Origin of the sequence: Mariprofundus erugo (assembly GCF_005818865.1) — a bacterium.
Taxonomy (GTDB): domain Bacteria; phylum Pseudomonadota; class Zetaproteobacteria; order Mariprofundales; family Mariprofundaceae; genus Mariprofundus; species Mariprofundus erugo.
Genome location: NZ_VBRY01000001.1, coordinates 1 through 57379, shown reverse-complemented (window position 1 = coordinate 57379; position 57379 = coordinate 1). Strand labels below are relative to the sequence as shown.

Annotated in this window: 60 protein-coding genes, 3 tRNA genes and 1 other RNA gene (1 of these 64 cut by a window edge); 41 read left to right on the top strand and 23 right to left on the bottom strand. The window is 55.4% G+C overall.

Going from position 1 to position 57379, the window contains the following annotated elements; genetic code table 11:
* The 6 genes from rplS to rpsP form a co-directional block, all read right to left on the bottom strand.
* A protein-coding gene (rplS, locus tag FEF65_RS00320) for a 50S ribosomal protein L19 (RefSeq protein WP_138237796.1) crosses the window boundary here: on the bottom strand, positions 1-186 show its 5' portion. 183 nt of this gene lie to the left of the window's left edge; the window shows 186 of its 369 coding nt (coding positions 1-186); the start codon lies at positions 184-186; its stop codon lies beyond the left edge, outside the window.
* Between the two features lie 27 nt (positions 187-213).
* On the bottom strand, positions 214-744 hold the full coding sequence (locus FEF65_RS00315) for an RNA methyltransferase (protein ID WP_138237795.1): 531 nt from the start codon (positions 742-744) through the stop codon (positions 214-216).
* Positions 737-1387 (bottom strand): rhomboid family intramembrane serine protease, encoded by a 651-nt coding sequence (locus tag FEF65_RS00310; RefSeq protein ID WP_238701081.1) that lies wholly within the window; start codon positions 1385-1387, stop codon positions 737-739. The genes FEF65_RS00315 and FEF65_RS00310 overlap by 8 nt, the downstream gene beginning before the upstream one ends.
* A gap of 105 nt (positions 1388-1492) precedes the next feature.
* On the bottom strand, positions 1493-2155 hold the full coding sequence (gene trmD, locus FEF65_RS00305) for a tRNA (guanosine(37)-N1)-methyltransferase TrmD (RefSeq protein WP_138237794.1): 663 nt from the start codon (positions 2153-2155) through the stop codon (positions 1493-1495).
* A complete protein-coding gene (gene rimM / locus FEF65_RS00300; RefSeq protein WP_138237793.1) occupies positions 2134-2682 on the bottom strand; it encodes a ribosome maturation factor RimM in 549 nt (182 codons plus the stop codon). The genes trmD and rimM overlap by 22 nt, the downstream gene beginning before the upstream one ends.
* A 41-nt stretch (positions 2683-2723) precedes the next feature.
* On the bottom strand, positions 2724-2963 hold the full coding sequence (gene rpsP, locus FEF65_RS00295; RefSeq protein ID WP_138237792.1) for a 30S ribosomal protein S16: 240 nt from the start codon (positions 2961-2963) through the stop codon (positions 2724-2726).
* Between the two features lie 140 nt (positions 2964-3103).
* Between rpsP and FEF65_RS00290 the strand changes: the two genes are divergently transcribed.
* Positions 3104-3724 carry a carbonic anhydrase gene (locus FEF65_RS00290; protein ID WP_138237791.1) on the top strand — a complete coding sequence of 207 codons (621 nt, stop codon included), beginning with the start codon at positions 3104-3106 and terminating at the stop codon, positions 3722-3724.
* A gap of 82 nt (positions 3725-3806) precedes the next feature.
* On the opposite strand, the gene FEF65_RS13320 is transcribed toward FEF65_RS00290, so the two are convergent.
* The gene (locus FEF65_RS13320; RefSeq protein ID WP_161595134.1) at positions 3807-4133 is read right to left on the bottom strand and encodes a hypothetical protein; all 327 of its coding nucleotides are present in this window, start codon (positions 4131-4133) and stop codon (positions 3807-3809) included.
* 162 nt (positions 4134-4295) lie between these two features.
* Between FEF65_RS13320 and FEF65_RS00280 the strand changes: the two genes are divergently transcribed.
* Positions 4296-4676, top strand: a complete 381-nt coding sequence (locus tag FEF65_RS00280; protein WP_138237789.1) for an RNA-binding S4 domain-containing protein — start codon at positions 4296-4298, stop codon at positions 4674-4676.
* Positions 4677-4770: 94 nt separating this feature from the next.
* Here the strand turns inward: FEF65_RS00280 and FEF65_RS00275 are convergent, their stop codons facing one another.
* From FEF65_RS00275 to FEF65_RS00245, 7 genes are all read right to left on the bottom strand, one after another.
* Positions 4771-4998 (bottom strand): (2Fe-2S) ferredoxin domain-containing protein, encoded by a 228-nt coding sequence (locus FEF65_RS00275; RefSeq protein ID WP_138237788.1) that lies wholly within the window; start codon positions 4996-4998, stop codon positions 4771-4773.
* A complete protein-coding gene (locus tag FEF65_RS00270) occupies positions 4982-6265 on the bottom strand; it encodes a DEAD/DEAH box helicase (RefSeq protein ID WP_138237787.1) in 1284 nt (427 codons plus the stop codon). The genes FEF65_RS00275 and FEF65_RS00270 overlap by 17 nt, the downstream gene beginning before the upstream one ends.
* Before the next feature lie 231 nt (positions 6266-6496).
* Positions 6497-7747, bottom strand: a complete 1251-nt coding sequence (gene hisS / locus FEF65_RS00265; RefSeq protein ID WP_138237786.1) for a histidine--tRNA ligase — start codon at positions 7745-7747, stop codon at positions 6497-6499.
* 6 nt (positions 7748-7753) lie between these two features.
* A complete protein-coding gene (gene ispG, locus FEF65_RS00260; protein WP_138237785.1) occupies positions 7754-8851 on the bottom strand; it encodes a flavodoxin-dependent (E)-4-hydroxy-3-methylbut-2-enyl-diphosphate synthase in 1098 nt (365 codons plus the stop codon).
* Between the two features lie 3 nt (positions 8852-8854).
* Complete coding sequence (locus FEF65_RS00255; RefSeq protein ID WP_176582332.1) at positions 8855-10054, bottom strand: 4-hydroxy-3-methylbut-2-en-1-yl diphosphate synthase; 1200 nt, start codon at positions 10052-10054, stop codon at positions 8855-8857.
* Positions 10055-10153: 99 nt separating this feature from the next.
* Entirely contained in the window at positions 10154-11641 is a 1488-nt protein-coding gene (locus FEF65_RS00250; RefSeq protein WP_238701079.1) for an adenylate/guanylate cyclase domain-containing protein, read from the bottom strand.
* A gap of 72 nt (positions 11642-11713) precedes the next feature.
* Complete coding sequence (locus FEF65_RS00245; RefSeq protein ID WP_238701078.1) at positions 11714-12607, bottom strand: GGDEF domain-containing protein; 894 nt, start codon at positions 12605-12607, stop codon at positions 11714-11716.
* Between the two features lie 102 nt (positions 12608-12709).
* On the opposite strand from FEF65_RS00245, the gene yhbY reads away from it, so the two are divergent.
* Complete coding sequence (gene yhbY / locus FEF65_RS00240; protein WP_138237784.1) at positions 12710-12988, top strand: ribosome assembly RNA-binding protein YhbY; 279 nt, start codon at positions 12710-12712, stop codon at positions 12986-12988.
* Entirely contained in the window at positions 12985-13260 is a 276-nt protein-coding gene (locus tag FEF65_RS00235; protein ID WP_138237783.1) for a BolA family protein, read from the top strand. The genes yhbY and FEF65_RS00235 overlap by 4 nt, the downstream gene beginning before the upstream one ends.
* Positions 13261-13296: 36 nt before the next feature.
* On the opposite strand, the gene FEF65_RS00230 is transcribed toward FEF65_RS00235, so the two are convergent.
* Positions 13297-13533 (bottom strand): hypothetical protein, encoded by a 237-nt coding sequence (locus FEF65_RS00230; protein WP_138237782.1) that lies wholly within the window; start codon positions 13531-13533, stop codon positions 13297-13299.
* 257 nt (positions 13534-13790) lie between these two features.
* Between FEF65_RS00230 and FEF65_RS00225 the strand changes: the two genes are divergently transcribed.
* Together FEF65_RS00225 and FEF65_RS00220 are read left to right on the top strand one after the other, a co-directional pair.
* Positions 13791-14171, top strand: coding sequence for a hypothetical protein (locus FEF65_RS00225; RefSeq protein ID WP_138237781.1), 381 nt, complete (start codon positions 13791-13793; stop codon positions 14169-14171).
* 6 nt (positions 14172-14177) lie between these two features.
* A complete protein-coding gene (locus FEF65_RS00220; protein WP_138237780.1) occupies positions 14178-15425 on the top strand; it encodes a GGDEF domain-containing protein in 1248 nt (415 codons plus the stop codon).
* A gap of 144 nt (positions 15426-15569) precedes the next feature.
* Here the strand turns inward: FEF65_RS00220 and FEF65_RS00215 are convergent, their stop codons facing one another.
* The 4 genes from FEF65_RS00215 to FEF65_RS00200 are packed head-to-tail and all read right to left on the bottom strand — an operon-like array spanning position 15570 to position 18481.
* On the bottom strand, positions 15570-16148 hold the full coding sequence (locus FEF65_RS00215) for a PilZ domain-containing protein (RefSeq protein WP_138237779.1): 579 nt from the start codon (positions 16146-16148) through the stop codon (positions 15570-15572).
* Positions 16141-17730, bottom strand: coding sequence for an HD domain-containing phosphohydrolase (locus FEF65_RS00210; protein WP_238701077.1), 1590 nt, complete (start codon positions 17728-17730; stop codon positions 16141-16143). The genes FEF65_RS00215 and FEF65_RS00210 overlap by 8 nt, the downstream gene beginning before the upstream one ends.
* Complete coding sequence (locus FEF65_RS00205) at positions 17727-18215, bottom strand: response regulator (protein WP_238701076.1); 489 nt, start codon at positions 18213-18215, stop codon at positions 17727-17729. Before FEF65_RS00205 ends, FEF65_RS00210 begins: the two co-directional genes overlap by 4 nt.
* Before the next feature lie 2 nt (positions 18216-18217).
* On the bottom strand, positions 18218-18481 hold the full coding sequence (locus FEF65_RS00200) for a hypothetical protein (RefSeq protein ID WP_138237778.1): 264 nt from the start codon (positions 18479-18481) through the stop codon (positions 18218-18220).
* Between the two features lie 300 nt (positions 18482-18781).
* Between FEF65_RS00200 and FEF65_RS00195 the strand changes: the two genes are divergently transcribed.
* The 20 genes from FEF65_RS00195 (at position 18782) to ffs (ending at position 40900) form a co-directional block, all read left to right on the top strand.
* Positions 18782-20173 carry a sigma-54-dependent transcriptional regulator gene (locus tag FEF65_RS00195; RefSeq protein WP_138237777.1) on the top strand — a complete coding sequence of 464 codons (1392 nt, stop codon included), beginning with the start codon at positions 18782-18784 and terminating at the stop codon, positions 20171-20173.
* 86 nt (positions 20174-20259) lie between these two features.
* Positions 20260-22221 carry a tetratricopeptide repeat protein gene (locus FEF65_RS00190; protein WP_138237776.1) on the top strand — a complete coding sequence of 654 codons (1962 nt, stop codon included), beginning with the start codon at positions 20260-20262 and terminating at the stop codon, positions 22219-22221.
* Positions 22218-23582 (top strand): sigma-54 interaction domain-containing protein, encoded by a 1365-nt coding sequence (locus tag FEF65_RS00185; RefSeq protein WP_138237775.1) that lies wholly within the window; start codon positions 22218-22220, stop codon positions 23580-23582. Before FEF65_RS00190 ends, FEF65_RS00185 begins: the two co-directional genes overlap by 4 nt.
* A 47-nt stretch (positions 23583-23629) precedes the next feature.
* Complete coding sequence (gene flgB, locus FEF65_RS00180) at positions 23630-24031, top strand: flagellar basal body rod protein FlgB (protein WP_138237774.1); 402 nt, start codon at positions 23630-23632, stop codon at positions 24029-24031.
* On the top strand, positions 24031-24477 hold the full coding sequence (gene flgC, locus FEF65_RS00175; protein ID WP_138237773.1) for a flagellar basal body rod protein FlgC: 447 nt from the start codon (positions 24031-24033) through the stop codon (positions 24475-24477). The genes flgB and flgC overlap by 1 nt, the downstream gene beginning before the upstream one ends.
* Positions 24478-24487: 10 nt before the next feature.
* Complete coding sequence (gene fliE / locus FEF65_RS00170; protein ID WP_138237772.1) at positions 24488-24790, top strand: flagellar hook-basal body complex protein FliE; 303 nt, start codon at positions 24488-24490, stop codon at positions 24788-24790.
* A 13-nt stretch (positions 24791-24803) separates the two neighbouring features.
* Positions 24804-26447 carry a flagellar basal-body MS-ring/collar protein FliF gene (gene fliF, locus FEF65_RS00165; RefSeq protein ID WP_138237771.1) on the top strand — a complete coding sequence of 548 codons (1644 nt, stop codon included), beginning with the start codon at positions 24804-24806 and terminating at the stop codon, positions 26445-26447.
* Entirely contained in the window at positions 26444-27445 is a 1002-nt protein-coding gene (gene fliG, locus FEF65_RS00160; RefSeq protein ID WP_138237770.1) for a flagellar motor switch protein FliG, read from the top strand. The genes fliF and fliG overlap by 4 nt, the downstream gene beginning before the upstream one ends.
* A gap of 7 nt (positions 27446-27452) precedes the next feature.
* Positions 27453-28181, top strand: a complete 729-nt coding sequence (locus tag FEF65_RS00155; protein WP_138237769.1) for a FliH/SctL family protein — start codon at positions 27453-27455, stop codon at positions 28179-28181.
* A gap of 52 nt (positions 28182-28233) precedes the next feature.
* Complete coding sequence (locus tag FEF65_RS00150) at positions 28234-29526, top strand: FliI/YscN family ATPase (protein ID WP_420813933.1); 1293 nt, start codon at positions 28234-28236, stop codon at positions 29524-29526.
* Positions 29527-29536: 10 nt separating this feature from the next.
* Positions 29537-29986, top strand: coding sequence for a flagellar FliJ family protein (locus tag FEF65_RS00145; RefSeq protein WP_238701074.1), 450 nt, complete (start codon positions 29537-29539; stop codon positions 29984-29986).
* A 3-nt stretch (positions 29987-29989) separates the two neighbouring features.
* On the top strand, positions 29990-30688 hold the full coding sequence (locus FEF65_RS00140; protein ID WP_138237768.1) for a MotE family protein: 699 nt from the start codon (positions 29990-29992) through the stop codon (positions 30686-30688).
* A gap of 136 nt (positions 30689-30824) precedes the next feature.
* Positions 30825-33662: an ion transporter gene (locus FEF65_RS00135; protein WP_138237767.1), complete on the top strand. Its 2838-nt coding sequence runs from the start codon at positions 30825-30827 to the stop codon at positions 33660-33662.
* Between the two features lie 353 nt (positions 33663-34015).
* Positions 34016-35593, top strand: a complete 1578-nt coding sequence (locus FEF65_RS00130; RefSeq protein WP_138237766.1) for a flagellar hook-length control protein FliK — start codon at positions 34016-34018, stop codon at positions 35591-35593.
* A gap of 9 nt (positions 35594-35602) precedes the next feature.
* Entirely contained in the window at positions 35603-36274 is a 672-nt protein-coding gene (locus FEF65_RS00125; protein WP_138237765.1) for a flagellar hook assembly protein FlgD, read from the top strand.
* A 28-nt stretch (positions 36275-36302) separates the two neighbouring features.
* Complete coding sequence (locus tag FEF65_RS00120) at positions 36303-37703, top strand: flagellar hook protein FlgE (protein WP_138237764.1); 1401 nt, start codon at positions 36303-36305, stop codon at positions 37701-37703.
* A 266-nt stretch (positions 37704-37969) separates the two neighbouring features.
* Positions 37970-38617 (top strand): transglutaminase-like cysteine peptidase, encoded by a 648-nt coding sequence (locus FEF65_RS00115; protein WP_238701073.1) that lies wholly within the window; start codon positions 37970-37972, stop codon positions 38615-38617.
* A gap of 9 nt (positions 38618-38626) precedes the next feature.
* The gene (locus FEF65_RS00110) at positions 38627-40558 is read left to right on the top strand and encodes a bifunctional diguanylate cyclase/phosphodiesterase (protein WP_138237762.1); all 1932 of its coding nucleotides are present in this window, start codon (positions 38627-38629) and stop codon (positions 40556-40558) included.
* A 66-nt stretch (positions 40559-40624) separates the two neighbouring features.
* Positions 40625-40714, top strand: a tRNA-Ser gene (locus FEF65_RS00105).
* 89 nt (positions 40715-40803) lie between these two features.
* An RNA gene (gene ffs, locus FEF65_RS00100) (signal recognition particle sRNA small type) lies at positions 40804-40900 on the top strand.
* Between the two features lie 84 nt (positions 40901-40984).
* Here ffs and FEF65_RS00095 read toward each other — a convergent pair.
* A complete protein-coding gene (locus tag FEF65_RS00095) occupies positions 40985-42688 on the bottom strand; it encodes a tetratricopeptide repeat-containing sulfotransferase family protein (protein ID WP_138237761.1) in 1704 nt (567 codons plus the stop codon).
* A 151-nt stretch (positions 42689-42839) separates the two neighbouring features.
* On the opposite strand from FEF65_RS00095, the gene ygfZ reads away from it, so the two are divergent.
* The gene (ygfZ, locus tag FEF65_RS00090; protein WP_138237760.1) at positions 42840-43796 is read left to right on the top strand and encodes a CAF17-like 4Fe-4S cluster assembly/insertion protein YgfZ; all 957 of its coding nucleotides are present in this window, start codon (positions 42840-42842) and stop codon (positions 43794-43796) included.
* Positions 43789-44070, top strand: coding sequence for a hypothetical protein (locus tag FEF65_RS00085; protein ID WP_138237759.1), 282 nt, complete (start codon positions 43789-43791; stop codon positions 44068-44070). Before ygfZ ends, FEF65_RS00085 begins: the two co-directional genes overlap by 8 nt.
* Here FEF65_RS00085 and FEF65_RS00080 read toward each other — a convergent pair.
* The gene (locus tag FEF65_RS00080) at positions 44058-47783 is read right to left on the bottom strand and encodes a PAS domain S-box protein (RefSeq protein WP_138237758.1); all 3726 of its coding nucleotides are present in this window, start codon (positions 47781-47783) and stop codon (positions 44058-44060) included. The two genes, FEF65_RS00085 and FEF65_RS00080, sit on opposite strands and share 13 nt — an antisense overlap.
* A gap of 5 nt (positions 47784-47788) precedes the next feature.
* Positions 47789-48904 carry an FIST signal transduction protein gene (locus FEF65_RS00075; RefSeq protein WP_161595133.1) on the bottom strand — a complete coding sequence of 372 codons (1116 nt, stop codon included), beginning with the start codon at positions 48902-48904 and terminating at the stop codon, positions 47789-47791.
* 167 nt (positions 48905-49071) lie between these two features.
* Between FEF65_RS00075 and dapE the strand changes: the two genes are divergently transcribed.
* The 13 genes from dapE to mrtJ all read left to right on the top strand — a co-directional run bounded on the left by dapE (position 49072) and on the right by mrtJ (position 56138).
* The gene (dapE, locus tag FEF65_RS00070; RefSeq protein ID WP_138237756.1) at positions 49072-50202 is read left to right on the top strand and encodes a succinyl-diaminopimelate desuccinylase; all 1131 of its coding nucleotides are present in this window, start codon (positions 49072-49074) and stop codon (positions 50200-50202) included.
* Positions 50199-50576: a preQ(1) synthase gene (gene queF, locus FEF65_RS00065; protein WP_138237755.1), complete on the top strand. Its 378-nt coding sequence runs from the start codon at positions 50199-50201 to the stop codon at positions 50574-50576. The genes dapE and queF overlap by 4 nt, the downstream gene beginning before the upstream one ends.
* A 103-nt stretch (positions 50577-50679) precedes the next feature.
* On the top strand, positions 50680-51423 hold the full coding sequence (locus tag FEF65_RS00060) for a diaminopimelate epimerase (RefSeq protein WP_138237754.1): 744 nt from the start codon (positions 50680-50682) through the stop codon (positions 51421-51423).
* On the top strand, positions 51408-51797 hold the full coding sequence (locus FEF65_RS00055; RefSeq protein ID WP_202978154.1) for a YkvA family protein: 390 nt from the start codon (positions 51408-51410) through the stop codon (positions 51795-51797). The genes FEF65_RS00060 and FEF65_RS00055 overlap by 16 nt, the downstream gene beginning before the upstream one ends.
* A gap of 91 nt (positions 51798-51888) precedes the next feature.
* Positions 51889-51964, top strand: a tRNA-Phe gene (locus FEF65_RS00050).
* Positions 51965-52088: 124 nt separating this feature from the next.
* Positions 52089-52850 (top strand): DNA polymerase III subunit epsilon, encoded by a 762-nt coding sequence (gene dnaQ, locus FEF65_RS00045; RefSeq protein ID WP_138237753.1) that lies wholly within the window; start codon positions 52089-52091, stop codon positions 52848-52850.
* Between the two features lie 55 nt (positions 52851-52905).
* Positions 52906-52979: transfer RNA gene (locus FEF65_RS00040), tRNA-Gly, on the top strand.
* An 89-nt stretch (positions 52980-53068) separates the two neighbouring features.
* A complete protein-coding gene (locus tag FEF65_RS00035; RefSeq protein ID WP_138237752.1) occupies positions 53069-53653 on the top strand; it encodes an ATP-binding cassette domain-containing protein in 585 nt (194 codons plus the stop codon).
* Positions 53650-54438 carry a hypothetical protein gene (locus FEF65_RS00030; RefSeq protein WP_138237751.1) on the top strand — a complete coding sequence of 263 codons (789 nt, stop codon included), beginning with the start codon at positions 53650-53652 and terminating at the stop codon, positions 54436-54438. The genes FEF65_RS00035 and FEF65_RS00030 overlap by 4 nt, the downstream gene beginning before the upstream one ends.
* A complete protein-coding gene (locus FEF65_RS00025; RefSeq protein WP_138237750.1) occupies positions 54428-54625 on the top strand; it encodes a DNA gyrase inhibitor YacG in 198 nt (65 codons plus the stop codon). The genes FEF65_RS00030 and FEF65_RS00025 overlap by 11 nt, the downstream gene beginning before the upstream one ends.
* Complete coding sequence (locus tag FEF65_RS00020) at positions 54615-55076, top strand: hypothetical protein (protein ID WP_138237749.1); 462 nt, start codon at positions 54615-54617, stop codon at positions 55074-55076. Before FEF65_RS00025 ends, FEF65_RS00020 begins: the two co-directional genes overlap by 11 nt.
* Complete coding sequence (locus FEF65_RS00015) at positions 55077-55640, top strand: Maf family protein (RefSeq protein WP_138237748.1); 564 nt, start codon at positions 55077-55079, stop codon at positions 55638-55640.
* Between the two features lie 39 nt (positions 55641-55679).
* Positions 55680-56138, top strand: a complete 459-nt coding sequence (gene mrtJ / locus FEF65_RS00010; RefSeq protein WP_138237747.1) for a JDVT-CTERM system glutamic-type intramembrane protease MrtJ — start codon at positions 55680-55682, stop codon at positions 56136-56138.
* 107 nt (positions 56139-56245) lie between these two features.
* Here mrtJ and FEF65_RS00005 read toward each other — a convergent pair whose 3' ends face one another.
* Positions 56246-56899, bottom strand: coding sequence for a hypothetical protein (locus tag FEF65_RS00005; RefSeq protein WP_161595132.1), 654 nt, complete (start codon positions 56897-56899; stop codon positions 56246-56248).
* Between the last annotated feature and the right edge of the window lie 480 nt (positions 56900-57379).

The window sequence follows — 57379 nt, the reverse complement described above, 5'->3', positions numbered from 1 at the left end:
GATGCCGTTATTATGACGGGCAATCACAATGCCTTCGTAAGCCTGAATACGCTCGCGGCGCTCTACGCCCTTCTTGGTATCCTTATAATCTACCACGCGCACATTCACGCGGACGGTATCGCCCTCACGGAATGCCGGGATATCATCACGCAACTGATCCTTGGTTATATCATCCAGTGCACGCATCTTCTATTCCTCCAAAACCTGCCTCGGTCAGACCAGAGCAAGACGATCAAGATAGATCGCCAAGGCGGCCCTGACAGAAAGGTGGCGCACTTTACCGGCACCTTCTATCGGTGACAACCATCCATTTGCATCCGGCAGTTTTTTTACATCCAGCCCCTGCCCCGTACCGAACACAATCAGCTGTTTCCCGGGCATACGCGCAAGCTCTTCCGGCCGGGTGCAAACAGCCCCCGGTGGCGTTGCCGATGTATACCACAAGCGATAGTCACCTTCAGAAACCACATCCTCAAGACAACTCACAATCCGCACCGCCGACAACACCTCAGCGCGATCAGGATTGCGAACTGCGCCAGCGCCGTGCAAATAGTAATCAAGCATATCGCGCACCAGCTGCTGCATCCCTTCTGCCGGATGCACCAGATAAACAGGACCGACCCCGTAAAAGGCACAACTGCGGGCAAAGTCATGCACATCGATCGGCGTCACCGCCGTCACTGCCGAAGCATCCCCGCGCCCCATCACAGGATAATGAACCAGAGCAACTGCAATTTCAGCCACGCGGCGGCCTTCCATTGAGCTTGCGCGGGATCGCCTTTTGCGCCTCGCCCTGCTGATACTGCACATTACGCCCTTCACTGGTGACAGCCCCCTGATGCAATGCATTGAAAAAGGCCAGCCCCATCAAGGTACCAAACAACTGCACCATCCACCCCACACCGGCCTCAGGCCGCGGCATACGCACCGGCGACAATACCGCCAGCCCGTCAAGCCCCACCTTGGCAGCAAAAGCCAGCAGCAGCGACACCCCCAGCCAGTACCCCAGGGTAAAGCGCTCACTTTCAAGCACAAGAAACCAGCAGGCAATCATGGCCGCCATGGCTGCCAGCCCGGATGCACCATGATAAATCTGGGTGTGAGACGAAACAATCAACAACAAACCGGACAACGCCGGCATCGCCAGCATATAGCAAAGCACCTCCTGCCATATGCGCGTAAAACGGAAAGAAAGAACCCCGAAAAGAAATAACAACGCACTATTAACCAGAAGATCGACATGTCTTGCGTGCGTCAGGTGTCCAGTCCATAAACGCCACCATTCACCTGCCACAATCGCATGCCGGTCATAGGCCAGCACCGCAACATGTTCCGGCGACATCTGCCAGACCAGCCAGCAGAGCACCGCAAGCAGAACCCCCATCATATCAATTCCCCCAACCCTTACACGGTAAAAAAGAGATGTCGCACCTTCCCGCACAACATCTCCACCCCTGAGCAGCGACCGTAAACACTGCCCGGGCAAACCACCTCAGCTCCTGCGACGACTTCTCAGCAGCGCCTGCTCCCGCCGCCAGACCTCAATTTCGGCATGATGACCCGAAAGAAGCACGTCCGGCACAGCCTTCCCTTCAAACACTTCCGGACGCGTATAATGAGGCCAGTCGAGAATACCCTCCTCGGTAAATGAATCGAGCACTGCGGACTCCGGACTCCCCAGCACATCCGGAAGCAATCGGATCACAGCATCCAGCACACACATGGCGGCAGGCTCACCACCCGAAAGCACATAATCACCAAGTGAAATCTGCTCATCGACATAATCACAAATGCGCTCATCAAAGCCCTCATAGCGACCGCAGAGCAGAGTAATAGACGATTTTTCAGTAAATTCCAGCGCCCTGGACTGGTTAAATGGCGCACCGGATGGCGTCAGCATCACCACATGTGTCTGCGGCTGCCTCAATCTGGCCTCACGAATCGCAGCCACAACCGGCTCCGGCTTCATCAGCATGCCGGGACCACCACCGTAAGGACTGTCATCCACCTTGCGATGTCTGCCGGTGGCAAAATCACGTATCTGAATACAGTCGACCGCAACAATACCGGCCTCAATCGCCCGGCGGGGAATAGAGCAGGACAACGGTGAGTCAAAAAACTCCGGAAAGAGTGTCAGGACCTGGGCGTGAAACATGCATCCATCCCCTCCGGCAACACAACCGAAATAAGTCCCTCTTCCAGATCAACATCGACAATGACAGATTCAATAAAGGGAATCAGCCACTCTCCCGGAGACTCGGCATCTTCAGGCGTCTGCACAACAAGGTTGTCCTGAGCACCATACTCCTCGAGCCCGGTCACCGAACCAAGCAGCACCTGCCCCTCATCCAGCACAACATCACAGCCGATCAGCTCTTCCCACAGATACTCATCATCATCTGTTTCAACCACAGACGCAGGCACCCATATCCGACACTGCTTCAGCAGCAGTGCCTGATCGCAATCAGTAATACCATCGAGCTCCACCAGCATGCGCTTGCCATGCTGCCAGCAGCGCCTGACCTGATAGCTTCGGGCAGTGGCCTCATTTTTTCCAATCAGCCAGCACGAATACCCGGCGATTGCTTGCGCAGGCCGGGTATGCGAAAAAACAATGAGCGATCCCTTAAGGCCATGTGCCCCGAGAATATCGCCAATATGAAGAAGTGACACAGAAGTCATCAAACAGCCCCTGTCCGAGACTTCTGTTCAGACATGCTTAATCAGGCAGATGCTTTGGCAATCAGACTGGCAACGCGATCAGATACCTGAGCACCCTGGTCGGTCCAGGCCTTTACACGCTCAAGATCGAGCTGGATCACTTCAGGATCCTTGCATGGGTCAAAGTAGCCAAGCTTTTCGATAAAGACACCATCGCGACGCTTGCGGCTATCCATCACCACTACAGAATAATTAGGGCGCTTTTTGCGGCCACCACGGGTCAGGCGAATTACTGTTGCCATATGCTTATAACCTCCGAAAATCAGGGGGCGCACTATAGAGAGGTAAGATGCAAGGAGCAAGGAGTCACGTAACACCGCCTTTCCGTACAGGCCGCAACACCAGAATTGCCAAAGCAGGATCCTCCCCTAGAGTACACTCCATGCGATCAATCAAGGAAATGCTCGCCGCCAATCATCAGTGGGCCCAGTCGAAGGTAAAACAGGATCCACAGTACTTTATCCGTGCGGCACAGGAGCAATCGCCCGAACTGCTCTGGATCGGCTGTGCGGACTCCCGCGTGGGACCGGACAAGCTGATCGGACTGCCGATGGGCTCGATCTTTGTCCACCGCAATATCGGCAACCTCTTTGCCACCAACGACCTGAACAGCCTGGCGGTACTTGAATATGCCATCGATGAACTGAAGGTACCCAATGTGATTGTCTGCGGTCACTACGGTTGCGGCGGGGTGCATGCAGCACTGATGCATAGCGGCACCCAGCCGGTGGATCTGTGGCTGGATCAGATTCGCTTCATTCACCACCGCCACAAGGCCGAGCTCTCCGCCCTCGACAAGGAGGCCCGCTGGGACAGGCTGGCTGAATTAAACGTCAAGGCACAGGTGCATAACATCTGCCGCAACACCATTGTGCGCGAAGCATGGAAGCGGGGACAGGAGGTCAATGTGATCGGCCTGATCTATAACATCCATGATGGCCTGCTCAAGCAGCTCGGCCTTGAATTCAGCTCACAGGCCGAGTGGGAAGCCTGCTACGGCTAACCGTCAGCAACCGACGGCCACACAACAAAAAGCCCTGCCGCAACGGGCAGGGCTTCAACCTCAATCCCGCTGACAGATCGCCCTAGCGGCCGGCGCCCTCGCCCGCTCCGGAGCTGGCTGCAGGTGACTTTTCCTTCTTGTGTTTCTTTTCCTTCTTTTCCTGCTTTTCGTGCTTGCTATCCTGTTTGTGATGCTTCTTCTCAGCTTTTTCTTTCACATGCTTCTTCTCATGACCCTGCTCTTTTTTCACATGCTTTGCAGTCTCTGCCTTGTGCGTCTGCGCTGCAGCCTCATGCTTTGCAGCCTCATGCCGAACTGGTGCACTGTCGCCTTCTGCCTGCGCCATTGCCGGAGCAACAGCCAGTGAAAGTGCTGCCAATGCAGCCATGGTTACCATTGTCTTGCGCATAAGATCAACTTCCTCCTGAGAGAACATCCGACCACTGGCCGGTTGGCGACAATTTATGCTTCGGGCAACCACGAAACAGGTGCGAAGAATACACCTGTGGCAGCCAGCCTGGTCGCAACAACGGCTGTAGCACCATTTCAAGTTGGCACATAGATTATCGGCATGAGTGAACAGGTACGTATCGACAAATGGCTATGGGCCGCACGTTTCTTTAAAACACGCAGCCTGGCCACAGAAGCGGCCAATGCCGGCCACGTACAGGTCAACGACACCGTCATTCGAGCCTCGAGAACCATCCGTATCGGTGATTGCGTCCGCCTCCAGCGCCAACAGGAACACTTTGTTATCACCGTAACAGGACTGGCGGAAAAAAGAGGCTCGGCCAGTGTAGCCCGGACACTCTATGAAGAGTCTCCGGCCAGCATTGCTGCCAGAGAAGCATTACAAAAACAGCGACAACTGAATGCTGCCCCTGCACCGGAAAAAAGACCGGACAAGCGCGCACGAAGGCAGATCATCCGCTTTATTCGGCGTGACGATTAACAGCACAGCAACTTAAAAACAGGGTTGATTCGAACACCGGCCGGGTGCCTTTGCGAACTGATTTTTGCCAGGAGGGCAATAAATCAGCATCCCCCTAAACAGAAGTGCCAGCAAGCTTCTGCATCGATGCACGCAGCACAGCAATGCCGTTCACGCGCGCCACGGGCGAATAGCTGCAAAGACTCTGACAGGGAATCCGCTCGCAGAGGAACCCCTGTGCCTGCAATAACCCTGCCAGTGCACTGCCGCCATAATCACGGCAACGGGGGCCATGGCAAACGCCAACAGCCCCCTCCCTGAAGGTATCAGACCTTACCGGCATTGCGCTCGCGGCGCCCCGGACGACGATTGCGGGCCGCCTGCGGCTTGCGCGGTGCCTGCGCACCCTGCCGGCGCTGCTCGGGCTGTCGGCGTTGTTGCTGCGACTGGGCAGTAGCAGCCTGATCTTCCGCATCATTCGGTTCAAAGCCCGGCACAACAACTTTCGGAATAGACTTTTTAATCAGCCGCTCGATACCCTGCAGCAGCTTGTTCTCATCCGCACTGACCAGAGAGAGCGACTCTCCGGTATTGCCTGCACGTCCGGTACGACCGATACGATGCACATAATCCTCAGGCACATGCGGCAGTTCAAAGTTCACCACATGCGGCAGCTGGTCAATATCCAGCCCCCGGGCAGCAATATCGGTCGCCACAAGCACACGTACAGCCCCGGACTTGAAACCCGCCAGCGCATTGGTACGCGCCGTCTGGCTCTTGTTACCGTGAATGGCCGCAGCGACGATACCATCGCCCTCCAGCTGGGTGGTCAGCTTGTTGGCACCATGCTTGGTCTTGGTAAACACCAGCACCTGCTGCCAGTCCCCGCCCTTGATCAGATGGGTGAGCAACGCCCGTTTTTTTGATTTACTGACCGGATGCACCACCTGGGTCACCTGATGGGTGGTTTCATTGCGTGCCACCTCGACAAACACAGGCGAACGCAGAAAGCCACTGGCCAGCTGTTTGATTTCATCGGAAAATGTCGCTGAAAACAGCAGGTTCTGCCGCTGCTTTGGCAGCAGCTTCAGCACCTTGCGGATATCATGAATAAAACCCATATCAAGCATACGATCGGCTTCATCCAGCACAAAAAACTCAACATGGGCCAGATCCGCCTTACCCTGCCCGACAAGGTCGAGCAGGCGACCGGGGGTGGCAACAAGAATATCGACGCCACGCCTGAGCCTCTCGATCTGCGGATTAATCCCCACACCGCCAAATACAACGGCCGAGCGCAATGGCAGGTATTTGCCATAGGTGTGGATACTCTCCTCCACCTGTGCCGCCAACTCACGCGTCGGCGTCAGCACCAGCGCACGGATATGATGTCTCTTATGGCGCTCGGGATGTTCCCTGTGCAATAACTGCAGCATTGGCAGCGTAAATCCGGCCGTCTTGCCGGTTCCTGTCTGAGCTCCGGCAAGCACGTCGTGCCCCTCGAGAATCACAGGAATAGATTTGGCCTGCACCGGTGTCGGGGTGTCATACCCCTGATCGGCCACAGCACGAAGAAGTTCGGCTGAAAGCCCAAGTTCGTTAAATGTCATTAATTTTGATTTCCATAGCACCCGAACGAGTTAACTCACTGAGAGAGGTGGGTGCACTGTATAATTTCCGGTTCTGCGACCATCAGTGACTGGCCCGGCAGAACAAAGGAGAAGGAAGATCTTCTCCATGGAGGCGTCGCACTATGCTGGATTGCATCAAAAGCACAAGCATTCAACACCATGCGTTGGCAGCACCGCACGACCAGATTAAGGCCGTGCGGTGCTAACTGCTTAAAGCAGCTGCCCTTTTATCACTGTCACCACTTCGGATACAGGCAACCGCTGCTGCTGACCATTTTGCATCTCCTTGAGCGTCACGACACCGGCCTGCATCTCATCCTCGCCAACCGCGACAACAAAACGAACCAACTCGCGATCTGCCACCTTGAACTGACGTTTCGCACTGCCGCCCCCGCAGTGCACGACGGAAAGGCCTGCCTTGCGCATCACATCCGCCTGAGCCAGCGAATAGCCAAGGGCTTCTTCACCAAGCACCACCACCGCCACATCGGGCGTGGCCAGCGGCACGTCATCAAGCAGCATGGCCAGTCGCTCAAGGCCTGCCGCAAATCCGATCGCAGGTGTGGCCGGTCCGCCCAGCTCCTGCACCAACCCATCATAACGACCACCGGCCAGCACGGTCCCCTGAGAGCCCAGCTTGTCGGTCACAATCTCGAATGCCGTACGGTTATAATAATCAAGTCCCCGTACAATGCGCGGATTCACCCGGTAGGGAATCGCCAGTGCATCAAGACCTTTCTGCACGCCGGTAAAGTGGTCATCACAGCCGTCGCACAGGTGCGCAACCATCTCCGGCGCATCGGTCAGCTCCTGCTGGCAACTTTGCACCTTGCAGTCGAGTACACGCATAGGATTCCTGACAATCCGCTCATTACAGGTCTCGCACAGTTTCCCTGCACGCTGCTGCAAATACGATGTCAGCTTCTCCCGATAACCAGGGCGACAAGCCCCGCAGCCCAGAGAGTTAATTTCGATATTCAGCCCGGGAATACCAAGCTCACTGAGAAAAGCATGCGCCATGGCCAGCACTTCCGCATCCTCGATAGGACCTGCAGCGGAAAACATCTCGACACCAATCTGCTGAAACTGGCGCAAACGCCCCTTCTGGGGACGCTCCCGGCGGAACATCGGACCGATATAATACCAGCGCTGGGTACCTGAGCGGGTCAGCCCCCCCTGCAGCCAGGCGCGCACTGCACCAGCCGTCCCTTCCGGACGCAGGCAAATCTGATCGCCCCCCTGGTCGGTAAAAGCATACATTTCCTTGGAAACAATATCGGTCGCCTCACCGATTGAACGGACAAACAACTCCGTCGGCTCCAGCACCGGCATCCTCACCTCGGAAAAGGCATAACAACCGAACACCCTGCGCGCGGCCTGCTCAACCCGCTGCCACCTTGCCACCTCGGCAGGCAAACCATCATGGATGCCACGTATACTCTGTAGCTTTTTTTCACTCATACTCCGTCACTCTCCCTGCTGTTGACGTATCGCTGCAGCCCGCTTCTCCACCTCTTCGACCAGCTGATCAACCATATTCGTACTTTTTATTTTTTCAGACTTTTCACCATCACGATAAAGCATGTGCACCGGATAACCACCGGTAAGCCCCACATCAGCCTCTTTGGCCTCGCCAGGGCCGTTCACCACACAACCGATCACCGCCACATCCAGGTTCTCATGGATATGAGCCAGCCGCTCCTCAAGTTCGGCTACGACCTTGATGACATTGAACTTCTGACGCGCACAACTCGGGCAGGCAATCAGATTCACGCCCCGATGGCGCAAGCCCAGCGACTTGAGAATCTCAAAGCCGACCCTGATCTCTTCCTCCGGCTCTGCGGCCAGTGACACACGAATCGTATCGCCAATTCCATCTGCCAGCAGCAGCCCGAGACCGATGGAGGATTTGACCGTTCCACCGAAACGACTGCCGGACTCGGTGATACCGAGGTGCAGCGGGTAGTCCACCATCGACGCCAGCTTGCGATAGGCTGCCACCGTCATGGGGATATTACTCGCCTTCAACGACACCTTGATATCGTGAAAATTCATATCCTCCAGAATACGGATATGATTGATGGCTGACTCCACCATGGCATCCGAGCAGGGCTCACCATACTTCTCGTTAAGCTCCTTCTCCAGCGAGCCCGCATTCACGCCGATACGAATCGAGACCCCGCGCTCAGCCGCAGCCTTCACCACCCGCTCAACACGATCGCGTCCGCCGATATTACCCGGATTAAGACGCAGGCCATGTACACCTGCTTCCAGCGAAGCCAGTGCCATTTTATAACTGAAGTGAATATCCGCGATAATCGGCACATTCGTCTGCGCCAATATCTCGGGCATGGCCGCTGCCGACTCAGGATCGGGCACCGACACACGCACAATATCCGCACCGGCCTGCTCCAGACGATGGATCTGGGCCACTGTTGCATCGATATCCGTGGTCAGCGTATTGGTCATCGACTGCACGGCAATCGGCGCACCACCTCCCACTTTCACATTGCCAACCTGAACCTGCCTGGTATTTTTTCTCGGCATTACAATACTATCGTGCATACACTATTTCCTTCCCGGTGCTGATTCGCCACCACTGATTTCGGACTCAAGACCGTCAGGCTCGCGCGCAACCGTACCCGGCTGATCGCGCAACAGCCGCAAGCGATCCTGCAACTGCCGGGCCCTGCGCAGTGACTCGACATACTCAGCCACATCCGGATTCAGCTCAACCGCCTCTCGCCAGAACGCAATCGCCCGATCGAGGTGCTCCTGTCGAAACTCGTTGCTGCCCGAGGTGAAGAGTGCAGCAGCTTTAGCCTCAATCCGCTTGTCGATCTGTGCCACAAGCTGGGACGCATTCGCCCCGCCATTACGCCGGAAAGCATGCGCCAGCTCTTTCGCTCTGAGCAATGCCCCCGCTTTTAACGCGGCCTGAATCTCCTCTTCAGTCACAGGCTGATCAGATGCAGGCCTGCCGCCCCCTGCGCTCACACGCGCCTCATGATTGCCAGGAGCCGGAATCACAAGGCCGGCTGGCATGGCGGCGAGGATCTCTTCACGCAACTGTTTGCCTCCGGACGCATCCGGCTGCAAACGGAGATAGGACTCAATCTCGACATAGGCAATTTCGGGCAGCCCCTTATGCAAATAACGTCTGGCCTCACGAATAGCCAGCGAGGCACGCTCGTCAAGGCGATCTTCATACTGCTCATGAAGACGACTGTATGGCTCATCATCCATAGCCAGCCCATGCGGAGGGCGATAGTAACGCGCATCACTCAACAGAGCCTTATCCAGCTCCCGCCTGTGCTCAATCAACCGGTTCAGCCGGAGCTGGCGCATTTTCAACTCCATGGCATCGCGCTGCGCTTCCATCAGCTCCGGTTTGACTGTCACGGCCGTCGCCTGGTCATAGGCCCACATGGCCTCTGACCATGAACCCTCAGCCTCAAGCTTTCTGGCCATCTGGAGGTAGTGCGTGAACACCCGCCTGCGGGCAGGCTCGATGGTCTGCCTGAGGTAGGCCTGCACCCGATCATAATCCCGGTGATCCTGAGGCATGGCAAGCGCGCGACTGCGCGCCCGCATGATGCGTCCGTTTTCAAAGTCCTGACGGATCATGGTATAGGAGTTGATCAGACCAATGCTCTCGACACCTTTAGGCAGACCAACGCCCCCGGTGCCATGGCCGCCCATACCACAGGCAGACAACATCACTGCAACCATCATGGCAACCGGTAACGACCCGTAACTCCGTCTCATATCTCCCCTGCATCGCACGTGTTTGTGGATAACCCCTCTCCACCCGGCGGCAGCAAAGCCGTCCAGTCCGGCTATCCTGCCGGATGAATCAGCGATTCCCTAGCCGATAGAGTGGCGCCTATCCTCTGATAAATCACAACCAAATGCCAAATCCACCGCAAAGGCTATCATTTTTAACACGGCATCACTCTCGGCCGTTACGACCCCCGCTTCAATCCTCCGGCTGATGCCCTTGATTTCGCACTCCCCCACCGCTGTAAAGGTAAAGCCTGCTCCCAATCGTTCAAATGTCTCTCTGGGCATTAACAGCTGCCGGCCACTTCCCAGGCCGCCCATGCGTGAGGCCACATTGACGGCATCACCAATGACCGTGTACTCCAGCCGCTGTGCAGCACCGATATTACCGACAATGGCCTGACCGCAGTTAAGCCCCAGTCTGAAAGCAATCGGCTCACCGCTCTTTTGGCGCACCCCCAAACGCATGCAAGCCATATCAATAGCAAGCGCCGCCATGGCGGCATGACGCACATGTGCCGCATCGTTGACGGGATGATTAAACACCCCCATCAATGCATCACCGATATACTTGTCCACATGTCCGCCGAAATAGGCCACCACCCGGTGAAACACTTCAAAATGTTTATTCAGCACCCGCACCACCTCTTCGGTCTCATGCGATTCCGAAAATGAGGTAAAATGGACCATATCGGCAAAGAGCACGGAAATCTCCTGCCTGTGACTCTCAACTACCGCATCCCCGCCATCAAACACATCAGACACAAGCTTGGGATTCAGATAACGACCAAAAACAGCGCGCAGCTCTTCCTTATGAGCCAGCTCACGTGTCATCACATTAAATTGGGAAACCGCGTCGGATATCTCATCATTACCGCTTACCGGCAGGCGTACCGTATAATCCCCATCCGCCACTTTTCTGGCGGCTCCGGCCAGCAGTTCAATAGGGCGACTCATACGGGAGGCCACCCAGAATACCAGCACGGTCGACAGGAGCACCACCACAACCGCAGCAATGGAGATTTTTATCACCAACTTGCCGGCAATGACATCCCACTCCTGGCTTGAAAAGCGGACGGCAACCACGGCCAGCGGTGTGCCTGCATAGGATACCGAACGGGTATACCAGAGTGCCCGCCCGGGCAAGCGCTGCACCTGCGAGGTATCAATCAGACTTTTCAATACCCCATCAACAGCACCGGGCTCTCCATACTGGTCCACCCGTCCGCTTACATGCCTGATCAGCGCACCGGAGACCGCCGGCACTTTTTCAAGGAACTTCTGCACGACCAGTCCTGTCTCGACACTACTGCCGGATAACAGCGGCAATTTCAGCTCATCACTGAGCCTGTCGACCTGCAGTGCGGCCTGCGAAGCCTGACTTTGCAACCAGGCATCCCGTTCGATATCAAGGATAATAAAAAAGAGAACCACTACTGCAATTGCAACCGCAAAACCCACAAGCATCGCCCAGCGCCAGCGAATCGGAATGCGCCATGGCAAGCGGACAGCGGCAGGCTGCTCCTGCCCCCCGTCCTCAATTTCAGTCATGCCCATATCAAATTTATTCACTGTTTCACGCTATGCCCGTTGACGAGAACTCTGCATACAACCGACACAAATGGAATAGATCAGACGTGCAACTCAACCATCACCGGCGATGACACGATTTCGCCCCTGCTCCTTGGCCCGGTACAATCGCTTATCTGCAATATGTAACAAATGTTCAACCATCGACTTCACCGCATCGTTACCTGCATCCTTGATATCGGCAGGTTCAATCGTAGCCACACCGGCAGAGAAGCTGACATGAAGATATCGATCATCACCCACGGAGAGCGCGGTCATCGCAAGCCGTTTCAACCACTGTTCGGCAGCCCTTCTGGCGCCATCAAGATCTGTATGGGGAAGCAGCACGAGAAACTCTTCGCCACCCCAGCGCCCGGCGATATCCGCATCCCGCACACTCTCACGCAATATTGACGCCATGGCTGACAACACCACATCTCCGGCAGCATGGCCAAACTCATCATTCACCCGTTTGAAGTGATCCAGATCCAGCATCACAACCGCATAGCTGTGGCAGTACCGTAAAGCCTGTGACACCCCCTGATGCAACTGTTCCATCATATGACGCCGGTTATAAAGCCCGGTCAGGGCATCGTGACTGGCCTGAAAATGCAGCTCGGCCTTGGCCTCTTTCATATTGGAGATAATGCGCCAAATCAGCTTGGCCTCCATCCCTCCGATCACACCACCGGCACCAAGAATTTCGGATGCAACCGACTCCAGCATCTCATTATGGGTCATATTAAAGGCTACGCAGGGAGCGCAGGCATGCATCGCCTCTTCAGCATTATGAAAGACAGGAATATCATACTGTCTGGCAAGAGCCAAACCAGGCGCCCCCGGATCGATGTCAACAATACCAACCACGCTGACCAGATGTTCTTCCATCAACATTTCCAGAATGGCTGTGCCGCCGCGGCCGGCACCCAGAATCACTGCCCGATGCGGATCCTCCCTTAACGTATTCATCTCGCCCCCATCCCTGATCCTCCCGATACCGATACGGCAGATGCATGCAAATTGCATACCAATTATGCCAAGCAATGCTATCATTCGGCTCCGGAGGATAATATGGCCATTAGCAGCAAAGATCGCAAGGAGCTGAAAGCTCGCGCCCACCACCTGAAGCCGGTCATTCGCATCGGGCAAAAGGGTATCACGGAAAACCTCGTGCTGGAGACAGATCTGGCCCTGAACATTCATGAGCTGATCAAGGTTCACATTGCCATGGATGAAAAAGAGCAACGCAAGGAAAGCGGACATGCACTTGCAAGTCAGTGCCAGGCAGAAGAGGTCGACTACATCGGTAAAATCATGATCCTGTATCGCCCGAAAAAAGAAGAGGCGTGAGCATCAACACAAGCCAGCATATCCACGCGCTGCTAACGGAAGCATTTGCGCCGGCGGCACTCTCTATCGAGGATGATTCAGCCCGCCATGCCGGTCATGCCGGAGCCAGAGCGCATGGCGGAGGCCATTTTACTGTGCACATCTGCGCGGCAATATTTGCCGGCAAGTCACGCATACAAAGCCACCGCCTGATCCATCAGGCACTGGCTCCGCTATTCCCGCACGCCATACACGCCCTCTCTATCGAGGTACTCCCCTATACGCAGCAGTAAGCTGCTCCCCACCCCGGCAGAAGGCTCAGCCTGCAATCACCTGAACTTGTAATACTCACTGACCTGCATGTACTGATCGTCCTTGTAGGTAACCAGCTTCTTGCCGTTCCGTCCCAGCATGGCCAGCAACACAGCAGCCTGCCCTGCATCCATACGCCCAAGAGACTTGCGCTTGCCGTTAAGCAGGCTCAACTCCACCAGCACATCGCCGGTATCCTGATACCATTTGGCTGAATAGCCCATAACCGTTGCCAGCTCTTCCGATGACATCATACCCCCTCCTTATTCACAGGCACCCTGGCGCCCGCATACCCCGTCAACCTCAATGAACCACCCACTCTGCGTCAACAAAAATTCACCAGCAGGCATAAATCGCCAGAGAGCCCTTTCACCGCGCTACAGCACCGCCAGCCATCATCACTCCAGCTTCGTAATGGCCTCTTTCTTGCTGCCAAAAATCCGGACAAGCAAATCAGCCTGCACATCATTCAGCTGCCTTGCGTAACAGACCATGGCCAGGGACAGAGCATATGAAAATACAGAACAATTTGCCGATCACAGGTAAGCAGACACGAAAGGTTTCATCCGGCCGCACTGACGGCGTATTCCAGAGTCTGTTCGAGGCAGAGGTGAATGATGTTCGCCCTGTGACCGATGAACCGGCCAGGGAAGAGCGACAGGAGGCGGAGTTCGCATGGAAAACACTGCAGGAAAGCGTCTCCCTGCTGGATCGGGCCATGCAGCATCTGGAGTCAGGTGATGCCCCCTCCCAACAGCTGCTTGATGACATTGAACAACTTCGCAGCCGGCTGCATCAACAGCTGCCGCCGGGTGCCGACAGCAAAGCCCTGAGCCAGGCAGAAACACTGCTGGCCGTCGAGGCTCAACGTATCCGCTCCTTGCAAGGGTAACCCGTCATGAGCAGTCAACGGGAAATACTTCAGCAACTACTGGAGGATATGGACAAAATTCGTCCGATTGTCATCGCCGCCATGCCCGATGACCCTGCACTGCGTGCCACCACACGACGGATGATTGCCGATCTCGAATCGATGCAGCGAGAACCATCGGTCCCCGCAGCCACTTATCTCTGGCTCAGCCAGCTTACCGCCCGCCTGCTGGATGCGGAGCATGGCGCCCTGCTCCGCCCGGGCGCCAACGGAGAAATTCCGCCATCTGCCCGCCAACCCGTCCAGACCCATGTTGAACAGCGACAAAGCCTGCTTCTTGATGCCCTGCAGCATGTCCCATCGGCCTGCCGACTGCTTGACCAGGGCTGCCGGCTAATCGGCGCCCCGACCGTTGAGGGCTCCATTCACGACAAGGCCCGCCACCTTGCCCGCAGCCTGCAAACCCACATCAAACATGATGCGGAGCTCAGAAATGAGCTACAACAACTGATCGAAGCTCTGAACCCGTCTCTTGATGCCATCTCATCGCTGCTTCAGGAAGCAGGCGAAGACTCCCCCGAACTCAAGCAGGTGAAACTCCTGCTTGATCAGGAGCTGCCTGACAACGTGGAGCAAGCACGCAAGCTGCTACAGGACGCCCGCATGGGCATCGTCCAGGCCGGTGCAAAACTGGCAAGCGCCAGTGAGCGGCTGCAAAGCACGATCCAGACCAATCTGGAAAAGATATCTGAAATGTCGAACAAACTGGCACAGGCCGAATCGGAGGCACGCAATGACCCGCTGACAGGCCTTGGCAACAGACGCCAGCTGGCCGAGTTTCTTAATACACTGGGCAGCAATGAGTTCTGTTTTCTGATTACTGACATCGACTTCTTTAAAAAGATCAATGATACCTATGGCCACGATGTCGGTGACGAGGTGTTACAACAACTGGCTGCACTGCTAAAAGAGAGCATCCGCAGCACCGACCTTGTGGCCCGCGTCGGCGGTGAGGAGTTCTGTATTATTTTTCCGGGCACCAACATCGAAACAAGTGCCCGACTGGCCGAATCACTGCGTCAGGCCGTGCATATCAAACCTTTTCACACCCGCCTCGGCGACATCTCCGTCACAATCAGCATCGGCATTGCAGCCCACCAGCCGGGAACAAGCCATGCCGCCACATTCAAGCTGGCAGACGAAGCGCTCTATCGCTCCAAACGCAATGGACGAAATCAGGTAAGCATTGGCACGCAAAACAGTTCCGGCCAGTAAAGCGGAGCAAAAATTGATGGCGAGAGAAATTCAACAGTCAGACAACAAGCGCTCTGCAACTTAAACCACAGGCAGGTCAGCGAACAGTGACTGCACGGTCACCATGAACCACAAGAGAAAGGGAGGGCAAAACCTCCCCCTTATTTACAATCCGGCATTCCTGTTTTCTGCACGAATCGCCTCACGATGCCGGCGGTAGACATACTTCGCCACTGTATCCTCTTCATCATCGCAGCGATAATAGAAGCGGGTGCCGATGCGGGTACGGCCATCCTTCATCTTTGTCGCCCGCACAATCGTGCCGACAAGGTCCATAATGGAGGGCGGGAAGGAGGGAAGCATCAGGTTCACCTTCACAAAATCACCCACCTCATATGATTCATCGGAAACAAAACTGATACCGGTCACACTGAGGTTAACCGGACGCTCCTGCATATCGGAATGGCTGGCATCATTAAGCATATTCACACCAATCAGATAGTTGAGCTTGGCATCCAGCGACTCCAGCACCACCGCCACATCCGGATTCATACCCAGGTGATCCTGGCCTGCAAACACATCCTTGCCGACCATCTGCTGCAACATACTGTTCTGCCGCGAACGCACTCCCACCTTGGTCTTGTAGAGATCAAACTGCCTCTGCGTCAGCTTCTCGTCACTGACCGGAATCATGTCGTCAATTCGGAAATCCTGTCGTCCATTATCTCGATTTGCATCAGGCATATTTACGCACCTCTGTTTTTACTGATATCAGAGCCGACAAAGGCATCACACTATCCCCCTGCTGAAGGAGCGCCTCAGCCTGTGTCCGAACCACCCCGCGCTCAATCGCGGCAATGGCCACCTCCACAACCTGCGGATCAAATTGCGTGCCAGAACCAGCCTTCAGCTGATCCACACAAAAAGAAAGCGGCTGCGCCATACGGTAAACCCGGTGAGTCGTCATCGCATCGATCGCATCTGCCACACAGACAATGCGCGCATCAAATGGAATCCCTTCACCGGCAAGGCGATCAGGATAGCCGTAGCCATCATAGCGTTCATGATGATGACGCAACATCAATCGTTCGCGCACCATCGTATCCATATTGGCCAGAATATTGTCACCGATCGCCGGATGTGCCTTCATAATGGCAAACTCCTGGTCGGTATATCGACCAGGCTTGAGCAACACGGCATCAGGCACGCCGCACTTGCCGATATCATGCAACAGCCCTCCGGTGCGAATCAGATCAATATGGTCATCATCCAGCCCCAGGTCCCGCGCCAGAATGGCAGCAAGACCGCCAACGCGAGCGGAGTGATCACGCGTGTACCGGTCTCGCGCCTCGAGCGTGCGCACAAGCGCAATCAGGGTTTCACGCATATTGGCAGCAAGTGCCGCATGTACGGCCCGGTTATCAAGCAGCGTATCGAGCTTCTTGACCAACAGCCCGAGCATCTGCCGCGTCTCCCCTTTCAGAGGCACCTCGGCCGGATGCAGCAGGCACAACACCCCCATAGAAACACCCTGCAAGCGCACCGGCACAGCAACAAAACGCCCTTCACGCATCCCCGGCCAGCAGGTGCGCAGATCGGCACGCATCGAAGCCGACTGGATCAGCTCCTCATCACCACTGATCAGCGCATGAAAGATGGTTTCGTCAAGATGACAGGTCCGGGGCAGACTCCCCATCCCTTCTGTTGCCACCTGCACCAGCTGATGCTGCTGCCGCTCAAACAGGGCCAGGTAGCCACCATCCGCATGTACAACTTCCATCGCCAGATTCAATGCACTGGCGCACACCTCGGAGACATCCTGCCGGGCAGGCATCTCATCAAACATGCGATACACCAGCCCAAGTCGCCGATCCATCTCAAACATCTCGGGCAATAGCCGATCCGATGAGCGGGCGGCACGGTGAGCCAGCTTCCCGTCAGATATATCCGGCACGGAAGCACTGAGCATCGTATTCAGACAACTGAGCAACACATCCGGGGCAAACGGCTTGGGCAGCACATGCTCAATACCAAGATCCACAGCCTGTTCCATACGGGCCGAGGTAAGAAAACCACTCATCAATATGGTGGGTGGCAGCACGACGCCCTCTTGTTTGAGAGCCGCCATCATCTCCAGCGCATTACCATCGCCAAGGCTCATATCGGTAATCACGCCACTCCAGGCCTGAGAGCACAGCGCTGACCTTGCCTCTTCAAGGCTGCCAACCTGAGTCACCTCAACATCACCGGACAACTCACCGGCAATTTCAGCCACCACCTCGCGCACAGCAGGCTGATCTTCAACAATCAGAATTTTCAACGTCACGACCGCCCCCCGCCAAGCTGGCGACCATAGGCACGAACAGCGGCCATACCGGCGCTGCGCTGGGTATCGATCGTCACCAAAGCACCACCGGTAGCCTCCAGCCAGCGCCTCAGCAACTGCTGATATCTCGCCGCATTATCCAGGCGAACACGAATTTCAGGCAACTGAAACGGTTTACTGACGAAATCATAGGCACCCTGCTCAACCGCATGCAGGGCATTCTCAATACCGGAGTAACCGGTCATAAGGATCACCAGCGTATCACCCTCCTGCTCGCGAACATGGGCAAGCAGGGAGAGACCGTCAGCACCCGGCATGACAATATCGGTCAATACCAGGTCAAAATGTTCGCTTTTCAGCGCTGCCAGAGCGTCATCGCCACGGCGGAATACAGTTACATCATAACCGGCTTCGACAAGGTATTCCTCCAGCAGAAATGCCAGTGCCTCATCATCCTCCGCCAGCAGCAATCGGCTCCGATCCACATTCAGCCTCCAGATGTATCATTCAATCTGTAGAGGTTAAGCAAGTGTGATTCCAAATTGCGTTCACTGACACCATTGCGGGTATGCAGCTGGGACTCAACCGAGTGCATCGGCTGCTGATCGCGGGCCTGGGAAGAGATATTCACATGATCACCGCTCCCGCCCGGAGCTGCTCCTTGCTGACGATCGCCGGCGGAGGGAGCCTTGCTGTTTTGCTGCAGCAGTCGGTAAATCAGTCCATCGACAGGTTGCACACTGATTGCCATTTTGATCACCTCCTGAGCCAAGCGGCCATTCATTTTACGGAGCTTACAGCTGGATCTATCGGATGAGCAAAGACCAACTTTAATTTATTTATCGCCCTGCAACAGCCCTGAACCTGACCGGACTCACACCGGATACCTGACCTCACATGTCAGAAATCCATCCGGATCCATCATCCGGGACACACCTCTGACACCAGCAAACGATAGCAGAAGCGACAAATGCTTGCTATTTCAAAATCACGGCGTCATTATTTTGACTTGGATGGTGTTAATGGTGCACATACAGGGAGAGATCGGACAGTGAAACAGTCTGCTTTTATACTGCTGGTGGAAGACAACGAAGACTTCCGGCTGATTCTTCAGGAAGCGCTGGAAACAGCTGGATTCCACGTAACACCGGCTGCCAATGCCACTCGCGCCCGCGAATCCATGGCAACAGGCAAGTTTGACCTGACCATCCTTGATGTCCGCCTTCCTGACGGCAACGGCATCGAGCTGTTGCGCGAATTCCGTCAAAGCGACCCCGACATGGGCATCATTATCATGACCGGCTATGCGGAGGTGGACACGGCAGTGGATGCCATCCGACTGGGAGCCAATGATTTTCTGAAGAAGCCGTTCGATATCGATGAGCTGCTGATTCGCATCAGCGAGCTGCTGAAAAACCGCCAGTTGAAAAATGATAACAAGACCCTGCTTGAGCAGGTGCGCAATCAGGATCGCATCACCGGTCTGATCGGCCAGTGTGATGCCATTCAAAAACTCGGCAACACCATCCGCCTTCTGGCCAATTCCGACAGCACCGTGCTCATCACCGGAGAGTCGGGCTGCGGCAAGGAAGTACTGGCAAAATCACTGCATAAATCAGGCACCCGCTCGAGCAAACCGATGGTATCCATCAACTGCGGCGCCATCCCTGAGGAGCTGCTGGAATCGGAACTGTTCGGCCATGTCAAAGGCGCATTTACCGGCGCTGTCAGGGCTCGCCCCGGACGCTTTGAAATCGCCAATGGCGGCACGATCTTCCTCGATGAAATCGGCGACATGAGTGCCAAGTTACAGGTAAAACTGCTGCGTGTGCTGCAGGAGCGCTGCTTTGAGCCTGTCGGCAGCCAGCAGAGCATCCATGTTGATGTTCGCGTCATCGCTGCCACCCACCGTGATCTCGAAGAGGAAATTGCCGCCGGCCGCTTCCGTGAAGACCTGTACTATCGTCTCAATGTCATTCCGCTGATGCTGCCGCCGCTGCGCAATCGTGGCGAAGACGTATTGCTGCTCACCAATCATTTCCTCTCCCGCTTTAACGAAGAGAAGGGAGCCAGCATTACCGGCATGTCCGAGGAAGTGAAACGCACCATGCTCAATTATCAGTGGCCGGGCAATGTCCGCGAACTGCAAAACCTGATTGAGCGTGTCACCACCCTGAAACGCGTCGGCATCATCGAGCTTGAGGATCTGCCATCACGCATGATCAGCGACAAGGACAGAGTTCTGCAGAGCTTCCAGATGGACATGGACAACGCTGAAGGCATTGACCTGAAATCAACCGTCGATGAGTTTGAAAGCCACCTGATCCTTTCCGCCCTGCAGCGATTCAACTGGAACAAAAATCAGGCCGCCAATTTTTTGGCGATGAATCGCACCACTCTGGTTGAAAAGATCAAGAAAAAAGGACTGCAACCCACAGAGTAAGCGGCCGCAACGGCCAGTCGCCTTTCCTCCGGGAAGCCGAAAAAAGAGACCGGCCACTTCGGCATGAATCTTGCGGTTGCCAGCCCATGCGCCGCTTATTACTTGTCACCGCCATTCTTCTGCCACTGCTAGCCCAGTCTGCCCTGGCAGCTGGCGACCGCGTGCAGGCTGCCCGCATTTTTTTCGGCAACGGCAATCCCGAGCAGGCCATCAGCTCCGCTGAAAAGCTGCTGAAAAAACCAGACCTGAGCCGTGATGAGCGAAGCGACCTGTTATCCCTGATTGCGGATGCGGAGATACTGCGCACAACCCATCAACACTTTGAAGATATCAAACCGGCAACCCATGCCATTGAAGCTCTTCTGCAGGAGTTCCCCGACCACCCGCATGCAGCACACTACAGATGGCAACGTGCCTGGCTGTGGTGGCAGGCCGGGGATGAAAAACAGGCCATGGTCGCCGGCCGTGAAATCATTGCCATGGACCAGCAACCGGCAAGCCTGCAGCGCGTATGGCTGATGATGGCCAGAATTCACATCAAACAGCGGCTGTTTGCCTATGCCCGCAGTGACCTGTTGCAATATGGATTGCAGGTGAACAACAAAAGCAGGGAACAGGCGGTCGGCATGGCATGGATGGCTGTCGTTGATCAGGGGGAGGCGCGCAACGCCCCTGCCCTCCAGACCCTCAACAGCATCTACAGCAACTGGCCCGACGTCATTACCGACGAACCGAAGCTGTTTTCCACCTATATTCACCTGCTCTATGACCAACAGGATTTTGCCAAAACGCTCAAGCTTGCGGATGCATTTATCCGCCAATATATCACCAACGACCTTGCTGGCGGCGTACGACTGATCCGCGCAGATATTCTGAGCAGTCAGGAAAAAACCATTCCGACCGCACTGATGGAGTACGGGATTCTGGCCGATACGCAGGCGGAAACGGTCATCGGACTCAAGGCTTTCATGCGCAAGCTGATGCTGGAAAACCGCAATGAGCATGACCGGGATAAACTTGTACCGGTCATGATTGCCCTGAAAAAAGTCGCTGACAGCAATCAACTATCAGTGCTTGAAGATGAGGCGATGCTGGACCTCGCCCGCCTGTGGCGGCGCATCGCCCCATCTGGCAGCACAGAAGCCATGCATGCACCGGCCCTTGAAGCCTACGCCCATGCAGCCACATCGACAGCCGCGACTATCGCCAGAGCAGCGCACCATGAAGGCAGTGAATGGATGGCAAGAAAACTGGAGACCATACTCAAGAATGAACAGTGGCTGGCAGCCGTAACCATCTGGCGACAATACCCTCAGCTGCAGCCAGAAGCCGGCAAGGAGCAGGAGTTAAGCCTGGGCATCGCCCATGCCATGCGCATGCTGATGATTTTCGATACAGCGGAAGAGATGCTGCAGGAGCTGTATAAACTGAACATCACCAGCATTCGAGGGCAACGCATTATGGTCGAGCTCGCCAAGCTGTGGATGGACCGTCAGGATAATGACGGCGTCGAAAAGATCATGCGCTGGCTCAACCGCAATCCATTCAGCATCTATCGCCCGGAAATGCTGCTCATCGTGGCTCGCATCCAGCTGGAGCAACATCACCCTGACCTGGCCAGGCAAACGCTGGCAGGAATCAGCGCCGACGACGTCGCGCTGGAATCGAGAGCATCCTTCTGGCAAGCCAGTGCAGGAGTATCCGAAGCACTGGGAGAGTGGCACAGGGCTGCACGTGACTGGCAGGAGTACAGCAAAAGCCCTGCTGCCGACACACAGCAGGGCATCATCCGTCAAGCCGATGCCCTGCGACAGGCGACAGAATTTGCATCAGCCCGCGACCTCTACCTGACCATCGCGGAAGAGCATCGGGATGCAGCATGGCAGTACCACCTTGCCATATGCCAGCTGCGCTCGGGCGAGGTTGCCCAGGGGACCCAGCGCCTGCAGGAACTGATCGATAACAAAGATGCAGGCCGCTTCGCCACCCTCGCAAAGCTGGCACTGGCAGACCAGCAGGCAGGTAAATTGCTCGGAGAAAAACCATGAATCACAAACCACAGATTATCCTCATCGGCTTTCCTCAAAATGAAGAGGCCGAGCTTCGCGTCCAGCTTGGACGCCTGCTGCCCGACACACTGATCGAATCGCAGTCCACAGACAGCCGCCAACCGGTCAATGGCGATGACAGCCTGATCTTCATATGGGACAGCATTACCTCCCCGGCCATGGTCCGCCGGCTGTTTGAAGGCGCCCCCCAGGCAAACATTGTCCTGCTGACTGACCTCGGCAATGCCGACCGTGCCGCCGATCTGATGCATATGGGCGTGATGGACTACCGGCTGTTGCCAGTACCGGACGATGTCCTGCAAATATACATCCGCAAAAGCGGGCACCAGAGCGAACTGGCCAGACAGGCAAGTGCGCAGCAGCCCGCCCCGGAAGATACAAAAAATATTTTTGTCACCGAAGATATCGAAACGCGCCGACTGCTGGACAGGGTGGCACTGGTTGCACCGAGTAACGCCTCAGTACTGGTCATCGGCGAGTCAGGCACCGGCAAGGAGCGGCTCTCCCGCTACGTACATGCCTGCTCAAACAGAAGTCATGAAAACTTTATTGCCATCAATTGCGCTGCAATCCCGGAAGGCGTACTTGAGGCCGAACTGTTCGGCCATGAAAAGGGTGCATTTACCGGCGCAACAACAGCCCGACCGGGAAAATTTGAACTGGCCCATGAAGGCACATTGCTACTCGATGAAATCACCGAAATGCCGGTCCACCTGCAGGCAAAGTTGCTGCGCGTACTTCAGGAAGGTGAAGTCGACCGCCTTGGCGGACGCAAACCGGTGAAGATCGATGTACGCGTCATCGCCACCAGCAACCGTGATATCAGCCGGGCCGTACAGGAGGGCGTCTTCCGGCAGGACCTCTATTACCGCCTGAATGTCGTCACCATCCAGCTCCCCCCGCTGCGCAAGCGTCCGGGTGACATTCAGCCCCTGGCTCGCCATTTTCTCAATCATTTCAGCGAAATGTATCGCCGTGGCGCCCCCGTCCTGAGCCCCGAAGCGGTCCACACACTGCAAGCCTACCCGTGGCCGGGAAATGCCCGCGAACTGGAAAACTGTATGCATCGGGCCTTTCTGATGGCCATGGATGATGCCATCAGGCCGGAGCACCTGTGCCTGGACAACCTATCCCCCCAGGCCACCGCCGACATTCAGCAAAGCGGCCCCGGAGTCGAGCCGGGAGTAAGCATCCGCGATATGGAACGGGCCCTGATCGAAAAAACACTGATCCATGTAAAAGGCAACCGCACGGAGGCAGCCCAGCTTCTCGGCATCAGCATCCGCACCCTGCGCAACAAACTTCAGATCTACGAATCTGGCATGTCGCTTGCTGGCTGATATTACGACCCGACGGTCGAAATCAGACAACAGCAGGAGGCGCAATCATGGATATGTTCGGAGCCGATTTTCATCGCCTTGAATCTGCCCTGATTGCACGAGAGAAAACCCAGGGGGTTCTGGCCAGCAATATTGCCAATGCAGACACCCCGAATTACCATGCCGACAGGCGCAGTTTCAGTGACTTTCTGGCCGCGCAGGAGCAAGGGCAAAGCGTTGGAAAACCGGCCACCACCAATCCGATGCACATTGCTGATACCTCCCCGTCCGGCATGTCCGAAAGCCTCTCTGATCGCCATGTCTCGCGCAGCATGGACGGCAACAACGTCGATGCACAAAAAGAGATGGCCAGAATGAGTGAAAACCAGCTGATGCACGAGCTGACCATTCGCTTACTCAAAGGCAAGCTGACCGGTCTTGCCAATACCATCAAGGAAGGTAGTCGCTGATGGCAAATGACCTGTTAAATTCGATGCATATCAGTGCGGCCGGCATGTCGGCACAACGCACACGCATGGATATCGTGGCCGAGAATATCGCCAATGCCGAATCCACCCGAACCAGTGAAGGCGGCCCCTACAGGCGTCGCCAGGTCGTATTTCAGGCTGTTGCGGAACAACAGCCATTTTCCCAGGTATTTAACAGCAGCTTTCAGGCCGGTGGACAGCAGTCGGTAAAAGCCGCCTATATCGCTGAAGATAAAACACCATTCCGCGAAGTATTCGATCCGTCACACCCGGATGCAGATGCGCGCGGACTGGTAAAAATGCCCAACGTCAATGCGGTGGAAGAGATGGTCGACATGAATTCGGCCGCCCGCAGTTTCGAAGCAAATGTCACCACCATGGAGGCGGCGAAACGGATGTTTCTGAAGTCGCTGGAACTGTTGCGTTAAGGAGATTGGAATGAGCATTCAGGCATATGGACCATTATCAGGCATCAACCCCGGCAACAAAATGCAGGACGCAGGCAAAAGCGAGGGCGGCAATAATAACTTCGCAGCGGTACTGAAAAACTACACCGAGCAACTGAACCATACTGAAAAGCAGGCCGATGCCGCGGCCCAGAATCTCGCCACCGGCAAAGGTGGTAATACATCCGAAACCCTGCTGGCCATTGAAAAGGCGGATATTTCTTTTCAGATGATGATGGGCGTACGCAACAAGCTTGTCGATGCCTACCATGAAATCTCGCGCATGCAGGTGTAAGGAGTAGTCAACCATGGCGGACGCATTAACCCCCCATAATCCGATGGGCATCAAGCCATCTCCGATTGACGCGCGGGGAGAGAGCAGCGCGGCCGGTGCCAGCATTCAGGTTCCACAGATGCTGGTGAAATACCGCCGCATCATGCTGTTTACTGCGGCAAGCCTGATGCTTGCCGGCTTTATCGGTCTTGTCCTCTGGTCCTCAGAGAAGCCGTACCGGGCGGTTTATGCCGGCATGGCGGAAAAAGATGCCGCTACCGTCGTCGAAATGTTGCAAAAAGAGCACATCCCTTATCGCCTTGAGGGTGGCGGAACCGTCATGGTACCGGAAAATCAGGTTTATCAGGTACGCATGAAGCTGGCAGGACAAGGTGTTAATCCGAGTGGCACCACCGGCTTCGAAATTTTTGATCAGAGCAACGAATTCGGCCTCAGCGACTTCACCCGTAAAATCAATCTGCAGCGGGCACTGCAGGGAGAGCTTGCTCGCACCATTGAGGTGATGCCTCAGGTTTCATCTGCACGTGTTCATATCGTCATGCCACGAGAGTCCGCATTTGCCGAGCGCGACCGCAAGGCAACCGCATCCGTCATGCTGCAACTGGCCGGTGGCCAGCGGCTGCCCAAAAACACAGTCCAGGCCATTCAGAACATGGTCGCAGCCAGTGTTCCCGAAATGAGCCCAACCGACGTCACCGTTGTGGATGCCTCCGGCACCCTTCTCTCCAGCAGTGACAAAGAGACCCCTTCCAGCGAAGGGCAGACGATGCAGGAGTATCAAAGCAAGCTGGAGCAGCGCCTTGAGATGCGCCTGACCGGCATGCTGGAGCAGATTGTCGGCCCAGGTCAGTCCGTCGTACGTGTTTCATCCGTCATCGACCGCGAATTTATCGAGCAACAGAACACCCGCTACAACCCTGATGAGCAGGTATTGCGCAGCCGCAAATCGATTCAGGAGTCACATACATCGGGCGCAAGCGCCATCGGTGTACCGGGCCTTGCCTCCAACACCCCGGGAGCCAACCCGGCAACCGCCGGTGCCAATGCCAAAGCGCAGGCACCTGCCCAGCCGCAGGATGTAGCCAACCGCAGCGAAGATGTGAACAACTACGAAATCAGCAGCACCAGTGAACACAGGATTGTGCCGTTTGGAACCATCAAAAAGCTCTCCGTGGCAGCCATCGTTGGCGGCCACTATCAAACCAACGACAAGGGTGAGCAGGTCTTTACCCCCCGCAGCAAGGAAGAGCTGGCTGAAATTCAAAAGCTGGTTGAGCGCGCCATGGGTTATGATGAAGACCGCGGCGACTCGGTCACAGTTCAGAGCATGCCGCTTGTAGATATCTCCAGCCGCTCCGATATTTCGGCACTGGAAGCAGCTGAAAACCGCTCGTTCTACATGCTTGTCGCCCGCTATGGCATTGCCGCACTTGCACTGCTGATGCTCGGCTGGTTCGTACTGCGTCCGCTGGCTCGCCGCATTCAGGACACCGCCACACGCGATCCTCTGACCGGCAAACCTGCTCTTTCTGCTCCAAACCAGTTATCCGATGCAACCTATACCCGTCTGGCCAATATGGAGCAGGTCAAACACAGTATCAGCCAGGAGCCGGATCGTGCCAACAGGGTACTGCGTGAATGGGTGGATCCTGCATGAAAGGAGCCAAACAGCTAACCGGAGAGGATAAGGCAGCGATCCTTATTTTCGCACTTGGCCCGGAGGCATCCGCCCCGCTGGTCAAGGGCATGGATGATGCCACCCTGACGCGTCTGGGACGACGGATGGCCGAGCTGGGAAAAATTGAGGCCGATGTACTCAACACCGTTGTGCAGGAGTACCTCGACATGCACCGGTCGGAAGATCCGCTTTTGCGCACCAGCAAAAAGGATGTCGTCAACCTGTTCCGTTTTGCCGTCGAGAGTGCGCGGGCAGACAAGCTCGTACATGAGCTAAATGCACCGAAAACACTGACCATCTGGGAAAAACTTTCACGTCTGAAACCCGATATGATTGCCTCCTACATTGAGGATGAGCACCCGCAGACGATCGCCCTGATCCTCGGAAACATTGACAGCTCGGTGGCCAGCCGGGTCATCGCCATGTTGCCGGAGGATATGCAACTGTCGGTCGTGATGCGCATGTCCAAGATCGAAAGCGTTCCCAAAGAGCTGGTCAGGGATATCGAAGAGACTCTCGAAAAAGAGCTTGCGGACATGCAGGGTGAATCAGGCATCAGCTTTGACGGCATGGTCAGCGTGGTCGATATTCTTAAGGGCCTGGAAAAAGAGGTCGCTCGTCCGATTCTCGACCAGCTGCGGGACAAGGATGAGGAGCTTTTCACCCAGGTGGATCGACTGCTGCTTGTCTTTGAAGACCTCAAATCGCTGTCGGATCGCGATATCCAGACGATTCTGAAGCATATCTCCTCCGATGATCTGGTGAAATCACTGAAAGGTGCAAGCGATGAAGTGGCAGCACGCTTCTTCAACAATATGTCACAGCGTGCTGCTGAAATCATGAAAGAGGATATGGATGTCATGGGGCCGATGAAACTGGCCGATGTGGAAGATGCCCAGCAGGGCGTACTGAAAGTCATTCGCAAGCTTGATGATGAAGGTGCGATCACACTGAGCAGCACCGACGACATGGTCTGACCCGCTCATGAACCCGCTCACCTTCCCCCCTGGCAACGGTGAATCCCCTACAGCACCGGCAAAACCGTTCCCCTTCTCGCCACCTGGCCCGACATCCCCTTCACCGGCCGCAGCGGCCGGTGCCAGCGAAAACCGCATGCAACAGCTCGAGCGGATGCTGCATGAGATGCAGGGACGGGCCGAAACCGTTGAAAAAGAGGCCTATGACAAAGCCTATCTGGCCGGCGAGAAAGCAGGCATGGCATTGGGAAAAAAGCGCGGCGAACAAATCCTTGAGGCGCTTGAGAACAGCCTCAAGGATGTCGAGTACGATATCGCCGCCATACGGAATGTATTTGCCGAAGCAGCACTTGAGGTTGCCGGCCATATAGCAGAACACATTGTCGGCCAAACCATCACTACGGATAAAGCCCGCCTGCTCGAAATCACCCGCAAGGCCGCAGCCCAGCTGCCAGATACAACCGATTTGCGCATCGCCGTTGCCCCGGATGACTACACTCTCTTCAAACGCATGCTGGATGATGATGGTGCAACCATGGTACTCAGTGCCGAGCCGTCGGTGAACCCGGGAACATGCCGACTGATCTCAGCCAATCAGGATATGTTGATTGATCCCGTCGCCGCCGTAAGCAGCTGCCTGGCTCAACTGCAACCGGCGCTGCTCGAATCTGTTATGATCCCGGTCCCGATCAACACGGCCGCGCCTGCCGACACTGTCGATGAAGCAACTGACTAAACAGCCGCTTTGGGATCAATCGTTGCGCCGGCAAGTACTGGATGAGTGCCAGATGCCGGCGCTGTTTCCCGTTCGCGGCAAGGTTTACAAGGTGCTGGGGCCGATGCTCGAAGCAACCGGTCTGCAATCCAGTATCGGCCATGCCTGCAACATCTGCTGTAGTAGCGGCCATGAAGTTGAAGCGGAAGTGGTCGGCTTCCGGGGTGACTATACACTGCTGATGCCGGTCGGCAGCACCCGTGGCATTGCCCCGGGGGACCCCATCCGGCCACTTTCTGCCATGCCGTCCATCCGGGTTGGCCCCCACCTGCTTGGCCGCGTACTCGATGCGCAGGGACAACCCATGGACGAGCAGCCGCTCGGCTCGACACTCGGCTACCCGTACGCCTTGCATGGCCAGCGTCTCAACCCTTTTTCCCGTCATATGATTGACACCCCCATGCAGCTGGGGGTGCGGGCCATTGATGCATGCATGACCATGGGCTGGGGCCAGCGCATGGGGCTGTTTGCCGGTGCAGGCGTTGGCAAAAGTACGCTTTTAGGCATGCTGGCCCGTAATTCTGATGCCGAAATCAACGTGATTGCACTGGTCGGTGAGCGCAGTCGAGAAGTCCGTGAGTTTCTTGATCTCGCCCTCGGGGCAGAAGCGCTCCAGCGCAGTGTCGTCATTGTTGCCACCTCGGATACCCCGCCGGTACTCAGGGTGCGGGCAGCCCATATGGCGACCACCATTGCCGAGGCCTTTCGTCATGACGGGCGCCGAGTGCTGCTGATGATGGACAGCTTAACCCGTGTTGCCCAGGCACAGCGTGAAATCGGCCTGATGCTCGGAGAGCCTCCGGCCAGCAAGGGGTATACCCCGTCATGCTTCTCCATTCTGGCTGAATTGCTCGAGCGCTCGGGCCCCGGCTGCGCAGAAGGCGGCGACATCAGTGCATTTTATACTGTTCTGGTTGAAGGTGATGACCTGCGAGCCGATCCGATTGCCGACTCAGCCATGTCGGTCCTGGACGGCCATATCATTCTTGACCGTAAACTGGCTGAACAGGGGCACTTCCCCGCCATCAATGTCCTGCGCAGTATCAGTCGACTGGATACCCAGTTAATGTCGGCCGAACAGCTGAAGGCCAGTCGCACCTTCCGTCGAAAACTGTCAATGTTTGAACGCATGGAAGATATGATCTCAATCGGAGCCTATGAGCGGGGCAGCAACCCCGAGCTGGATCAGATTATTGCCAATGCAGGTGAAATATCGGCATTCCTGCAACAATCGGCCAACTCATGCAGCATCCGGGAACAATCGGCACAGCGATTGCTAGAGGTAGTAGGAAAGCTATCTTCCTAGGAGAGCAGGCATGAAGCTCGCAACATCCAGAATTCTGGTCCAGCTCAGTGAACAGGAACGCAATGCCGTTGAGGCGGAGCTTGCAGAGCTGAACCGCCAGAGCCAGCAGCTTCGCGGACAACAACAGCACGCCAACCAGCATATCACCCAGCTGCACCGACAGCGTGACCAGATCATGAAGCAGGGCAATACGGCCAGCCTGCTTCAGGCATTCAATGCCTCCCTGATCGAACAGCAGCATGTGATCAGCATCATCAACAACAATATTTACCAGCTTGAGCAACAAAAACAGACCATTCTCTCTCGCCTGAAAGAGGCATGCAAAACACACCATGCCTACGAAACCGTGCATCATCAGGAGGAGCACCGGCAACAGCGCCAGATGGAAATGAGCAGCCAGCGACAACTGGATGACCTGATCGCCAGCAGGGCATCCGCACGCGCGGCCTCCGAGTCATAAGCCATGTCTGCTCGCATGACGACCCTGTTTCTCTGCATCACACTGCTTCTGGCTGCCAGAGCGGCCATGCACCTTGCTCCGGCTGACAACAAACTGCCTGTCATGATGGCCACTCAGGCTGAACCGGCCTCTCCGGCTACTGCGCCTGCAGTGACGCTCGCGTCAGCCCCGACCAACGCCACCACAGAACAGCCGAAGCCAACAGAAAAAGACCCGCTGGCCATGCTGGAAACCTATCTTATTCCCGAAGCTACGGCCGGCTCCAGCCGCAGTGATGCACCAGCGGAATCATCAACCCTGCCCGTCGATGACAAAACCCTCTCGGCATTACGCGCCTACAAGGAGTCACTGGACAAGCGGCAGGGCCAGCTTGAGCAAAGAGAACAGGCTCTGGTCAAGGCCGAGGAGAAGCTGCAGCAACGCGTGACCGAACTCGAGCAGCTCGAAGCCAGTATCAAGCAGCGACTCAATGATGAGCAAGGCATTAAAACCAAAAAGATCAAACGGCTGACATCGGTCTACGAGGGTATGAAGGCTGACAAGGCGGCCCCGGTCATTGCCCAGATGGACCTGGAAACCGTGGTCAAATTGTTCACACTGATGGATGAAAAGCAGGTCGGAAAAATTCTCTCCTTCATGCCAGCCGAGAAAGCGGTGGTCATCAGCCAGGCCCTGACCCGGCAAATCAGCACTGTCAAATAAATGACAAACACAATCCCCCCCACAAGTGTTTCTCACCCGCGCAGAGAGCCGGAGAGGCAGCGTTGACCCCCTCCTTTTCGTCAACGACATGTCGTGACGAAAGTCCATTCCTCCTGCCTCAAAACGGATTGCTTCGTTGAACACGGTCTTCCGCGACCGCACGCTGTTTTACCACCACATGGAGTGGGTGCTGATGCATCCCCGCTTCGGCTTTATCATGATGGGGTTGATCGCCCTCTCGTTTCTGCATGAGCGTCTGCTGGCCATCGCACTGCTGGCCATTTTTTCGATCGAGCTGACCCTTCGCTTTGCCATTATTCGCAACAAGCGTCGCACCAATCCCTACCGCTCATCGTTAAACCAGAAGGTCGACATGCTTTTTCTGGTGCTTGATGTGATTGGTGCTGCCTCGCTGCTCATCACCATCTTCAACATTCCGCTGGATGGAGATCTGGCCGCAACACGCCTGTTGCGAGCCATTTACCTGTTGCGTTCACTGCGCATGTTCCGCTACCTGGATCTGCAAAGCATCATGTACTCGCCCACCTATGGCATGCTTATTTCACTGATTATCCTGCTCTCATTTGTCGCGCAGGACACAATCATGTGGATCATTATCATCTTTTTCGCGGTCGAGCTGGCCATCCGGTTCATTATCATGCGCAACATTAAATATGAGACCAAACGGGATCAGGCATCCGAATGGATATACTGGAGTATTGATCTGATTGCGACGCTGGTCATGGTGCCGGCCTTTGCCTTCATTCCCTATGGCGGTGCCTTGCGAATGCTTCGTCTGATCCGCCTGCTTCGTCCGTGGCTGGTCATCATGCGGAACCTGCGCGATGTCATGCGGGAGGGACAGTTTCTGCAGGAGATCAACCTGATTGTACTGCTTCTGGCCGTACTCTCGATCAGTGGCGGCGTCATCGGCCACTACATGGAAAACGATTTTGATTACGACCAGAATGGCATCAACAATCCTGAAGACCGGGGTATGATGGCACCGATCTGGTTTTCATTCCGCATGTTTACCGACCCGGGTAATGCCATTCATTATCCGTATAACACCGAAATTGCTATATTCTCTGTCTTTGCGGTCATCATCGGCGTATTCATTTTTGCCTTCTTTATCGGCATTGGCGCCAACATTGTTGCCGGCTTGATGGCTAAACTACGCAATGAACGCCTGCATATCACCAATCACATGGTCATGCTCGGTTGCTCTGCCGTATCGCCGTTTATCATATCGCAACTGAAAACAATCTCAGAGCGCAGCTATTCAAGGCTCAAGCTCGTGGTTCTGCACCACAGTGAAAAAATTCCGGAAGAGCTCATTGACTACGGCTGGATTTCGTATCGATGGGGAGATATGAATCAGGTCACAGCACTGCAGCGCGTGAATCTTGCCCATGCCAGACAGGCGATTGTTTCTATTCCTGAAGGGTTAAGTGACGCAGACAATCTGGCCATGGCGACATTCTCGCTGATTGCCATTCGCAAGGTAAATCCTGACATTTACCTGAACTTTGCCACCCCTGGCACCGCCCATCCGCACCTGGATGGCCACCACCACATGCTGCAGATCGGCTGGGATATACAGGGATACTATAACAAACCCACAGTGGTATTATCCCAGGCGGAAGTCCGTGCCAACCTGTTTCGCAACATCATGATTTATCGTGACTTCGACCAGATCATTGAACGCCTTATGATTCCTGAACGGACAGAGGAGTCATCCCTGCAGGTATGCGAATGGGGCGGCATTCTCGAGAGAAGAAATGGCAAGGTTCACCTGCTGCTACCGAAAGCAGATGCGTCGATAGAGGTATCCATTCTGGCGACTCAGCTGCTTGAGAGAGGCGTGACGCTGGTCGCCCTGACAGATGAACAGGGTATCTCCCACCCGCTGTACAAACTCGATCAACTGGTATTGCCACAATTCATCCCCTCCCTGCTCGGCATCGCCATCGATGCCAACGCCCTCAACGCAGAGGTCTATTACACCATACAACGCCTGCAGAACCAGCATCTGCCGCCGCTTATAGAAACAACCGGTATCCAGCCTGTGATGCAGACAAAAAAACTGAACCTGCTGATTACTGGCTGGATTGGCAGCCTTCCACTGCTTCTGCAACGTTTGTTGACTGAATTTGACCGCATTCACATCACCTTGCTGGACAACCTCTCTGCCGATGAGATCGCTGAGCAGCAGGCATACCTGCGCAAGCGCTTTATGGAAACGGCCGGTGCCAACGAGCGGATCAACGTGGAGATGATCAGCTGGGGATTCTCTGATATGAATTTCCTGCGCCCGTATATTTTAAAAGCCGACCGGATTCTGTTATCCCGCCCGCAGCATACAAAAACGCAGGCATATGCCTGCATCGCCACCGTGCTCTCACATCTTGTCAGCATGGTGCGCACACTGGGCATCAATCCGGATATATTCCCTGTGATGGAAAACAGGGAGCAGGCCCGTGTATTACAGCAGGAGCTGGAGCGCTTTTCACTGCCACACGAAATTCATGTCACCGTACCGGATGAGTTTTATGGCACTTACCTTGCCCATACAAGCTTTCACATGTATGCATCCGAAAGCCCGGGGGCATACGCATTACAAAGAACATTGCGTCACGCCATTGATGTCATGATGGGTGACAGCAATAACGACAATGAAATGAATATTCTTGCCCTGACCGTAGAACAAACACTGCCGGAGGCTGCTGACGCGCTCTTTGCCAGCCTGCTGGATCGAGGGTATATCTGGATCGGCTACCGGCTCAAAGAGAGCTTTATCTGGTCCGATCCGGTTCAAAATGCAATCCGGAAAGTCTTTCCCCGTCAGGAGGATTTCTCCTGTCTGCGGCAGCTCCAGATCATCATCAACCCTTTTGGCAACCCGGTATCCCGTCACTCATGGAGCGAATATCGCCACTCGATTGTTGAGCTGATCGTCATCGGGCATCGTTAAGGAATCGCTGATTAATCCGGCTATCCGGCCTTTTTGTCACGCTTTTGCCTTTGCGGCCTGATTTTTCCAGGCAGGCGATACATCAGCATCTCCTTAAGCCGTCCCTGCAGCACGGCATATCCACGCCCCATGGAGCCTCCCCTTCTGTAGCCAGAAGACACTTTATGTCACACAGACTGATCGCAGCAGCAGAAGCAGTGACCATGATGCAAATCATTCCCCATGCGCAATCGCACACAGGAAAAAATTTCCCCTCAGGGAAGAAAATACCTTCCGGTCACACAGGAAACAACGCGTAAACATATGTTTTAAAAAGACTTTAATCATGGCCCAAATCCTGCTCTATACATGGCATGATAGAACAGATCTCAGGCACCGGCCAATCCGGCATCGCAGAAGCCACCGCCACCGGCGGCAAGCAGGGACAAAACAGCCTGTTTGCCAAACTGATGGCAATGTTCGAGAAGCAGGGCAAGGCGGGAGACAAGACATCTCTGGTCAATGGGGCAAAAACGCCAACCATGACACTGTTAAAACAGACTGCAGAATCCACCCTCAAGGATGGGCAGGAGAACAAGTCTGCACAGAAGGGAGTGTTGACGGCAACCGCCAAGCTTGCACAGAAAAGTAGTCCTGACGCATCAAAGGTAGTGCAACAAGGAACCGCTATCATCGCCGCACCAGCAAAAAAACTGGCCGGTGAAACAACAGAAACAGTCGATGGCTCCACCGTTCAGGCCGTTGCATTGCATGCTCTGAATCAGAGCCATATCGATAGCAAAACCGGACAGCCAGCGGTCAAAATCATCATGGATGGAAAACAGTCCGCCACGACGAAAGATGGCCAGACGGCAGGCAAGGAGACAGTCCAGCTGATCGGGAAACAGCAGGAGTCTGTCAACGGCAAAATCCAGATGCCTCATATGGAGACCGGTACGGCGACCATCAAGCGCGACAGCCATGTAAATACTGATGGAGAGCAGCAGGTTGATCTGAAAGCTGCGCCTGGCGACGCAAAAGCCGCCAGCGGTAAATTCGAGGCTGTCAGCGCGGCTGCTGCCGTAACCCGCAAGCAGGGTGTGGAGCAGGCAGCGGCAAACACAGCCACAACCGTCAGGGAGGGTACGAATGGTCAACCGGTAGCCATGCCAACCGTCACCAGGCAGGAGCGTCCGCTGACCGCAGATGAACGGGATGCAGTCCAGCAGCTGACTGCCAAACAGGGCAATGCCGCCACCGGCAATGATAAAAACTCGCCTCTGGCTGCACACAACCATACAGCCCAACAGCACAATGCATCGACAACGACTCAGAGTGGTAATGCTCCCGTACAACAGGCCGCTGTACTGGAGACAGCCATGCAAAGTGACAGCAGCGGCAACCAGCAGTCAGGAGAAAAAGGTGGCCAGGATGGTCGCAATATTCAGATCCTGGCCACAGACAACCGCCCGGCGACATCAGGCACAAGTGCAAATGCCGCCAACTTCCAGCACTACATGAATCATAAAAGCGTGCCGACCATGACCATGTACGAGTCCATTCAGCATATTGCTCATGCGGCCAAAAATGGTCAGACACGACTGGAAATCCAGCTGGACCCTGCTCATCTGGGCAAAATTCACATCTCCCTGCAGACAGATGCCAGCAAACAGCTGCAGGTTCATCTGATTGTGGATCAGTCCGCCACAAGGGCAGCTATCGACCAGCAGCTGCCAGCATTGAAACAGGCGCTGGCTCAACAGGGACTGGATCTGTCCGGCTTCTCAATGGGATCTCACGGAGAGCAGGCCTCATCCGGCTTCGGCAATAACCAGTCCTCCCCCGGCTTCCGTCAGAATGCCAGCAATGCAGGCATTGACCTGCCATCATCAACCCCTTCAAACCGCCCGGTCGCATCCCATAGTGGCAGCGGTTTGAGTATTCACGTTTAGGAGCACGCCATGCTTACACCTACAGTCACCAGTGCCTCGCAACTCAACCAGCCAGCGGCCAGAACCACCCAGAATAACCTGGGCAGCAAAGACATCTTCCTGAAGCTTCTTGTCGCACAGATGCAGTTTCAGAATCCGATGAAGCCGCAGGATCCTACCCAGATGTCCAGCCAGCTGGCCCAGTTTAACATGGTCGAGCAGCAAACCACGTCGAATACCCTGCTGCAGAAACTGATCGATGCCGGTGCTGCCGGAAGCGCATCCGCAACAGCCGGTGGCGCCAACTATCTCGGCCATACCGTCACCATCAATGAAAGCAATATCAATTTTGATGGCACAAATCCGCAGCCATTTGATGTATCTCTCGATGCTGCAGCAAGTGCAGTACAGATATCCGTCACCGATGCCAATGGCAATGTTGTGCGGACAGCGCAGCTGGGGGCCATGACTGCCGGCAACACCCCTCTGACCTGGGATGGCACCACTGATACCGGCACCATCGCCCCTGCAGGAGCATATACGTTGAGCGTCACAGCGCTTGATGCAGGTGGTAACGCTGTCGGTTGCAAGGTCCAGCGTACCGGTATCGTTGATGCCGTCCGCTTCGGCGCCAACGGCACCGAACTTATGGTGGGTGGTATTGCTGCCTCCCTCGCCAACATCACAGAAATCCGTCCGTAGACGATAGAAGATATAAAAGGAGTTTATCATGGGTATTTATAATGCATTGTTCATCGGCGCCAGCGGTCTTTCATCATTCGGCGAGGCGGTCCGTGTGGTCGGCGACAACATCGCCAACGTCAACTCTCTCGGCTTCAAGAGCCAGAACGTCAACTTTTCCGATGTACTTTCCCAGACTGTGGGTGTAACCCGCTCCAACATCGCCAACCAGGTGGGTAACGGTGTGCGTATCGGCTCAATCACCCGTGACCAGCAACAGGGCTCCATCCAGAACACCACCAGCCCGACCGATATGGCGATCAATGGTAATGGTCTGTTCGCCCTGCGTGATCCGGCAACAGGACAAACCAACTACTCCCGTGCAGGCGCATTCATCCTGGACCAGAACTTCAATCTGATCGATGGTCAGGGCAATATTGTTCAGGGCTATGCTCTGGATGCAGTCAGCCAGAAGGCAGTGGGTAACGTCAAGGACATCTCCTTCGCCAACCTGGCCGCCCAGGCGCAGGCCACCACCCAGGTCACGGTCGGCTCGACCCTTGACTCCAATGCCGTACCACTGGCGACCGGCACCGTATTCAACCCGGCTGATCCGGCAACCTTCCATTTCAAATCCGATGTGAATGTCTACGACGGCCTCGGACAAACGCATGCCGTCAGCCTGCAGTTCACCAAAATCGGTCAGGATGCTGCCGGTAATATTGTCTGGGACTGGCACGCATCGGTGGATGGTGGTGGTCTGGCCGGTGGAACCGCAGGCACCCAGACTCAGGTGGGTGCCCCTACCGCCTCCACCCTTGCCGCCGGTGTGGTCACCCCCGGTACCCAGTCACTGGTCTTCGGCCCGGGCGGTGAGCTGGTACAGGAAAACTCGCCTGCACTGACCTTCAACTGGCTCAATGCAGCCCCAAGCACCGTTGCCATGAACTTCGGTAATGCTGCCGGTCAGGGAGCCACTTACCCGGTTGCCACTGCCGATGCCCAGGGTATCTCAGGTACCGGTCTTGATGGAACCGTGCAGATGGCAGGCAGCTTCGCCACCCGCCAGATGACCCGTGATGGTTTTGCGGCCGGCTTCCTGAACAAGCTGGAGACAGACTCCTCCGGCAAGGTGTTCGGTGTATTCACCAATGGTCAGCGCCGTGGTCTTTTCCAGGTAGCACTGGCCAACTTCCCGAACAATGCGGTACTGGGACATGTGGGTAACAACCTGCTGCAGGAGACCATCGCATCCGGTGCACCGGTACTGGGACTCCCCGGCTCCGGCGGTCTTGGCACCATCTCTCCTTACGCACTTGAGCAGTCCAACGTGGACCTTGCAGCTGAGTTCGTGAAACTGATCGTGGTACAGCGTGGCTATGAAGCCAACTCCAAAACCATTCTGACCACCGACCAGATGCTCTCCTCTCTGATGCAGGTGAAGCGTTAAAGTGAATTAAGCCGGACAGGCTCCAGACTGGAGCTGTCCGGCTTCAGGGATCCCCGCATCCCTGGACAGTTGCCGTGCCACCCTGGCATGGCCCGGGGCAGGAGAGGAACTCCTGCCTTTCTTTTTTGTACCGTTACGATGACACGCAGCCACTGACATGGCCTCTTTCCTGCTATGTTTACTTTATCTCTTTACTGTGAATACGGGAGAGCAAGCTGAACAACAAGGTCATCTACTCTATTTTGACGCTCTGCATTGTCTTCGTGGTGTCCACATCGACAGCCGGCAAGGGTGGCTTTTCTCCCGAATATCTGAAAAACATTGAACTGCGCTACGGCAAAGCTGCGATGCAGCGCATTGCCGACTGGCAGGAGCTGATCGATGATGACCGGGGCAGCAGAGAGTGGTCGATCATCAACGACGTCAATGAGTTCTTCAATCGCATTCCCTATATATCAGATGCCCAGCACTGGCACAGGGAGGATTACTGGGCGACACCGGTCGAGCTGCTCGCCACCAATGGCGGCGATTGCGAGGACTACTCGATTGCAAAATATTTCACCCTGCTTGAGCTTGGCATTCCCGATGAACGACTGCGCATCACCTACGTCAAGGCACTTCGCTTTAATCAGGCCCACATGGTGCTGGCCTATTATGAGGAGCCTGAAAGCGACCCGTTGATTCTCGATAATCTGGTGGATCGCATCAAACCGGCATCCAGCCGCACCGACCTGCTCCCTATTTACAGCTTCAATGGTAGCAATCTGTGGATGTCCAAGGAGCGGGGACAGGGCCGGATGACAGCCATGGAAGGCGGCTCCCAACGAATCAATTTGTGGCGCGATCTGAACGTCCGTATGGACCAGGAGCGCCAGCGTGGCAGCAGTTTTACTGCCAAAAACATGACAAACTAGGAGTCTCTGATGACACTCTCGCGGCAATTGATCACACTGATTTTTCTCACCTTCCTGCTGATCTTTTCAGGCACATTCTGGATCAGTGTGGATAACACCCGCTCCTATCTGATGCTGCAGCTGGCCACCCAGACGCAGAATGCAGCCGACTCTCTCGGCCTCTCACTGGTACCGCACATGCAGCGAAAAGATATCGCGGCGATGGATACCATGGTCAATGCTGTGTTTGACAGCGGCTACTACAAATCGCTGACGCTGAGCAATATGTCCGGCAAGGTCCTGATTTCACGTGAGAACACCGCATCCATTGATGGCGTACCGCAATGGTTTATCAACTGGCTACCTATGCCTACGCCGCAAGGTGAGTCGGTCATCACCACCGGCTGGACACAATCAGGACAACTCACCCTCATAGCCCACCCCGGGTTTGCCTATAAAAAACTGTGGGAGACCTCTCAGCAAACATTCTGGTGGGCGATCATTGCCCTCATTGCCTCGCTACTGGCCGTCGGGCTCATTCTAAGAGCGATCCTCAAACCGCTTGATGCCGTAGAACACCAGGCACTGGCCATCTGCGACCGGGAGTTTCCGATTGTAGAAAATATTCCCCGCACGCGCGAGCTCAAACGGGTGGTACTGGCCATGAATAAAATGTCAGGCAAATTACAGGGACTGATCAGTAAACTCAGCGAGCGCGCTGAACAGATGCAGCAACAGGCTCAGATTGACGCGCTTACGGGCCTGAATAATCGCCATGGTTTTACGGCCATGCTTGAACATGCGATTCATGACCGTGAACAGGGCGGAGCAGGCTCTTTGGCTGTGATCCGGATCAACGGCTTTGCCGACTACAACAAACAAAAAGGCCACCAGGCAGGTGATGCCCTGCTTATCGATATCGCCCGTATTCTAACCCGGGTCGCCACCCCCTATCGCATGTCAACCGTGGCCCGCATCAGCGGTACCGACTTCGCCATTATTCTACCGCAAACCGACATCGACATTGCTGATGAGTTCGGGCAACAACTCAGCAGTGCCGTCCATAACCTCGCTACAACCCTGTCGCTGGATGCCCTTGCCCATATCGGCATCAGCCTCTTCGACAACAATAGCGAGATCAGCACCATACTGGCCGAAGCCGATGCAGCCCTTGCCACCGCCCTGAACAGAGAGCCTGACAGCTATGTCATTGATACCACCAAAAATACCGCACTGGGAAATCTTGGCTGGAAACAGCTGATTGAACAGAGCATGGAAAATCAGCGAATTCGCCTGCTCGCACAACCGGTATTCACCGCCCAGACTAATACCCTGTACAGCGAGATTCTCATTCGTATATCCGACATGTCAGATAACAATATTCCTGCCGGAGTATTTGTATCCATGGTGGAGCGTCTAGGGTTAAACCATCATCTGGACAGGCTTGTCATTGAGCAAACCACCAGATTCCTGGAAACAGGGGCCGTCGGCCCCTTAGCGGTCAATCTCTCCCCCAATTCGATCCGGGATGCCTCTTTCAATTCCTGGCTGGAAAGCCATTACCAACGACATGCTGATGTTGGCCATGGATTATGGTTCGAGATCAGTGAACAAGGCATGCTTCAAAATATTGATCAAGCCTCTGCCTTCATCGATTTTGTTCACCTCCATAGAGGCAAAATCATTATGGAGCACTTCGGTACTCGCCTGAGCTCGTTCCAGACGCTCAGACAACTGAAGGTGGACTATATCAAACTCAGCGGCAGCTACACGCGTGGCATTGCTGACAATCGTGACAACCGCTTCTTTTTGCAAACGATCACTGATATTGCTCATGGCCTCGATATCGAAGTCATCGCCGAGCAAGTGGAGAAAAAAAGCGATGCCGATTCGCTGCAATCGCTGGGAATCAATGCCTTGCAGGGTTATTACTTCGGCGAACCGGCAGCACTGGGGCGTTGACTGTGAAATCTTCCTTGCCGACAGGCCATTTGCCCCTTACTATCCGCCGCCCTTGCACAGGGACATGGAGAGATGTCTGAGTGGTTGAAGGAGCACGCCTGGAAAGCGTGTGTACGTGAAAGCGTACCGAGGGTTCGAATCCCTCTCTCTCCGCCAGTTTTCGGATAGCTATCGCTATCCGTCAAAAAATTCGAGACTAGTTCTTGATACCGATTTCCACCTTTGTGGAACCAAGGTGTCGCCCGGGTCGGGCTCCGCACGGTGGACCCCTGTTAACCCCGTCAGGTCCGGAAGGAAGCAGCGGCAGCAGGAAGAAGCGCGTTGCGGTTCTGTCCGGCCCGGGTGACGCATTCATTAGCAGCCATCACACAGCACACCCGCCCCTGTTGACCAAAAACAGGATCGTTCCGTTCATGCATGGCCGACTTAGCCGGCCATCAGATCCTCTGGCGCCAGCGCCTGCAACGACATCAGATGCCGTCGATAGTGACGCCAGCCACCAATCGAACGGGATGACAATGGCTTGCGCACCTGCACGGCACTTGCCGTCTGAACGGCATGACTTGCCCGCTGAAAGTGCAGACACTCTTCACTCCACTCCAGACCGCAAGAAGCAAGCAGCGTACGTGTCTGCTCCTCCTGTGAACGAACCAGCTGTTCATACTCCAGCTCACAAAACAGCCCTGCCGGCAATATCTTTCGCCAGTGTGTCAGCAACGCCTGACTGGCCGCGAAATAGCATGCCAGCTCGGCAAGATCATGCGCATAACCGAAATAGGCACCCTGCAAATTGTTTTTATAGATCGACAGCGCGGTATCCAGAGGGTGGCGATGCACATGAACAAAGCGGGCGTGCGGCAAGGCCCGGTGAATCAGTCCGACCAGCGCGACATGACTGAGTGTCTTGTCACAGTAACAGGCTTGCCGCCCGTGCATATGCTCAATACGCGCCAGATAACGGGCACCGATGGCGGCACACTGATCAGCAGAGAGCACACTCAACTGTGCCGGCGACGGCAGCCGGGTGCAGCCCAGCACATCGCGAACCGCCGCTTCAAAATGACCATTTTCACCGAGCGCCGTCACGGCCGGATGCATCGCCAGCACCTGCTCCACCAGCGTTGTCCCTGAACGGGGCATACCAATGACAAAAAGGCATGCCGGGTGGTCATCAACCACGCAATCATTCACCAACGCCTGCGTCATCACGGTCTGAACAGCGGCAAGTGCTGCCACCTCCGCCTCCACATCAAACATGCATTGACTACGCCGGATCGCATGCGCCTCCTGCAACAGGGCAAACGCAGCATCATAATCAGCCAGATCATCCATCACCTTGGCCAGGGCGAATGCCATCTTCATACGGGCATCGCTGTCTGCCGGGCACTGTTGATAGACCTGTCGCATCAACTGCACATCACCCTCATCGGCGGCCTCTATGGTGCGCAGATCCGCCAGCACAAGCCACGCATCGGCATAAAACGGATTCAGACGAATCGCCAGACGAATGTGCCGGTCGGCATCGGCCAGCTCTCCGCTTTCAAGTGCCAGAACGGCCAGGCCATAGCGGGCCTCACTATGATCCGGCTCCCGTGCAACAATCGCCTCCAGATGCCGGCGAGCATCCGCATAGCGATTGGCAGCATGGCAGGCCTGAAACAGGCCCATGCGAATTGCCGTATCCCCCGGCTTGCGCTTGCGAGCCTGCTCCAGCAGCTCAATCGCCTGCTCATGCTGCTCCAGCACCATCATGGCTGCGGCAAGACCGAGGTGGCTGGCGATATCGTGACCGTCAAGCTGCAATGCCCTGCGGTAGCAAATCAGGGCCGCATCTGTATCGCTGCGGTGCAGGAGGACGTTGCCAAGGCTGGCTAGCACATCGGCCCGGGCTGGTGCTGCCTCAGTTGCCTGGCGCAAAAAAAGCTCGGCCTGCTCAAGCTCACCGGTAGCCATCGCCACCAGCCCGCGCAGATGCAGCTGATCCGGATGGGTCGGCCAGAGCTGCTCAATCTGATCACATGCATGAAGACAACCGTCCAAATCCCCCTGCTGCAAAGCGTGGCTGGCCCCGCTCAGCAACTGAGCCAGCTTGCGTTTCCCATTATTGGATAGCTTGACGCGCTTCACCATACGAACGTCCCCCTGAACAGATTGGCCAAGCATAACGGGAGTACTGCAAACCGCACATGACAGAGCGCGGCAACGCCACCATGGCTTCGCAGGGCAATACCCCCAGAGCACGGAACTTTCACTGCCGCAAGCCGCGCCCTACAATGCGCCCATGAGCAATCCATTGCCCTCCCTCACCGCACAAGCGGCCGACCAGCTGCTTAACGGCTGTGCAGTTTGCCTGCGCCCGAGCTGGTCCGTGCTGAAAGCATCCGGCCCGACCATTCGCGAATACCTGCAGGGACAAATCACTCAGGATATCAAAAAACTAACGCCCGCAACGGCGATTCACAGTGCCCTTCTCACCCCGCAGGGTAAAGCTGTCTCAGAGCTGTATATTGTGCAGGGAGAGGGTGATGAACTGCTGCTGCTCACGCCGGCCACAAAAGCAGAAGCCACCGTGGCCCGACTGCGCCGGTTTGCACTCGGCCATCAGCTGCGTATCGGCATCGTTGAATCGCTTGCCATCTGCTCACTACAGGGAGCCCATGCGCATGCGCCACTACCGACATTCGGCCTGACAGAACCCGATGGCGGATGGCTTGCCTGCAGCCGCAACAGCAGCCCTGAAAGCTATGCCATCGTCATGCCTGAGCAGCCACGCGGTTACTGGGTGATCAGCAACCGGGCCATGATCAGCACATTTTTAAGTCAGCAACCGGAGGTTGAGGAGAGCGCATTTGAGGCCATGCGGATCATTCGCGGCTTTCCTGACTTTGGCATCGAATGGGATGAAAGCATGCACCCGCTGAATGCAAATCTGATCGAGTTTGACGGCGTCAGCTTTGATAAAGGCTGCTATGTTGGCCAGGAAATCACCAGCCGCATGCACTGGCGTGGCGGCATTAAAAAGAAGCTCTACCGGGTCAGCCTCAGCAGCAAGCCTGACCACCTGCCCTGTAAAATCCACACCACCGCAGCTGTCGGAGAACTGCGCTCTGCCGCCATTGATCACGAAGATAATTGCATCGGCATAGCCCTGCTACCGATTGAAACGGTCGCCACCCGGGCCAACCTGCAGCTGGAAAATGGCGCCACCATCCAGGTGATTGAGCCCTGCCATGCCTGATGCATTTGTCTGGTACCATGCGAGTGAGGAGCTGGAGCCTGCACTGCTGGCATGGATGGATGTCGTTGAAACAGAGGCCGGCGTGCGTGGCAAGCTGTATGTACGCAAGGAGAATGAAAAAGTTACATTTATGGAGTGCTACAGCGACGTATCCAGCCCCACCATACTGCGGATTGAACAGCTGGCAGCAGCCAACACGCTGTTTACCTCCCTGACACGCCGCTGTGAAAGCTTCATACGACTGGACAATCACGCACCTCGTTACGACCAGTGATAGCCCTCAATGGCGGTAACCAGCTCGGCGACCGCCGCCTCCAGTTCAAGAACAGCCTCTTCTATATCAGGCTGACCGGCCTTCTGCTCCACAACCACGGCCGCCTGAATCGTTCGCTCGGCAGCAAAAATCCCCACCGTCCCCTTCAATGTGTGGGCGCTGTGACGAACAGCTTCCGCATCTTCGCAACGGATGCCATCCCTGATGCCCTGAAGATGGCGGGGAACATCTGTCAGAAAAATGCCGACCAGCTCCTCAAACACACCGCGATCACCATCAACCAGCTCTCGCACATCATCAAAGTTCACCACCTGTGCAGCTCGATGCCTTACGGTACGATCAAGCACCGGCTCAACGCTCTTTTCACCACCCCGAATCGATTCCGCCAGCGCCTCCAGCTCTCGCCATAGCGCATCCGTATCAATCGGCTTGGTCAGATAGCTGTCCATACCATGAGCAAGGCAGGCTTCACGCGCGCCCTGCATGGCATGAGCGGTCATGGCAACAATCGGAATATGCTCTCCGCTCACCTGTTCAAGTTGCCGAATGCGCTCACTCGCCTCATAGCCCCCCATTTCGGGCATATCGACATCCATCAGGATGGCATCGAACCAGCCGGTCTGCCAGTGCTGAATTGCCTCGATACCATTATTTGCCACCGTCACCCTGTGCCCCAACTTTTCGAGCAGACGCACTGCCAGCAACTGGTTCACGGCATTATCCTCTGCCAGCAACAAGTTGAGCCTGTTGCGAGCCTCCCGCACCGTATGGCGGGTAATCAGCGTGGCACTCTTCTGGTGTGGCTCTCCCAGAGCCGTCATCATGGCATCAAGCAGTTCGGATTGGGATACCGGCTTCACCAGGTAGCTGGCGACACCAAGCTCCCTGCACCGCGCTGCATCGCCTCTTTGACCTTCGGATGTCAGCATCATCACCACCCTGACGGCATACTCAGGGGTCTGATGAATCTTCTCCGCCAGAGAGAATCCATCCATCTCCGGCATATGCACATCCAGCAGCGTCAGCGCATAAGGCGTACCGGCCGCCGAGGCCCGCTCAAGCTCGGTCAACATGGCCCGGCCACTTTCCACAACCACCGGGCGCATATGCCAGCTACTTAACATCTCATGTAACAAACAGCGATTGGCGGCATTATCGTCCACAACCAGCACCGACAAATTGGCCACACTGCCCGTCTGCTGATAATCGGAAAAGGTACGGGCCGAAACAGCTTTCATCTCAAGGGTAAAGAAAAAGGTACTGCCCTTGCCGAGCTCACTCTCAAGATCAAATGCCCCCCCCATCAGCTCGACAATCTGCGACGAAATCGTCAGCCCCAATCCAGTTCCGCCATAATGACGCGTGGTTGATGCATCCACCTGAGAAAATGATTCAAAAATCGAGTTAAATTTATCGGGAGGAATCCCTATACCGGTATCTCTCACGCTAAAGCAGAGCCTGGCCATATCGGCCCGGAAAGAGAGGCTGCGCACCGCAAGCTCCACCTCACCCTCAGCGGTAAATTTAATCGCATTACCGATCAGGTTCACAATCACCTGCCGCAGGCGGCCCGGGTCCCCCATCAGCCGGTCAGGCACATCCGGCGCGATATGCAGCAATAGCTCCAGCCCTTTCTGATGGGCGCGGACAGCCATCGACTTCATCGTATCGCGTAACATATACTCCAGGGAGAACTCGATCTCCTCCATATCAAGCTTGCCCGATTCGATCTTTGAGAAATCAAGAATATCATTGATAATCGTCAATAACGAGTCGGCCGAAGACTTCACCATACCGAGGAACTCACGCTGCTCCGGCCCCAGCTCTGTATCCAGCGCCAACTCCGTCATCCCGATAATGCCATTCATCGGCGTGCGAATCTCATGGCTCATATTGGCCAGAAATTCACTTTTCGCCCGACTTGCAGCCTCGGCAGCCTCCTTGGCCGAGCGCAGCTGCTCTTCAGCCCGCTTGCGCTCGGTAATATCGCGCACCGTCGCCTGCAACACCATGCGGCCATCAAGCTCCATGCTGTTAAGCAGCACATCCGCATCAAACACCGAATCGTCATCCAATCTTTTGTGCAGCCACTCAAAGCGGTGCCCTCCCGCTTCCATCGCCCTGGCAATCATACTATTGGCAAGAACGACCGAATCCCGGCCATCCGCCTGCTGTGGCGGTGAAAGCTCGGCCGGATGTTTGCTGCAAAACAGCTCCTTCGTCGGGCAGCCGAACATCTGCAAAGCCGCATGGTTGCAATCAAAAAAGCCCTTTTCATCAAGCAGCATCACCGCATCACTGGTGGAGTCATACAACGTCCGCAGCTTTGTCTCGGACTTCAGCAGCGCCTCCTCCGCCTGCTTGCGCTCGGTGATATCCGCATTGGTTCCTGTCATGCGCAGTGCATGGCCGTGACCGTCTTGCTCAACGACCTTGCCATGGCTATATACCCATACCCAGCCGCCACGCTGATGGGCACAGCGAAATTCAATCGAAAGCTCGGCCATCTTCCCCAGCAGGACCTCTCCCAGCTGCATCCGGACATTCTGCTGATCATCAGGGTGAACCCGACCGATAAATTCACCGGAGCGCATCAGCGACTCCTCTTTTTTGCCGCCTACAATCAGCGACCAGCGATCACTCAGATAGACGCGGTCGGCCACCACATCGAGATCCCACAACGCCTGGCTGGACCCCTCCAGCGCAAGATCAAGGCGCTCGCGAGCCATCCGGGCCGCAATCTCGTTGTTTTTGCGATCGGTAATATCGGTGCGGATGGCGATATAACGCTGCGGCCGGCCCTGCTCATCCATGAAAGGGACAATGGTCGACTCTACCCAGTAAAAGGAGCCATCCCTGCGACGATTACGGACCTCTCCATGCCAGATTTTTCCCCGTGCAATCGTCTCCCACATCTGCTTAAAAAACTCGCGCGAGTGGTAGCCGGAATTCAGTATGCGATGATCCTCGCCAATCAGCTGTGCATGCGAGTACTGGCTGACCGCGACAAACCTGTCATTGGCATAGATAATTTTACCACTGGCATCGGTAATGCTGACAATGGCATGCTGATCCAGTGCATTCTTCTGAAACTCGAGCTCCGCCACGGTTTCCTGGATACGCGCATATGCCTTGCGCAGATCATCCTCTGCCTGTTGTCTGGCACTGATATCCTGAAAAGAGACGAGGGCACCGTTCATACTGCCATCCAGCATAATCGGCCTCGCCCGATACTCGACCGGCACAACCCGCCCTTCCCGGCAGTTCAGCTCGCAAACCCCCTCCGATGGTTCGCCACCCGCCAGCACCTTCAGATGCGGCATGCGCGGCGCCACAAGCTGCTTACCATCCGGGGAGAAGGTCACCGCATCATGGGCAGGACGCCCGATCAACTCCTGCTCACTCCAGCCAAGCACCTGCTCTGCAGCAGCATTCATAAAGGTGAGATTACCCTGCAAGTCGGTGGCATACACGCCATCACTCAGCGTATTCAACAACGTACGCATCAGTTCCGCATTCTGGATACGCACACGCTCATTGACCGCATTCAACTCTTCGGTATTTACAATCAGCGCATTTTTTAACAGTCGCTGCTCTTTCTCGGCCTCATGATAATAACTGTCAACCACATCCAGCAGGCGCTGCATGGGTGCATCCACCACATAGTTTGCTCCCAGAATGCGTTTTAACTGACGTTCCAGTAAACGATGCATACAACCTACTCGTACAGTGTGGTCAGGGTCATGGTCTGGTTATGCAACTGACATTGCATCAGCCCGCTGAAAGGAGCCAGTTCGCCATAGGAATAAAAACCGGTCATCGCCATCCCCTCGCCAAGCCGCTCCCGGACAATATCAAGCTCCTCCTCGATCAACTGCCCCATCACCAGGCGCCGGCCGACACAACTGACCAACAGGCACAAGCCATCCCGCGACGTCTGATCCGGCATGGCCGATTCAGCCGCCTGGCCGGCACTGTCAATCAGACTGTCCAGATTCGCCTGCATCAGTTTGCAGACATAGCCCTGTGGCACATCACCGGCAAAGGTCAGACTGTTCGCCTCTTCATCCACAGCCAGCAATGTCCGCGTCAAAGGCAGGTCATCCTTGCTCGCCTGAATACTTAGCGGGAATCGCAACCCGCTATAAGGCAAGCCGTCCGCCTGCTCGCCCAAATAGCGTTTATACAGCTGTAAGGCCGGCTGATCATCGATTTCATACACCACATTACCCTCGGAGCGGGTCACGATTCGATCTGTGCCGAACTCCACCCAGCCGGCAAAACAGCCACTGCTGACAGTGATCGGACCATAAAAACCCACTGCCACGATCACACCTTCCCTGGCCGGGGCATCGGCCATCACCCATGTGCTCTGAAAGCGCTCACCATCTCCCGCCAGTCCGCCGGTCACGGCAACCCCCGCCTTATTCAGGCCTCTGGCCAAATCACTGCCATTGACACGCATGCCATCGGAAAGGACAAAAACATGGCGCAGATCGGGCGCAGCCAGTCCGGCAATCAGCTTCTCGCCAATATCGCAGGCACTGACGCCTGCATCGACATCGACAGCGGCGATACGCAAGGAGGAGCGCTCCAGCTTGATGGCTGTCGCGACCACACCGTCATCGCTGATTTCGACCCCCTGGACACTGCCGGCAGAGGAACAACCGACAATATGCGCCTCCGGAAACAGGGCTCGCAAGCCGGAAAAGCAGCTCTCACTTCTGAAATACGGATCATTGGAAAAAACCATGACCAAACCGGCATCCGGCAGCGGGTCAGGCGGCAAACTCCAACCTGATTGTTCGGACCAACTAAGCTGAGCTGTTTTCATCCTGCTTCTCCTGACAACAAACATGCCATGCCCGACTTACCAGGCCGCGGCGCCCTGTTAAGGATAAACAGCAACAGCAAGATTCAGGCCACAGAAGTCAAAGCAGCACATCAACGGCAAGGGATTTGGTAGTACCACCGGCCAGCGCTTTTGATTAGGGTAGCGTCATGTCTGATATTGCAAAAAACATTGCAGCAAAACTGATTCAGCGCCCGTCTGTGACCCCGGACGATGGCGGATGTCAGAATTATATTGCCTCCCTGCTTGCCCCGCTTGGCTTTGTTCGTACGCAGGTGGACGCAGGCGACGTCATTAACAGCATCTATACGCGTCAGGGTGAGCTCGGTGGAACACTGGCCTTTGCCGGCCATACCGATGTCGTACCGACAGGTCCGGTCGAACAGTGGCCATACCCGCCGTTCTCGGCCACCATCGTTGATGATATTTTGCATGGCCGCGGCGCCCAGGACATGAAAGGTGCGATTGCCTGCTGGATTGCCGCTGTGGCCGATTTGTGCAGCAGCTACACCCCCATGCCAACCATTCAACTGCTGATCACCTCTGACGAGGAGGGAGAATCGGTCGATGGAACCATACGTATGGTTGAATACCTGCAGGCACACAACAAACTGCCGGATGCGGTCATCATTGGTGAACCCTCCTGCTCGGAAAAGGTCGGCGACACCATTCGCAGGGGTCGACGTGGCGTCGTGCAAATCAAAGCGGTATTCCATGGTAAACAGGGACACTCGGCCTATCCGCAAGATGCAGACAATGCGATTCACCGGGCCACCCCGGCGCTCTCCCGTATTGCCGCTATCGACTGGGGAGTCCCTGCTACAGGGTTTCCTGCCACCAGCTGTCAGATCACCAACCTCAACGGCGGAACCGGTGCATCCAATGTCATCCCCGGTCACTGCAATGCGTTCATCGACATCCGCTACAATCCGGGCAACCGCTTTGAAGAGATTAAAGCGGCGATTGAATCCGCCTGTGCCGATTGCGATGTCACGCTGTCGTTTGATCACGTTGCCACTGCGTTCTCAACCGCCGATGGTCCTTTCCTTGATCAGATCTGCACCAGCATACAGCGTATTGCCGGCATCGAAACCCTGCGGGACACCGGTGGCGGTACCTCCGATGGCCGCTTTCTGGCTGCTGCGGGGATTCCTGTGGCAGAGTTGGGTACCACCAACAGTACCATTCATCAGGTCGGTGAACAGGTTGCACTGCATGAACTGACCACACTGACTGCTATTTACACCGATATTATTAAACACTTTGAGGTCCAGCCATGAATGAAAAGCTTGGTGCCGTAATCAACCGGCCGACCAAATTTCTGGAAACATTTGAAAACCCGAATCCTGAGCGTAATTATCATATCCGCATTGATACACCGGAATTCACCTGCCTGTGCCCGAAAACGGGGCAGCCTGACTTTGCTGAAATCAAACTGGATTATGTGCCTGATCAGCAGTGCGTGGAGCTTAAATCATTGAAGCTCTACTACTGGAGCTTCCGCGATGAGGGACACTTTCATGAAAAGGTCACCAACATGATCGCCAATGACCTGATCACGCTGCTTGCCCCCCGCTACCTGAAAATTCAGGCGGTGTTCAATGTCCGTGGCGGTCTTTATACAACCATTGAAGTCGAACACGGTCACCCTTGAGCCCGTATTCACGCAATCCAATATCAACCGCAGCGACGCACCGGCACCAATGCTCCACAGCCTTGCCGGTCGCCCCTCGCTGTGAAACTCCGGTGGCATCGATATGAATCAACTTCCGTTTACCAAAATGCAGGCACAGGGAAACGACTTTGTCCTGCTCAATGGACTGACCTGCGAGCTGCCCGAGCTGACCGAGGCATTCGCCCGGCAGATTACCGAGCGCCGCTACGGCATAGGTTGCGATCAGCTGCTGGTATTGTTGCCCGACGACGTGGCTGATGCTCGGATGCGGATCTTCAATAATGATGGTTCGGAAGCAGCCAACTGTGGCAATGGTTTGCGCTGTGCCGGTGAGCTGCTGATGCAGCTTGGCGACCAGAACACCGCCACCATCGCCCTGGCTGACCGCATCGTAAAAACGTCACGCAGCCAGCTTGGCGTACGTGTTGAAATGGGTGCGGCGAATATCACCGGCACAACAGATGCCCATGTCGATGTAAATATTGGCAATGAGCACCGTGTCTTTTTCGAGGCCACCGAAAGCTTCCCGACTGACACCAACATTGAAATCATTACCGGTCAGATTGCTGATCATATATGGATTGATATTATCGAACGCGGAGCCGGTCACACACCGGCGTGCGGATCCGGTGCCTGTGCCACCGCCAGTGCCATCTGGCATATGGATCAGCTGGTCCGCCCGCTCATCATCGAGATGCCCGGCGGCCGGGTCCAGGTATCAGGAACACCGGAGAACCTGATTCTGGAAGGAAGTGTCAGCCGGATCTTTGATGGCAACTATCTCCTGCCATCCGATGGGCGGAGCCAGGCTTGCTCCAGCGCCTGAAAAACCAGGCGACGACACTCAAACGATCCACCAAAGCCCTCTATCTGGCGGCTGGCGATCAACACACTCCGCTGGCCGCCCGTATTCTGATTGCCCTGCTTGTCGCTTATGCCCTGAGCCCGATTGACCTGATTCCCGACTTTATACCGGTCATCGGACTCCTTGATGACCTCATCATTCTGCCACTGGGTGTTGCACTGGTGATACGCATGATTCCCGATCAGGTATGGCAGCAGTGCCTGCAACAGGCAGATCAGCCACTCATGATGAAGAGCGCATTCAGCCCGATCATCACCGTATCTATTATCCTGCTCTGGCTATGGCTGCTGCTTCTTTGCACCGATTTTATCAGCCAGTGGCTGCATCTCCTGTAGAAAAATCACTGCTCTGATTTCAATCGAATAAATTGTGCTTGCATCCGATATTTTTTTCCCCATAATGCGCGCTCCCGAGAGGGGCGACTGAGGGCAGGTAGCTCAGTCGGTAGAGCAGAGGACTGAAAATCCTCGTGTCGGGGGTTCGATTCCCTCCCTGCCCACCACCAACAGAAAAGGATCTGCGAAAACGCAGGTCCTTTTTTTATTCCTTCACGCCGGTGTGACTGATACTCAACACCATGCCCCCTGCACCATTGGCAGAATCGAAATCACAACTATACTGCGGCAATGCGATTGATCATGCTTGATACCGAAACTACAGGCCTCTCGCCACTCAATGGCGACCGTATGGTGGAAATCGGTGCCATCGAAGTACTCAATCGCAAGGTGCTTTCAGGTGACCGTCACGTTTTCCACCACTACATCAATCCTGAGCGCGATATTCCTGCTGAAGTTGTACGCATTCATGGTATCGACAATGCCAAAGTAAAAGATGCGCCCAAATTCAGGGATATTGCCCAGCAGTTTCTCGACTTTATCGATGGTGCCACCCTGGTCATTCACAACGCCTCATTCGACCTTGGCTTTATCATGAACGAGCTGCATCTGGGAGGCTTTGCCGATATCCGTCATATGCCGGTCATCGATACACTGGCATTTGCCCGCAAAAAACACCCACATCAGAAAAACAACCTTGATGCTCTGTGTGACCGCTACAACATCGAACGTGGCCACCGCGAGCTGCATGGTGCGCTGCTGGATTCGGAGCTGCTGGCCGAGGTATATCTCGCCATGACCGGCGGCCGTCAGTTTTCACTCGGCATGGATATTCCAAGCCTGCCTGCCTCCAGCTTTGCACAAATGCCCGAGCAATCGCGCGGACGGGTAGAGAAAGCGGAAACAGCAACCCTGATGCGCAGAAAAAGCCTGTCCATACCACACGAGGACGCTGCCGCCCATCAATCGATGCTGGACAGAATTCACAAGGAAAGCGGCGGCCAGTGCATCTGGAAACATGCGGAAGCAGGCGCATCAGCCACCTGTAACTGACCACCGATTTGCCATTCCCTCCGGAAAAGCGATAATGCGCCCTGCTCTCATGCATGCGGGTGTAGTTCAATGGTAGAACGGCAGCTTCCCAAGCTGCATACGAGGGTTCGATTCCCTTCACCCGCTCCAGCTTTACGACTCTCCGGGTCGACAGGATAACACCAGACCATCATGCCTGAGCTCATCTCGTGAACAATACTGCCACACACCATTTCAGCATGGGCGATTGCCATGCAACAAGCGGCGATATCATCCTTGTCACCGGCAAGAATGGCTGTGGTAAATCCCTGTGGCTGCAACGCATGGCGGGACTGGAGCCATTTCCTGCCGGCATAGCAGCGGATATTGATGGCATGCCGCTGCAATCGTGGCCTGTACGCATGCTGTTTGACCAGTGGCCGGCCATGTGGCTGGGGCAGAGTGTCCATGATGAGATGACCTTTGGCCTGGGCAGACAGCCTGAACCGGCAGAAATCATGAAAACCCTGGCTGACTGGGGCTTGCAGGAGGGCATCACCGCACGCACGCCACCATCGACGCTCAACCGTTTGCAGTCGGTGCGTCTGATACTGGCCAGCATGAACATGGCCGGGCCCGTGCTCGCACTGCTGGATAATCCGACCGACAACCTGTCGCATGATGATGCGGCCGACTTGATCAGCGATATTGCCGGCTGGGCACGAAAATCTAAAACAATCGTAGTGGTTGCCTGTAATCGCTGGCAGGATTGGCAGGTGGAAGCTACACAGCAATGGCATATTCACTGTTCGGATGAGTTGCCACAGCTGAGAGGACATGCATGACAGAAATGGTTCAATTTTCATTCGCACTGAGTCCGCGCATGCGTTCGTTTATCGAACTGCGCGACGCCTTGCGCAGCCTGGAAACCGCCCGTGAAACAGCCCATGGCCAGAGCTGGCTTCATGCCGCCTGCGACCTGCGCGCCTCCCTTCTCGGTGATCAGGGGCGAAAAAATGCTGTTCCTGAAATTGTTACCCTGCTGATCGAAATGCGTGCGTATCTTCAGCAACTGGCCAAAGATGCACCGCAGTACAGCGAGGGTATTCAGCGCACCTGTGACAAGATCAACGGCCATATTGAACTGCTGCAACCGGGCCTGCCTGAGGCAACGCATATTCTGGCTGAAGATGCTCTGATCAATGCCTATCTCAACACCCAGAAAAAACATGACTGGCTCGGCCATAAGCTCTGCATGCAGCAGAGCATACAGACCATCTGGCAGGACTCCTCACCGCGCACTACCCCGTTGCGGGAGGCTCTGCTTCCCCTCTATGAGGCCGTCGACAGCCTGGACAGCATGTTCAACAACTTCGTGCAATGGCAATCGTGCGTGGCAAAACATGGTACAGGCCACATCACACCGGAAAAAGGTAAATCCTACGGACTGCTCGTTGTGGCCCTGCCTGCCGATGCCGTCGCTCTCGGAACCATGCCGGATATTTCAGGCAACCGCCTGGCTATACGTATTCGTTTTCAGATATGGAGCCCTGCCTCTCCGCCCCGTGATTGCGAAGAGGATCAGCCATATAAAATGATGCTTGTTCCGGTGGGATATAATGCCGGCTGACGTTCATCATCTGCCGGCGTTCCGCTGTCCGACATGCAAAAAACCGGTAGCCCGCGATGCAGAGGCTTTCCCGTTCTGTACGCCGCGTTGCAAACTGATTGATTTGGGATGCTGGGCCAGCGGTGAATACGCCATTCCGGGTGAGCCGGCCATCATTCCCGAGCAACCATCAGGCGATGAGTTCTAGCAAACTCGAAAACATCATTTCACCGATTCAAACCTACATCGCCATCAGCGTAGCCCTGCTCATTCCCGTAGTGATATGGCCGCTGCAACTGTATAGTGACCATGGCCTGAACCCTGCTATCAACATTCACCAGATATGGATGGTCATGGCTGCTGCAATTCTGCTCTGCTCGGTGACCGCCGACTCAATCATCGGCTATCGCAAGGCCCCCTCCTGGCCCTTTGTCACCTCAGCCTGGATCTGCCTGACAGTACTCGGGGTATCCATCGCCCTTCGCCTGCCTGATGGCACGTGGTTGATGGCTCTGATGTTTGCGCTACACAGCCTGAGGGCTGCTGCAGGCTTATGGCACAACGTAAGCGAATGGCACCTGTGGCCTGCCTGGAGCAGAGATACCATGGCATCTGCCGCCCTGTTTTTCTGGCACATCATGTTGAACCAGGCATCCTGAATGACGCTCATTCTTGCCTCTACGTCACCCTATCGACGTGCGCTGCTGCAGCGGCTGACCATCCCCTTTGAACAGGTTGCGCCTGCCTTTATCGAAGCCGTCCCCGGCAGCATGGAAGCGACTGAACTTGTACGCCACAATACCATGGGCAAAGCCCGTGCTGTATTGGCGGATCACCCGGACGCGACCATCATCGGCTCGGACCAGCTGGCACTGTGCGGAGAGCATGTACTGGGCAAACCGGGATCCATTGAAAATGCAGCGGCTCAACTGCATATGCTGTCCGGGCAGCGGGTCACATTTCTGACCGGCCTGTGTCTGCTGACAAGCGCAGGGGAGCGCTATGAAACCATTCCCTACCATGTCTATTTCCGCCACCTGACCGCGAATGAAATTCACCGCTATATCAGCATTGAACAGCCCGTCGATTGTGCCGGCAGCTTCAAATCTGAAGGGCTCGGCATCAGCCTGTTTGAGAAAATGGAGGGGGAAGATCCCACTGCCCTGATCGGCTTGCCACTGATCCGGCTGAGTCAGTGGCTGCATCCATTAGCGCCGGCCTGAAACGACCGCCGGCTCTGTATCAGCGCGATCCACTGCATCATGTATAGCAATACCACCACACGATCCCTGCATGACAAACAGTGGTATGCAGCTTTATGTCTGCCGCTGCCGCTCTGGGCCATGCTCAGCCTGAGTGAGCAGGCAAATGTCGACATCTTTTGGCCGTTGCGCGACCCAACCGGTTTTATGTTTCTGATCCTGCTCTACCCGTTTATAGAGGAAAGTGTATTCAGAGGCCTCATTCAGGGTAAACTGATTGATCACCCTTTCATGCAAAAAAAGTGTCTGCAAGTCACGCTGGCCAATCTCCTCACCAGCCTGCTCTTTTCAGCAGCGCACATACCGCAACATGGGCTGCTTATGGCCCTGCTGGTTATTCCGCCTTCGATGATCTTCGGTTACTTCCGTGATCGCTATCAGGGATGGATTGTTCCATCGATCCTGCTGCATGGATATTACAATCTGGGCTATTTCCTGATGTTCCCGCCGCATATGTGAGTGCATCTATATCCATGATTCATCTCCGCCCCATGCCCCGGAACAATCACATGCAGACAGGCGCCACTGAAAAGTCGCACACGCCCCATACATCATCAGAAGCCGGATTACTCTGAACGAAAAAACATTAACCCGGTCAACAGACAGCGCATCGAATCGGCAGTCTGATGGCTCAACCCTTTGTCCAGCCACATCCTGCCGGGTGTAAGCACCTCCACCATAGCGCCAACATCCTGGCCACTGGTCACCCGATATCCCGCAGGTTCCGGCAAGTGGATGCCACCATCCACCTCATGAAGCGTGGTGAGATCAAACTGTTTCTCACCGATAAATAATCGGCCGTTGTAAGTCACACCGGCAGGCTGCACCGTCGCCTGTTTACCATTGGCTTCATAGCTCACACCGGTGCTGTCCAGAGCTGCGGTACTGAGCACCAACCTGGCCTGATCGCCGCAACTACAGCTGACTCCGTTCTGGTTATTGCCAATCTCCCAGCCATCACCGAGATCAACATGCTTATCAATTAAACCGGTCGTACACTTACCGGTGAACAGCTGATTTCCTTTGGCGAGCGTGTAGGTATAGCTGCCTGAACTAACCCGACTCGATATCGGCCCGACCTCTTCGGTTGTCGAAGTGGTCCAGCCACGCTGTGCTCCGGAGACGGTGTACTCACCAAGAGAAAAACCGGAATCAGGCATAAATGGACTACGATCTTTTACGGCAAGCAGCTCGGTCTTGTTCGCAATCCCCTGAGGCACGGCCAAATGCATCATACTCGCTTCGCAGCCGCTTAACAGGGGCAGCAGTGTGAATCCTGCAAATATCCATCCGCATTTCATACCCGATACGACCATCGTCCTTCCCCTCTTTCACAACAGAAATAATACACCCGGTTACCCCAAACACAGGGTAAACTGTCTGTAAATCATGCTGCTGTCGACAGGAATTCTCAGCATAGAAGAATCGCGTCCGATACCGGAGTACGAGTCATGGTCAAATGTTGGCAAGGCTGAATCAGGCATTGTGATTGCACTGATGCGCTGAAAGGTATGGCAATATGATTTGTATCAGCTCGGGCAGAGGCATAAAAAAAAAGCCCCGCCGGAGATTTCTCTCAACGGCGGGGCTTTGTGTTACAAATCGACAGGATAGTCGATTTGAACGTCGATATCGACGGGGGTGAAACCCCGAAGGACATGGACGTCCGTAGTAAATTCCTGGCATCGACCTACTCTCCC

Coding starts and splice junctions, on each gene's coding strand:
- FEF65_RS00255 (WP_176582332.1), bottom strand. CDS start 10,054: ATGAGACGGAGTTACGGGTCGTTACCGGTTGCCATGATGGTTGCAGTG.
- mrtJ (WP_138237747.1), top strand. CDS start 55,680: ATGTATAGCAATACCACCACACGATCCCTGCATGACAAACAGTGGTAT.
- FEF65_RS00190 (WP_138237776.1), top strand. CDS start 20,260: ATGCGCCGCTTATTACTTGTCACCGCCATTCTTCTGCCACTGCTAGCC.
- FEF65_RS00220 (WP_138237780.1), top strand. CDS start 14,178: ATGAGCAGTCAACGGGAAATACTTCAGCAACTACTGGAGGATATGGAC.
- dapE (WP_138237756.1), top strand. CDS start 49,072: ATGTCTGATATTGCAAAAAACATTGCAGCAAAACTGATTCAGCGCCCG.
- FEF65_RS00015 (WP_138237748.1), top strand. CDS start 55,077: ATGACGCTCATTCTTGCCTCTACGTCACCCTATCGACGTGCGCTGCTG.
- yhbY (WP_138237784.1), top strand. CDS start 12,710: ATGGCCATTAGCAGCAAAGATCGCAAGGAGCTGAAAGCTCGCGCCCAC.
- FEF65_RS00290 (WP_138237791.1), top strand. CDS start 3,104: ATGCGATCAATCAAGGAAATGCTCGCCGCCAATCATCAGTGGGCCCAG.
- FEF65_RS00245 (WP_238701078.1), bottom strand. CDS start 12,607: ATGAATACGTTAAGGGAGGATCCGCATCGGGCAGTGATTCTGGGTGCC.
- trmD (WP_138237794.1), bottom strand. CDS start 2,155: ATGTTTCACGCCCAGGTCCTGACACTCTTTCCGGAGTTTTTTGACTCA.
- ispG (WP_138237785.1), bottom strand. CDS start 8,851: ATGCACGATAGTATTGTAATGCCGAGAAAAAATACCAGGCAGGTTCAG.
- flgC (WP_138237773.1), top strand. CDS start 24,031: ATGGCAAATGACCTGTTAAATTCGATGCATATCAGTGCGGCCGGCATG.
- FEF65_RS00145 (WP_238701074.1), top strand. CDS start 29,537: ATGAAGCTCGCAACATCCAGAATTCTGGTCCAGCTCAGTGAACAGGAA.
- FEF65_RS00150 (WP_420813933.1), top strand. CDS start 28,234: ATGCCGGCGCTGTTTCCCGTTCGCGGCAAGGTTTACAAGGTGCTGGGG.
- FEF65_RS00060 (WP_138237754.1), top strand. CDS start 50,680: ATGAATCAACTTCCGTTTACCAAAATGCAGGCACAGGGAAACGACTTT.
- FEF65_RS00095 (WP_138237761.1), bottom strand. CDS start 42,688: ATGGTGAAGCGCGTCAAGCTATCCAATAATGGGAAACGCAAGCTGGCT.
- FEF65_RS00035 (WP_138237752.1), top strand. CDS start 53,069: ATGGGCGATTGCCATGCAACAAGCGGCGATATCATCCTTGTCACCGGC.
- FEF65_RS00020 (WP_138237749.1), top strand. CDS start 54,615: ATGAGTTCTAGCAAACTCGAAAACATCATTTCACCGATTCAAACCTAC.
- rimM (WP_138237793.1), bottom strand. CDS start 2,682: ATGACTTCTGTGTCACTTCTTCATATTGGCGATATTCTCGGGGCACAT.
- FEF65_RS00125 (WP_138237765.1), top strand. CDS start 35,603: ATGCTTACACCTACAGTCACCAGTGCCTCGCAACTCAACCAGCCAGCG.
- FEF65_RS00025 (WP_138237750.1), top strand. CDS start 54,428: ATGCCGGCTGACGTTCATCATCTGCCGGCGTTCCGCTGTCCGACATGC.
- FEF65_RS00120 (WP_138237764.1), top strand. CDS start 36,303: ATGGGTATTTATAATGCATTGTTCATCGGCGCCAGCGGTCTTTCATCA.
- fliE (WP_138237772.1), top strand. CDS start 24,488: ATGAGCATTCAGGCATATGGACCATTATCAGGCATCAACCCCGGCAAC.
- FEF65_RS00310 (WP_238701081.1), bottom strand. CDS start 1,387: ATGATGGGGGTTCTGCTTGCGGTGCTCTGCTGGCTGGTCTGGCAGATG.
- FEF65_RS00080 (WP_138237758.1), bottom strand. CDS start 47,783: ATGCATCGTTTACTGGAACGTCAGTTAAAACGCATTCTGGGAGCAAAC.
- queF (WP_138237755.1), top strand. CDS start 50,199: ATGAATGAAAAGCTTGGTGCCGTAATCAACCGGCCGACCAAATTTCTG.
- rpsP (WP_138237792.1), bottom strand. CDS start 2,963: ATGGCAACAGTAATTCGCCTGACCCGTGGTGGCCGCAAAAAGCGCCCT.
- FEF65_RS00275 (WP_138237788.1), bottom strand. CDS start 4,998: ATGCCGGTAAGGTCTGATACCTTCAGGGAGGGGGCTGTTGGCGTTTGC.
- FEF65_RS00075 (WP_161595133.1), bottom strand. CDS start 48,904: ATGAAAACAGCTCAGCTTAGTTGGTCCGAACAATCAGGTTGGAGTTTG.
- FEF65_RS00280 (WP_138237789.1), top strand. CDS start 4,296: ATGAGTGAACAGGTACGTATCGACAAATGGCTATGGGCCGCACGTTTC.
- ygfZ (WP_138237760.1), top strand. CDS start 42,840: ATGAGCAATCCATTGCCCTCCCTCACCGCACAAGCGGCCGACCAGCTG.
- hisS (WP_138237786.1), bottom strand. CDS start 7,747: ATGAGTGAAAAAAAGCTACAGAGTATACGTGGCATCCATGATGGTTTG.
- dnaQ (WP_138237753.1), top strand. CDS start 52,089: ATGCGATTGATCATGCTTGATACCGAAACTACAGGCCTCTCGCCACTC.
- FEF65_RS00110 (WP_138237762.1), top strand. CDS start 38,627: ATGACACTCTCGCGGCAATTGATCACACTGATTTTTCTCACCTTCCTG.
- FEF65_RS00130 (WP_138237766.1), top strand. CDS start 34,016: ATGATAGAACAGATCTCAGGCACCGGCCAATCCGGCATCGCAGAAGCC.
- FEF65_RS00185 (WP_138237775.1), top strand. CDS start 22,218: ATGAATCACAAACCACAGATTATCCTCATCGGCTTTCCTCAAAATGAA.
- FEF65_RS00140 (WP_138237768.1), top strand. CDS start 29,990: ATGTCTGCTCGCATGACGACCCTGTTTCTCTGCATCACACTGCTTCTG.
- FEF65_RS00270 (WP_138237787.1), bottom strand. CDS start 6,265: ATGACATTTAACGAACTTGGGCTTTCAGCCGAACTTCTTCGTGCTGTG.
- FEF65_RS00030 (WP_138237751.1), top strand. CDS start 53,650: ATGACAGAAATGGTTCAATTTTCATTCGCACTGAGTCCGCGCATGCGT.
- fliG (WP_138237770.1), top strand. CDS start 26,444: ATGAAAGGAGCCAAACAGCTAACCGGAGAGGATAAGGCAGCGATCCTT.
- FEF65_RS00230 (WP_138237782.1), bottom strand. CDS start 13,533: ATGATGTCATCGGAAGAGCTGGCAACGGTTATGGGCTATTCAGCCAAA.
- FEF65_RS00225 (WP_138237781.1), top strand. CDS start 13,791: ATGAAAATACAGAACAATTTGCCGATCACAGGTAAGCAGACACGAAAG.
- FEF65_RS00200 (WP_138237778.1), bottom strand. CDS start 18,481: ATGGCAATCAGTGTGCAACCTGTCGATGGACTGATTTACCGACTGCTG.
- FEF65_RS00085 (WP_138237759.1), top strand. CDS start 43,789: ATGCCTGATGCATTTGTCTGGTACCATGCGAGTGAGGAGCTGGAGCCT.
- FEF65_RS13320 (WP_161595134.1), bottom strand. CDS start 4,133: ATGCGCAAGACAATGGTAACCATGGCTGCATTGGCAGCACTTTCACTG.
- FEF65_RS00155 (WP_138237769.1), top strand. CDS start 27,453: ATGAACCCGCTCACCTTCCCCCCTGGCAACGGTGAATCCCCTACAGCA.
- fliF (WP_138237771.1), top strand. CDS start 24,804: ATGGCGGACGCATTAACCCCCCATAATCCGATGGGCATCAAGCCATCT.
- FEF65_RS00215 (WP_138237779.1), bottom strand. CDS start 16,148: ATGCCTGATGCAAATCGAGATAATGGACGACAGGATTTCCGAATTGAC.
- flgB (WP_138237774.1), top strand. CDS start 23,630: ATGGATATGTTCGGAGCCGATTTTCATCGCCTTGAATCTGCCCTGATT.